Source organism: Bacillus sp. AFS018417 (genome assembly GCF_002560985.1).
Taxonomy (GTDB): Bacteria; Bacillota; Bacilli; order Bacillales; family Bacillaceae_G; genus Bacillus_A; species Bacillus_A rhizoplanae.
Map to the genome: position 1 here is coordinate 57,672 of NZ_NTTM01000024.1, position 57,671 is coordinate 115,342.

The 57,671-nt window shown below is 36.2% G+C and carries 51 protein-coding genes and 1 pseudogene (2 of these 52 cut by a window edge); 36 read left to right on the forward strand and 16 right to left on the reverse strand.

What is annotated here, in order from left to right:
- The 16 genes from CN326_RS10680 to CN326_RS10755 form a co-directional block, all read left to right on the forward strand.
- Window positions 1-1,357 carry the 3' portion of an aldehyde dehydrogenase gene (locus CN326_RS10680; RefSeq protein WP_098309002.1) on the forward strand. It extends 110 nt beyond the left edge of the window, so the window shows 1,357 of its 1,467 coding nt (coding positions 111-1,467); its start codon lies beyond the left edge, outside the window; the stop codon is at window positions 1,355-1,357.
- A gap of 71 nt (window positions 1,358-1,428) precedes the next feature.
- Window positions 1,429-2,208 carry a 2-keto-4-pentenoate hydratase gene (locus CN326_RS10685; RefSeq protein ID WP_098309003.1) on the forward strand — a complete coding sequence of 260 codons (780 nt, stop codon included), beginning with the start codon at window positions 1,429-1,431 and terminating at the stop codon, window positions 2,206-2,208.
- Window positions 2,209-2,223: 15 nt separating this feature from the next.
- Window positions 2,224-3,123, forward strand: coding sequence for an acetaldehyde dehydrogenase (acetylating) (locus CN326_RS10690; protein ID WP_098309004.1), 900 nt, complete (start codon window positions 2,224-2,226; stop codon window positions 3,121-3,123).
- 24 nt (window positions 3,124-3,147) lie between these two features.
- A complete protein-coding gene (gene dmpG, locus CN326_RS10695) occupies window positions 3,148-4,176 on the forward strand; it encodes a 4-hydroxy-2-oxovalerate aldolase (RefSeq protein WP_098309005.1) in 1,029 nt (342 codons plus the stop codon).
- A 2-nt stretch (window positions 4,177-4,178) separates the two neighbouring features.
- A complete protein-coding gene (locus tag CN326_RS10700; protein WP_098309006.1) occupies window positions 4,179-4,967 on the forward strand; it encodes a 2-keto-4-pentenoate hydratase in 789 nt (262 codons plus the stop codon).
- A gap of 402 nt (window positions 4,968-5,369) precedes the next feature.
- On the forward strand, window positions 5,370-6,110 hold the full coding sequence (locus tag CN326_RS10705; RefSeq protein WP_098309007.1) for a sulfite exporter TauE/SafE family protein: 741 nt from the start codon (window positions 5,370-5,372) through the stop codon (window positions 6,108-6,110).
- A gap of 483 nt (window positions 6,111-6,593) precedes the next feature.
- Window positions 6,594-7,382: a DeoR/GlpR family DNA-binding transcription regulator gene (locus tag CN326_RS10710; RefSeq protein WP_098309008.1), complete on the forward strand. Its 789-nt coding sequence runs from the start codon at window positions 6,594-6,596 to the stop codon at window positions 7,380-7,382.
- Window positions 7,383-7,553: 171 nt separating this feature from the next.
- Window positions 7,554-8,420, forward strand: coding sequence for a carbohydrate ABC transporter permease (locus CN326_RS10715; protein ID WP_098309009.1), 867 nt, complete (start codon window positions 7,554-7,556; stop codon window positions 8,418-8,420).
- A gap of 1 nt (window position 8,421) precedes the next feature.
- Entirely contained in the window at window positions 8,422-9,249 is an 828-nt protein-coding gene (locus tag CN326_RS10720; RefSeq protein WP_098309010.1) for a carbohydrate ABC transporter permease, read from the forward strand.
- A gap of 25 nt (window positions 9,250-9,274) precedes the next feature.
- The gene (locus tag CN326_RS10725) at window positions 9,275-10,636 is read left to right on the forward strand and encodes an ABC transporter substrate-binding protein (RefSeq protein ID WP_098309011.1); all 1,362 of its coding nucleotides are present in this window, start codon (window positions 9,275-9,277) and stop codon (window positions 10,634-10,636) included.
- A gap of 115 nt (window positions 10,637-10,751) precedes the next feature.
- Window positions 10,752-12,170, forward strand: coding sequence for a CehA/McbA family metallohydrolase (locus CN326_RS10730; RefSeq protein ID WP_483295642.1), 1,419 nt, complete (start codon window positions 10,752-10,754; stop codon window positions 12,168-12,170).
- Window positions 12,163-12,870, forward strand: coding sequence for an HAD family hydrolase (locus tag CN326_RS10735; RefSeq protein ID WP_098309013.1), 708 nt, complete (start codon window positions 12,163-12,165; stop codon window positions 12,868-12,870). Before CN326_RS10730 ends, CN326_RS10735 begins: the two co-directional genes overlap by 8 nt.
- 217 nt (window positions 12,871-13,087) lie before the next feature.
- The gene (locus CN326_RS10740) at window positions 13,088-14,188 is read left to right on the forward strand and encodes an ABC transporter ATP-binding protein (protein ID WP_098309014.1); all 1,101 of its coding nucleotides are present in this window, start codon (window positions 13,088-13,090) and stop codon (window positions 14,186-14,188) included.
- A gap of 771 nt (window positions 14,189-14,959) precedes the next feature.
- Entirely contained in the window at window positions 14,960-16,093 is a 1,134-nt protein-coding gene (ald, locus tag CN326_RS10745) for an alanine dehydrogenase (RefSeq protein WP_098309015.1), read from the forward strand.
- 89 nt (window positions 16,094-16,182) lie between these two features.
- The gene (locus CN326_RS10750; RefSeq protein ID WP_098309016.1) at window positions 16,183-17,598 is read left to right on the forward strand and encodes an amino acid permease; all 1,416 of its coding nucleotides are present in this window, start codon (window positions 16,183-16,185) and stop codon (window positions 17,596-17,598) included.
- A 113-nt stretch (window positions 17,599-17,711) separates the two neighbouring features.
- Window positions 17,712-18,272, forward strand: coding sequence for a class I SAM-dependent methyltransferase (locus CN326_RS10755; RefSeq protein WP_098309017.1), 561 nt, complete (start codon window positions 17,712-17,714; stop codon window positions 18,270-18,272).
- Window positions 18,273-18,452: 180 nt separating this feature from the next.
- On the opposite strand, the gene CN326_RS10760 is transcribed toward CN326_RS10755, so the two are convergent.
- Complete coding sequence (locus CN326_RS10760) at window positions 18,453-19,070, reverse strand: class I SAM-dependent methyltransferase (protein WP_098309018.1); 618 nt, start codon at window positions 19,068-19,070, stop codon at window positions 18,453-18,455.
- 147 nt (window positions 19,071-19,217) lie between these two features.
- Here CN326_RS10760 and CN326_RS10765 point away from each other — a divergent pair, with 147 nt between their 5' ends.
- Together CN326_RS10765 and CN326_RS10770 are read left to right on the forward strand one after the other, a co-directional pair.
- Window positions 19,218-19,598, forward strand: a complete 381-nt coding sequence (locus tag CN326_RS10765; protein ID WP_098309019.1) for an ArsR/SmtB family transcription factor — start codon at window positions 19,218-19,220, stop codon at window positions 19,596-19,598.
- A 20-nt stretch (window positions 19,599-19,618) separates the two neighbouring features.
- Window positions 19,619-21,979 (forward strand): heavy metal translocating P-type ATPase, encoded by a 2,361-nt coding sequence (locus tag CN326_RS10770; RefSeq protein ID WP_098309020.1) that lies wholly within the window; start codon window positions 19,619-19,621, stop codon window positions 21,977-21,979.
- A 52-nt stretch (window positions 21,980-22,031) separates the two neighbouring features.
- On the opposite strand, the gene CN326_RS10775 is transcribed toward CN326_RS10770, so the two are convergent.
- The gene (locus CN326_RS10775; RefSeq protein ID WP_098309021.1) at window positions 22,032-23,495 is read right to left on the reverse strand and encodes a nicotinate phosphoribosyltransferase; all 1,464 of its coding nucleotides are present in this window, start codon (window positions 23,493-23,495) and stop codon (window positions 22,032-22,034) included.
- Window positions 23,496-23,685: 190 nt separating this feature from the next.
- On the opposite strand from CN326_RS10775, the gene CN326_RS10780 reads away from it, so the two are divergent.
- The 3 genes from CN326_RS10780 (at window position 23,686) to CN326_RS10785 (ending at window position 27,281) form a co-directional block, all read left to right on the forward strand.
- Complete coding sequence (locus CN326_RS10780) at window positions 23,686-24,957, forward strand: helix-turn-helix domain-containing protein (protein ID WP_098309022.1); 1,272 nt, start codon at window positions 23,686-23,688, stop codon at window positions 24,955-24,957.
- 2 nt (window positions 24,958-24,959) lie between these two features.
- A complete protein-coding gene (locus CN326_RS24180; protein ID WP_141525025.1) occupies window positions 24,960-25,088 on the forward strand; it encodes an NprX family peptide pheromone in 129 nt (42 codons plus the stop codon).
- Window positions 25,089-25,595: 507 nt separating this feature from the next.
- A complete protein-coding gene (locus tag CN326_RS10785; RefSeq protein WP_098309023.1) occupies window positions 25,596-27,281 on the forward strand; it encodes a M4 family metallopeptidase in 1,686 nt (561 codons plus the stop codon).
- A 49-nt stretch (window positions 27,282-27,330) separates the two neighbouring features.
- On the opposite strand, the gene CN326_RS10790 is transcribed toward CN326_RS10785, so the two are convergent.
- Window positions 27,331-27,879, reverse strand: coding sequence for a TVP38/TMEM64 family protein (locus tag CN326_RS10790; protein WP_098309024.1), 549 nt, complete (start codon window positions 27,877-27,879; stop codon window positions 27,331-27,333).
- A gap of 208 nt (window positions 27,880-28,087) precedes the next feature.
- Here CN326_RS10790 and CN326_RS10795 point away from each other — a divergent pair, with 208 nt between their 5' ends.
- Window positions 28,088-28,600: an RNase A-like domain-containing lipoprotein gene (locus CN326_RS10795; RefSeq protein WP_098309025.1), complete on the forward strand. Its 513-nt coding sequence runs from the start codon at window positions 28,088-28,090 to the stop codon at window positions 28,598-28,600.
- A 20-nt stretch (window positions 28,601-28,620) separates the two neighbouring features.
- Entirely contained in the window at window positions 28,621-28,893 is a 273-nt protein-coding gene (locus tag CN326_RS10800; RefSeq protein WP_098309026.1) for a hypothetical protein, read from the forward strand.
- A gap of 4 nt (window positions 28,894-28,897) precedes the next feature.
- Here CN326_RS10800 and CN326_RS10805 read toward each other — a convergent pair whose 3' ends face one another.
- From CN326_RS10805 to CN326_RS10815, 3 genes are all read right to left on the reverse strand, one after another.
- Window positions 28,898-30,151 carry a VanW family protein gene (locus tag CN326_RS10805; RefSeq protein WP_098309027.1) on the reverse strand — a complete coding sequence of 418 codons (1,254 nt, stop codon included), beginning with the start codon at window positions 30,149-30,151 and terminating at the stop codon, window positions 28,898-28,900.
- 264 nt (window positions 30,152-30,415) lie between these two features.
- Complete coding sequence (locus tag CN326_RS10810) at window positions 30,416-31,429, reverse strand: LCP family protein (protein WP_098309028.1); 1,014 nt, start codon at window positions 31,427-31,429, stop codon at window positions 30,416-30,418.
- A gap of 283 nt (window positions 31,430-31,712) precedes the next feature.
- Window positions 31,713-32,891: a NupC/NupG family nucleoside CNT transporter gene (locus tag CN326_RS10815; RefSeq protein WP_098309029.1), complete on the reverse strand. Its 1,179-nt coding sequence runs from the start codon at window positions 32,889-32,891 to the stop codon at window positions 31,713-31,715.
- 164 nt (window positions 32,892-33,055) lie between these two features.
- Between CN326_RS10815 and gloA2 the strand changes: the two genes are divergently transcribed.
- The 3 genes from gloA2 (at window position 33,056) to CN326_RS25085 (ending at window position 35,201) form a co-directional block, all read left to right on the forward strand.
- Window positions 33,056-33,442, forward strand: coding sequence for an SMU1112c/YaeR family gloxylase I-like metalloprotein (gloA2, locus tag CN326_RS10820; RefSeq protein ID WP_098309030.1), 387 nt, complete (start codon window positions 33,056-33,058; stop codon window positions 33,440-33,442).
- 134 nt (window positions 33,443-33,576) lie between these two features.
- Complete coding sequence (locus tag CN326_RS10825; RefSeq protein WP_483295643.1) at window positions 33,577-34,875, forward strand: hemolysin family protein; 1,299 nt, start codon at window positions 33,577-33,579, stop codon at window positions 34,873-34,875.
- Window positions 34,876-35,075: 200 nt separating this feature from the next.
- Window positions 35,076-35,201: a hypothetical protein gene (locus CN326_RS25085; protein WP_255258124.1), complete on the forward strand. Its 126-nt coding sequence runs from the start codon at window positions 35,076-35,078 to the stop codon at window positions 35,199-35,201.
- A 115-nt stretch (window positions 35,202-35,316) separates the two neighbouring features.
- Here the strand turns inward: CN326_RS25085 and CN326_RS10830 are convergent, their stop codons facing one another.
- On the reverse strand, window positions 35,317-36,945 hold the full coding sequence (locus CN326_RS10830) for an L-lactate permease (protein WP_098309032.1): 1,629 nt from the start codon (window positions 36,943-36,945) through the stop codon (window positions 35,317-35,319).
- Window positions 36,946-37,709: 764 nt separating this feature from the next.
- Between CN326_RS10830 and CN326_RS10835 the strand changes: the two genes are divergently transcribed.
- Together CN326_RS10835 and CN326_RS10840 are read left to right on the forward strand one after the other, a co-directional pair.
- The gene (locus tag CN326_RS10835) at window positions 37,710-37,997 is read left to right on the forward strand and encodes an ArsR/SmtB family transcription factor (RefSeq protein WP_098309033.1); all 288 of its coding nucleotides are present in this window, start codon (window positions 37,710-37,712) and stop codon (window positions 37,995-37,997) included.
- A 182-nt stretch (window positions 37,998-38,179) separates the two neighbouring features.
- Entirely contained in the window at window positions 38,180-38,359 is a 180-nt protein-coding gene (locus CN326_RS10840) for an acid-soluble spore protein H (protein WP_098309034.1), read from the forward strand.
- A gap of 32 nt (window positions 38,360-38,391) precedes the next feature.
- On the opposite strand, the gene CN326_RS10845 is transcribed toward CN326_RS10840, so the two are convergent.
- Together CN326_RS10845 and CN326_RS10850 are read right to left on the reverse strand one after the other, a co-directional pair.
- Window positions 38,392-39,783, reverse strand: coding sequence for a peptide MFS transporter (locus tag CN326_RS10845; protein WP_098309035.1), 1,392 nt, complete (start codon window positions 39,781-39,783; stop codon window positions 38,392-38,394).
- Between the two features lie 359 nt (window positions 39,784-40,142).
- Window positions 40,143-41,108: an ABC transporter substrate-binding protein gene (locus CN326_RS10850; protein WP_098309036.1), complete on the reverse strand. Its 966-nt coding sequence runs from the start codon at window positions 41,106-41,108 to the stop codon at window positions 40,143-40,145.
- A gap of 173 nt (window positions 41,109-41,281) precedes the next feature.
- Here CN326_RS10850 and CN326_RS10855 point away from each other — a divergent pair, with 173 nt between their 5' ends.
- The 3 genes from CN326_RS10855 to CN326_RS10865 all read left to right on the forward strand — a co-directional run bounded on the left by CN326_RS10855 (window position 41,282) and on the right by CN326_RS10865 (window position 44,218).
- Window positions 41,282-42,286 (forward strand): FecCD family ABC transporter permease, encoded by a 1,005-nt coding sequence (locus tag CN326_RS10855; protein ID WP_098309037.1) that lies wholly within the window; start codon window positions 41,282-41,284, stop codon window positions 42,284-42,286.
- Entirely contained in the window at window positions 42,283-43,341 is a 1,059-nt protein-coding gene (locus CN326_RS10860; protein ID WP_098309038.1) for a FecCD family ABC transporter permease, read from the forward strand. Before CN326_RS10855 ends, CN326_RS10860 begins: the two co-directional genes overlap by 4 nt.
- A 64-nt stretch (window positions 43,342-43,405) precedes the next feature.
- Window positions 43,406-44,218, forward strand: coding sequence for an ABC transporter ATP-binding protein (locus tag CN326_RS10865; RefSeq protein WP_098309039.1), 813 nt, complete (start codon window positions 43,406-43,408; stop codon window positions 44,216-44,218).
- A gap of 194 nt (window positions 44,219-44,412) precedes the next feature.
- Here the strand turns inward: CN326_RS10865 and CN326_RS10870 are convergent, their stop codons facing one another.
- The gene (locus tag CN326_RS10870) at window positions 44,413-45,144 is read right to left on the reverse strand and encodes a class I SAM-dependent DNA methyltransferase (RefSeq protein ID WP_098309040.1); all 732 of its coding nucleotides are present in this window, start codon (window positions 45,142-45,144) and stop codon (window positions 44,413-44,415) included.
- Window positions 45,145-45,359: 215 nt separating this feature from the next.
- Here CN326_RS10870 and CN326_RS10875 point away from each other — a divergent pair, with 215 nt between their 5' ends.
- Together CN326_RS10875 and CN326_RS10880 are read left to right on the forward strand one after the other, a co-directional pair.
- The gene (locus CN326_RS10875) at window positions 45,360-46,550 is read left to right on the forward strand and encodes a glycine C-acetyltransferase (RefSeq protein ID WP_098309041.1); all 1,191 of its coding nucleotides are present in this window, start codon (window positions 45,360-45,362) and stop codon (window positions 46,548-46,550) included.
- A 34-nt stretch (window positions 46,551-46,584) separates the two neighbouring features.
- Window positions 46,585-47,559 carry an L-threonine 3-dehydrogenase gene (locus CN326_RS10880; RefSeq protein ID WP_141525026.1) on the forward strand — a complete coding sequence of 325 codons (975 nt, stop codon included), beginning with the start codon at window positions 46,585-46,587 and terminating at the stop codon, window positions 47,557-47,559.
- A 139-nt stretch (window positions 47,560-47,698) separates the two neighbouring features.
- Here the strand turns inward: CN326_RS10880 and CN326_RS10885 are convergent, their stop codons facing one another.
- Window positions 47,699-47,956 (reverse strand): hypothetical protein, encoded by a 258-nt coding sequence (locus CN326_RS10885; protein WP_253628592.1) that lies wholly within the window; start codon window positions 47,954-47,956, stop codon window positions 47,699-47,701.
- Window positions 47,957-48,154: 198 nt separating this feature from the next.
- Here CN326_RS10885 and CN326_RS10890 point away from each other — a divergent pair, with 198 nt between their 5' ends.
- Window positions 48,155-49,624 (forward strand): RNA-guided endonuclease InsQ/TnpB family protein, encoded by a 1,470-nt coding sequence (locus CN326_RS10890; protein WP_098309044.1) that lies wholly within the window; start codon window positions 48,155-48,157, stop codon window positions 49,622-49,624.
- Between the two features lie 50 nt (window positions 49,625-49,674).
- On the opposite strand, the gene CN326_RS10895 is transcribed toward CN326_RS10890, so the two are convergent.
- The 4 genes from CN326_RS10895 to CN326_RS10910 all read right to left on the reverse strand — a co-directional run bounded on the left by CN326_RS10895 (window position 49,675) and on the right by CN326_RS10910 (window position 55,351).
- Complete coding sequence (locus tag CN326_RS10895; RefSeq protein WP_098309045.1) at window positions 49,675-51,558, reverse strand: vWA domain-containing protein; 1,884 nt, start codon at window positions 51,556-51,558, stop codon at window positions 49,675-49,677.
- Window positions 51,559-51,561: 3 nt separating this feature from the next.
- A complete protein-coding gene (locus CN326_RS10900) occupies window positions 51,562-52,455 on the reverse strand; it encodes an ATP-binding protein (RefSeq protein WP_098309046.1) in 894 nt (297 codons plus the stop codon).
- 257 nt (window positions 52,456-52,712) lie between these two features.
- A complete protein-coding gene (locus CN326_RS10905; protein WP_098309047.1) occupies window positions 52,713-54,239 on the reverse strand; it encodes a cardiolipin synthase in 1,527 nt (508 codons plus the stop codon).
- Between the two features lie 254 nt (window positions 54,240-54,493).
- Window positions 54,494-55,351: an endonuclease/exonuclease/phosphatase family protein gene (locus CN326_RS10910; protein WP_255258125.1), complete on the reverse strand. Its 858-nt coding sequence runs from the start codon at window positions 55,349-55,351 to the stop codon at window positions 54,494-54,496.
- A gap of 168 nt (window positions 55,352-55,519) precedes the next feature.
- On the opposite strand from CN326_RS10910, the pseudogene CN326_RS10915 reads away from it, so the two are divergent.
- Window positions 55,520-55,645: pseudogene (locus tag CN326_RS10915) on the forward strand (EAL domain-containing protein); the annotation flags it as partial.
- 41 nt (window positions 55,646-55,686) lie between these two features.
- Here CN326_RS10915 and CN326_RS10920 read toward each other — a convergent pair.
- Window positions 55,687-57,111, reverse strand: a complete 1,425-nt coding sequence (locus CN326_RS10920; RefSeq protein ID WP_098309048.1) for an amino acid permease — start codon at window positions 57,109-57,111, stop codon at window positions 55,687-55,689.
- A 460-nt stretch (window positions 57,112-57,571) separates the two neighbouring features.
- Here CN326_RS10920 and CN326_RS10925 point away from each other — a divergent pair, with 460 nt between their 5' ends.
- Window positions 57,572-57,671, forward strand: the 5' end (the start) of a protein-coding gene (locus tag CN326_RS10925; protein ID WP_098309049.1) for an electron transport protein. It continues 1,859 nt past the right edge of the window; only the first 100 of its 1,959 coding nucleotides appear in the window; its start codon is at window positions 57,572-57,574; its stop codon lies beyond the right edge, outside the window.

A 57,671-nucleotide genomic window follows, 5' to 3' on the forward strand; every position in this document is an offset into this window, starting at 1 on the left:
GACCAATCGAAAGTTAGCATCTGTGGCGAATGCAAATGAGCAAGATGTTGAAAAGGCAATTAAAGTGGCTCAGCACACGTTTGAAAGTGGTATTTGGAGTGAAATGCCAGTTGAAGAGAGATCGAAAATTCTTTGCAGAATGTCTGATCTTGTGATGGAAAGAGTCGATGAGTTAGCTATAATCGAAACGCTTGATGTAGGGAAGCCAATTAAAGAGAGCCGGGGTTTTGATATTCCTAGAGCGGCATCCAATCTACGTTTCTTTGCCGAAATGGCCAAATATATCAATCACGAACATTATGATCAATCTAAGCACATGAGCTATTCGAAATATGCACCAGCAGGTGTAACGAGCTTGATCATTCCATGGAATCTTCCTTTTATGCAAATGACTTGGAAGGCATCCGCAGCATTAGCTGCCGGGAATACCGTGATTGTGAAGCCAGCTTCTTATACTCCTCTCAGTGCTGTGATGTTAGGGGAGATTGCTAATGAAGCAGGTCTTCCTCCGGGTGTATTGAATATTATTACAGGTCCAGGTGGAACGGTTGGTACAGCAATGACGACTCACCCTCATGTTCGACGTATTTCTTTTGTTGGGGAAACTACTACTGGAAAAACGGTTATGAAGAATGCAGCTTCCCAGTTAATTCCTGTATCACTTGAATTAGGTGGAAAGTCAGCTAACATTGTTTTTGAAGATGCAGACCTGGATGAGGCAGTAAAAGGTTCAATTGAGGCCATTTTTAGGAATCAAGGAGAAATATGCTTAGCTGGATCCCGCTTATTGGTACAAGAAAGTGTGTATGATAAATTCCTAGAAAAGTTTGTTGAGGCTGTGAGGAAGATTAAAGTTGGAAATCCATTGGATGAAGATACAGATATGGGTGCTCTTGTTTCCAGTGGTCATTTGGAAACAGTGGATAATTATGTACAAATCGGGATTTCTGAAGGTGCGAAGCTTGCTATTGGCGGTAAGCGGGTTGAAGGATTGACTGAAGGGAATTTCTACGAGCCGACTGTTTTCTACGATGTAGATAATAAGATGAGGATAGCGCAAGAAGAAATTTTTGGTCCTGTACTAGTTGTGATTCCGTTCAAAACAGAAGAACAAGCGATCCAAATTGCAAATGACTCTATTTATGGTCTTGCGGGTGTCGTTTGGACAAATGATTTACGACGTGCTAATCGTGTAGCATCTCGAGTGAATTCAGGATTGCTATGGATCAATTGTTGGTACCATAGGGATTTAAGAACACCTTTCGGAGGATCGAAGGCGAGCGGAATTGGCAGAGAAGGCGGACGCCATAGCTTTGAATTCTACACTGAAGCGAAAACTATAACAATGAAGTTATAAATTTCAAAACATAAAAGGTGGCCTATAAGCCACTTTTTATGTATCTAAGCAAACAAGGAAGGAGCAAATATATGAAACTATTAATTGAAGAACTTGCGAATGAATTGATAGAAGCGGAGCAAAGCAAACATCCGATTGCCCCTCTTACGCAGCGGTATTCCGAATTAAATACTACGGACGCTTACCAAATTCAGCTGGCAGTCATGGAGAAAAAGAAAAAAGAAGGGCGTCAAATTATTGGTAAAAAAGTAGGGCTGACCAGTATAGCTATGCAGGAAATGCTTGGGGTCGATGAACCTGATTATGGTCATTTATTTGATGATATGCAGGTATCTGATGGTGAGGTCGTAAAAATAAGCGATTTGGTTAGTCCGAAAGTAGAGGCGGAAATTGGTTTCATTCTCGGTCAAGACTTGACAGGCCCGAATGTCAACTATCTTGATGTATTGATGGCTACTAAGTATGTAGTACCAACAATTGAGATTATTGATAGCCGCATTGAGGATTGGAAGATTCAATTAGTAGATACCGTCGCCGACAATGGTTCTTCAGCCAAAGTAGTTGTAGGAAACAAGCTGAGTACGGTCGATGGTTTGGATTTGCGAAGTGTAGGGATGGTTCTTTATAACAATGAGGAACTGGTAGCAACGGGTGCAGGAGCTGCAGCCCTTGGACATCCGGCACAGGCGGTCGCATGGTTAGCGAATAAATTGTACGAGTTTGGTATTGGACTTAAAGCGGGAGAATTGATACTTCCTGGAGCTCTTTCCGGCGCACTGACCGTTAAGCAAGGAGATACCATTTCAGCCCACTTCGGTCCTCTTGGTTCTGTTTCTGTAACATTTGAGTAAAGGGAGGTTGTTATTGTGAGTAAAATTAAAGCGGCTATTATCGGTTCGGGCAATATCGGTACGGACCTTATGTATAAGCTCGAAAGAAGTGAAGTAATCGAATTGACCACCATGATTGGTATCGATCCTGAATCCGATGGATTGAAACGAGCAAAAGATCGAGGTTACCACGTGTTAGTGAACGGAATTCAAGGCTTAGTGGATAATCCTGATTTGGCACATATTGTGTTTGATGCGACATCAGCCAAGACCCATGTCAGACATGCGAAAATCCTTAAAGAATTGGGGAAACTTGCAATTGATCTTACTCCTGCTGCCAGAGGACCATTTGTGAGTCCAGCTGTCAATTTGGGTACCAGTCTGCATGCCGAGAATGTCAATATGATTACATGCGGTGGACAGGCGACAATTCCAATTGTACACGCTGTTAATCGTGTAGCTGATGTATCATATGCTGAAATTGTCGCTACCATTTCAAGCAAAAGCGCGGGACCGGGAACGCGTGCTAATATTGATGAGTTTACGATTACGACACGCCGAGGAATTGAAGAAGTGGGAGGTGCCGATCGAGGAAAGGCAATCATCATCCTAAACCCGGCAGAGCCTCCAATTCTCATGCGCGACACAGTCTACTGTGAAGTAAAGAATATGGATAAAGAAGCGATTCGCAAGTCTATTTATGACATGGTGGAGACTGTGCAGCAGTATGTGCCGGGGTATCGACTCAAACAGGAACCTTTATTTGATGAAGGTCGAGTGACGGTTTTCCTTGAGGTAGAAGGAGCAGGGGACTACTTCCCGAAATATGCGGGGAATTTGGATATTATGACTGCTGCAGCGACACGCGTAGCCGAGGATTTTGCACGCAATATTTTGAATAAGAAAACCGTTGGAATTGCTGCAAGTGAAGAATAGTCAGAAAGGAAGAGGTGATCACCGATGAATCGTAAAAGCGATAAACCTATAAAAATTACGGAAGTATGTTTACGCGACGGAAGCCATGTCATGGCACATCAATATACGGAGGAACAGGTTCGTAAAGTTACTCGTGCACTGGATGATGCAGGCATGCACTATATTGAGGTTAGTCATGGTGATGGATTAGGAGGTTCGACACTTCAATACGGCCGTTCTCTTGTTGATGAAATGAAATTGATTGAAGCTGCTGTAGAAGAGTGTAAGCAGGCGAAGGTTGCGGTCCTGTTGCTGCCGGGAATCGGTACTGTTCATGATCTGAAGCAGGCAAGGGAACTCGGAGCAGGGTTGGTTAGAGTTGCGACGCATGTAACAGAAGCAGATGTATCAGCTCAGCATATTGGTAAGGCACGTGAGTTGGGAATGGAAACATTAGGATTTCTTATGATGGCTCATATGGCTCCTGTAGAGAAGTTAGTGGAACAAGCCAAACTGATGGAAAGTTATGGTGCTCAAGCAGTGTATGTGACCGATTCGGCCGGTGCTCTTTTGCCTGATCAAGTTCGTGAACGAATCAGCGCCCTTCGTAATTCCCTAGACATTGAGATTGGTTTTCACGGACACAATAATTTATCTGTTGCCGTTGCCAATACCCTTGTGGCCATTGAAGAGGGTGCAACGCGAATTGATGGCAGTATTCGCTGTTTAGGAGCGGGTGCGGGAAATACACAGACGGAAGTCTTATTAGCTGTATTGGATCGAATGGGAATCGATGTAGGAATGGATCTTTACAAAATGATGGATGCTGCTGAGAATATTGTGGGACCTTTGCTTCCTCGGCCACAGGAGATTAATAAAGGAAGTTTGGTTCTGGGGTATGCCGGTGTTTACTCCAGCTTCCTCCTTCACGCGGAACGGGCGAGCAAGCGGTTTGGCCTTGATCCAAGGGATATCCTAATTGAACTTGGAAAGAGAAACGTGGTTGGGGGTCAAGAAGACATGATCCTTGATGTGGCAGCCGAATTGGCGAGAGCCCAAAAAGTGGAGGTGTAAAAATGACAATTGTGCAAGGAGCAGATATGGAAATTGTTGATTATCTTTTGTCAGCGGAAAAGGAACGCCGGGAAGTCGTAAAAATCACGGATAAATACCCGAATTTGACTTTTGAGGAAGCGTATGTGTTACAGGAAAAACTGATTCAAAGAAAAGAACAAGAGGGTGCAAGGCGAATTGGATTGAAACTTGGGCTTACAAGTAAAGCTAAGCAGCAGATGATGGGCGTTCACGAGGCCATTTACGGATATTTGACGGATGATATGCTAGCTTTGGAATGGGAACCTATTGATTTCAATCAACTCATCCATCCAAAGGCAGAACCCGAAATTGCCTTCTTCATCAATGAAGATCTTCAGGGAACTAACATTACAGCAGCAGATGTTTTGCGCGTAACCCAATATGTGGCGCCGGCGATTGAAATCATTGATAGCAGGTATTTAAATTTTAAATTTACTCTTGCAGATGTTATTGCCGATAATTGTTCTTCGTCCCGCTTTATAGTAGGAAACAAGTGGCTGTCACCTGCTGGGCTGGACTTGGCTAATTTGGGAATGGTTATGTCTAAAAATGGAGAAGTGGCTACGGTAGGAGCGAGTGCTGCTGTTTTAGGTCATCCTGCTACCTCTGTTGCCTGGGCAGTTAATAAGCTTGGAGAAATCGGAAAGGGCTTAAAGAAAGGTGATATCGTGCTAAGTGGCGCTATATCGGAAGCTATCTCCTTCCAACCGGGTGATTCAATTTTTGCCCAATTTGCAGAACTAGGGAGCGTTTCATTTACTTGCAAATAGGACGACAAAGTTTAATTTTGTATAAAAATGGTTGGTGCTTAGTATTTTCCGCTAAGCACCAACCATTTGTTATATTATATAAAAACAATTTATGAGTTTGATATGAATTTCGTCCATCGCCGGCTTTCGAGAAAGCTGGCGATGGATGAAATTCAACTTCATGTTGAAAATTCATTTAGGATATATAGAGATTTACGGTCGTAATTTTATAATTATAAAGTCATGAATTGAGTGGGGTGACTTCTGTTCCACGAAATATTTAGCAAAGCAAGGAAACGGACGAGCTGTCAATGAGTTGTTTGATATAAAGAAAAAACAGGATAAGGAAATCTTAATATAGAAGCTTCTGAGCATGAAGGGGCGCATAATGAAAAACATTTGAGGTGGAACGGGGGATGTTAGTTGGCTATTATCTTAACGATGTTTGTACTAGGGGCACTGCTTGGATTTGTCGGTGCGGGCGGGGCTGGCTTCATTATAGCCATTTTAACGTTAGTTTTTAAGGTACCCATCTATAAAGCATTGGGGACCTCTCTTGTGGCCATGATTTTTACTAGTTTGTCAGGTGCTTATAGCCATTTTAGGGAAGGAAATGTTGTATGCAAGATCAGTTTCATCACAGGAGGATTTGGAGCTTTAGGCTCTTTTATGGGCTCCAAAATCGCTTTTATCTTTCCAATTTACATTTTACCGTGGTTGACGGCAGGGATGTTATTCCTATCGTCCTTCTTGCTTTTGGTTCGTTTATTCATGATGAAGAACAAGAAGGAGAATCCAGAGAAAAGCCCTTCTTTTTTGTTGGGAAGAGCGGCCGTATTAGGGGGGATTTTTGGAACAGTATCCGGGACGGTTGGAATTGGTTCTGCTCCTTTTATTCAAATTGGTTTATACACGCTGCTGGGTCTATCGATTCGTCAATCAATAGGAACTACAATGCTAGTGATTGTTCCAATCGCAATAGGCGGGGGAATCGGGTACAGCACGGAAGGGTATTTGGATTTTATCTTATTGTTTCAAGTTTTAGTAGGAACTATGCTTGGAGCCTACGGAGGAGCAAAATTGACAAACTTCGCACCAAAATTATTCTTGAAAGTGGCAATGGTCACAACACCCGCACTAGCTGGCTTCCTCTTGTTAATTTAGTACTGATGCCAAATAGATGAGAAGGCCAATCCAATCTAGTATAAGAGGCATGACGACGATTCCTAGAATGGCTCGCCACATCCGAAAACATTTTCAATTAAGGAATAAATCTATCATAAATTCTCAATATTTGATTGTGAAAGATAAAAAACGGATTTTACCTGCAGTTGCCTATTTAGAAGGAGAAGATGTTCATAGTTTGTGAATTTGGAGGAAGATATGTTACATCGTGACTATCTGTACCATGTATAATGAAACATTCCTTTCAAACTATGTGATTTGCCTTTTGAAATGTTTTAAACGAAAGTATTGGCTAGTTACTACTAGTTACACTATACTTTAAGTAAATGAGTAAGATGCACTGAAGAAAGATGATTTTTTAAATACTATTATAGATAGTGCCATTCTAAAGGTATCATTCTAGTCTTTATAAGCATTTTTAGAAATATGTATATTTTTGTAATACAAAGAGGTGTTAATTGGATGAAATCTTATACACAATTTGAGCGAAGAAAATACATACTTGATGAGTTAGAAAAATACAATCGAGTGATGGTAAATGATTTAGCCAAAGTGTTAAATGTTACCACAGAAACAATTCGAAGAGATTTAGATATGATGCATAAGGAAGGTAAACTTACGAAAATACATGGTGGTGCAGTTAAGAAAAAAGATCATACCATTGAATTTTATTTTGACAAACGTCGATCTGAGAATATTGAAGAAAAACGAAAAATTGCTATGGAAGCAAGTAAAGTGGTAGAAGACAACGATATTATTGCAATTGAAATTGGAACGACTACGATGCAAATTTTGGATTTTATACATGATAAAAAGAATTTGACAATCCTAACAAACTCGATACCAGCTGTCAATAAGATTATTGAGCTTAAAGAACAGTATGATTCATTTGATTGTAAATTAATAGTCTTTGGTGGAATATTAAACTCAAATTCATTAGCATTGTCTGGAGAAATGACGTTAAACTATCTTAACCAATTTACTGTTAATAAATTATTTGCTTCATGTGATGGAATTTCTTTAGAGCAGGAACTGACGTGTTCGTATATTGAGGATGCGCAGATTTTTCAGCAATTAAAGAAAAATGCAAAACAAGTTGTGATGATGATAGATGAGTCAAAGTTTAATTTAACAAAGTTTTATAAAAGCGGAAATTTTGAGGATATCGATGCGCTGTATACAAATGCTAAACTCGATGAAAGATGGCAAAACGCTCTATTAAGTAAAGGGATTGAAGTAATAACGGTATAGAAACAACATCTTAAAGTAGACTATTTCTTAATGAGAAATAGTCTTTTTTGTTATATTTTTTTGTAAATGCATTGTTTTGTTTTGTTATTATGTTGATTTTACAATTCGTTAACATAATAACAACATTGTATTAATAATGTGCCCGTACAATATGAATTAGGAGGTGCAAGAATGCAAATAAAATTATCAAAAGCTGTGTTCTTTTTATTACCGGTTGGAATACCTCTAATATTGTTTTGGATTATTCCGAATTTATTTAGTTTAGGTATTAGTTTTACAGACTGGGATTTCATGACTAGTGACTTTAATTTTGTTGGTTTAGATAACTATATTAATTTGTTTACACAGGATTCTTTTATACAGGCATTGTTAAATACTCTTTATTTTGGAATTGGGACAGTCGTTCCAACGATTGTATTAGGTTTAGGTTTCGCATTGTTCTTCCGAAAGAAGTTCAGAGGCTCTGCAATTTATCAATTAATGATTTTTTCGCCTTGGGTAACACCAACGGTAGCTGTATCCATTGTATGGTCACTTCTATATGAACCTCAATATGGAGCTATCAATAAGGTGCTAGAATTTTTCGGGATACCGGGTTTGGACTGGCTGAAGAGTAGTGATACAGCAATGCTAGCGGTCATTATTGTAACGGTATGGAAACTAGTTGGATGGACGATGCTTTTCTATATCGGTGCACTAGAGAAAGTACCAGATAGCTTGTATGAAGCTGCTAGTATTGATGGAGCAAATTCATGGCAGAAATTTCGAAATGTAACACTACCGATGGTTTCACCAACAACTTTCTTCTTAGTTGTTGTCAATATCATTACTTCGGTGCAGGCTTATGATCAAATTAAAATTTTAACACAAGGTGGACCGAGTGGTTCGACACGAACGTTACTTTATTTATTCTTCCAACAAGCGTTTGAACAGTTCGATATGGGATCTGCAACGGCAATCGCATTTATTATATTAATCATTACAATCCTACTATCCGTTATAAACAAGATAATAGGTGACAAGTGGGTGAACTATTAAGATGAATGATAAGAAAAAGACACCATTAATTCTAAAGCATATCTTTTTGGCTTTATCAAGTATCTTGTTTGTCTTTCCATTCATATGGATGGTACTTGGTTCGTTTAAAACATCCAGTGAAGTATTACAAGGAGGTTTTTGGCCTAAGGAATTCCACTGGGAAAATTATCGTCAAGTATTAGACATTCTTCCATTTAACACGTATATATTTAATAGTTTTTATACTTCGTTCCTTATTACTATATATGTACTTGTTTCGTCTGCACTCTTTGCTTATATGTTGGCATTTTATAAGTTCAAAGGGAAGAACTTGACATTTAGTGTTGTCATGGCAACGTACATGATTCCTGGAGCTGTATCGTATGTTCCGGTATATGTGATGTTAGGAAAAATGGGCTTACTTAATTCGCATTTTGGATACATTATCACTATGGCTGTTAGTGTATTCGGTATTTTCTATTTAAAACAGTCATTCCACAAGGTTGGTTATGAAACAGTAGAAGCAGCCAAAATTGATGGAGCAAGTGATTGGCGTATTCTTTGGAAGATTATTTTTCCAATGACGAAATCATCATTTGTAACACTAGGTTTGGTTACATTTATTGGGAATTACAATAATTATATTTGGCCAGCTCTTATATTGAATGATGGCAACAAAAAATTAATTACTAACGGAATTGCTGATTATTTCATTAATAGTTCCTTAGGCCGAGATTGGTCGCACATTATGGTTGCAAGTACAATCGCTACAGTGCCGCTCTTAATCGTATTTTTAGTTTTACAAAAATGGTTCCTCTCAGGCGTTACTGATTCAGGAATAAAAGGCTAACTAAACATTAAAGGAGACATTCGGGATGAGAAAATTATTAATGCTTTTAACGATTTTGTCATTATTTGTTGGTGCACTTGCAGGCTGTTCAGGTGGAAAAGGAAATACTGTCAAAGTAACTAAAGAAGGGGATAAGATTGTTGTTCCGTTTATTAATGGCGTAGGTGGTTCACTTGCAGATCAAGTAGATAAGATTGTCGAGGAATACAATAAAAGTCAAGACAAGTATGTAGTGAAAACAACAAAAGCAGGTAACTACGATGAGTCTTATCAAAAGCTTCAAAGTGGATTTGCAGCGAATAACCAAGAGGCAATTGCATTGTTAGGTTCAGACGTCATTCAAGAATATGCGAAGAAAAAGTTAATTGTACCTCTAGATCAATATGCTAAAGATGATAAGCAATTTAACAAAGACGATTACGGAAAAGGTTTTATGAATCAAGCAACAATTGATGGGAAATTATACGGAATTCCTTTTTACGGTACAACTCAAATTTTTTATTACAATAAAAAAGTGTTAGCGGAAAATGGCTTTACACCTGACGATTTAAAGACGTGGGAAGGTGTAGAAAAAGTAGCGAAAAAAGTAGCAAAACGTGACGCAAGTGGAAATGTCACATACGCAGGTTGGATGCCAATGTGGGGTACGTCAAACTTAATTGACGCGGTTCACAGTGCTGGCGGAAATGTTTTAAGTGAAGATGGAACAAAAGTATTAATCAACGATGACACTTGGGTTACAGTATGGGAAAAATTCCGTACATGGCTTCATGACGATAAAATTATGAAAATTAATTCAGGTGGAACTGGATGGGAATATTGGGATAAAACAATCATTGATTTAGTTGAAGGTAGAACGTTAGGATATACAGGCTCATCTGGTGACCAAGGATTTGTTTTTAAATCGTTAGGTAAAGGAATGACTGAGCAAGAACGCCTTGACACATTTGGAGCAGTACCACAACCAGCTTGGGGTAATAATAAACCAGCGCCAAAATTAGAAAGTTATTTATTCACATTAACGAGAAATATTGATCCAGAAGTAGCAAAAGGTGCATATGACTTTATGAAATTTGCTACAAGCACTGAGAAAACGGCTGAATGGTCAATGGCAACAGGCTATATCCCTGTTCGTAACCATGTAACAGATTATGCTCCTTATGCTGAATTTGTTAAAAAACAACCACAAGCATTAGTTCCAGTAGAGCAAGCTAATAAATATGGAGTTGCGCCATTTGTGGATCCAACAGGTGGTAAAATCAATGACGCATTAAATGTAGCTAAGGATAAAGTAGAAATTGAAGGAATCCCTGCAAAACAAGCATTAGATGAAGCGGCTAAAGTTGCGCAGGAAGAATTAGATAAAGTTGTGAAAAAGAAGAAATAAAGTTTTCATGTATTATTTTGTAAAGGAACGAGAGGTGCTTTTGAACCAAAGAGGTACCTCTCCTCTATATTTTGGTAAGTAAAAATAGAAAAAAGGTGTGGAAATCATGATTGAAATGAAAGGTGCCATGACTCTTTCTCCATTCGTAAAAAATAAACATTGTTTCCAAATGGATTCAACTGACATTGTCAACTTTACATTAACTATCGATCAAGGGATCGGCCGAAAAATTCCGCTTTTACTAATCTTGAGAGACCCTAATGGGTATGTACGTATACAGTATCAAACGCCAATTGTTGACGAAAAACTGGTTGTTGCAAAAGATCCAAAGTTTTGTTCAGCTGGTTGCGTTGGAGAGGAAATACCGTCTGGTAATTGGGAATTAGAAGTAGTATATACCCCTCATTGTGCAGATAAAGCACTAAAGTTTACCGGAAGAAACATGGACTATAAGGTAAATATATTAGTGAATGACGAGTTAGAACGAGAATATAATCGAGAGCATTTTTGCAAGGAAAATGTCTTTATTGATGAATACAATTTTGAAAAGGTAATGAATGAAGAGCATCGTTGGTACAAAGGAGATTTTCATGTCCACACAGATTTAACAGATGGCGAGATGGATGACGAGCTGGCAATGAGCGTATGTGAAAAACAAGAGTTAGATTTTTTATATGCGACGGAACACAATATTGTTATGCCATCTTATCAAAAAGGAAGCACATTGATAATACCATCGATGGAACTGACAACTCCTTACGGTCATTACAATGTGTTCGGGATGAAAGAATACGTTAACTTCACAGAGTATTTAGATGAATCCCTTAACGCTACAAGCATGGATGAACTATTTTCTTTCATAAAAGAAAAAGGCTATTTAATTAGTGTGAATCATGCATTTATGAAACCTTGGACGAACCAAATTGATATTAATCTAGAAAATATTCATACAATGGAAATCATGTGTGATCCAACTTATAGCAAAAGCAAACCATCTACTTTAGAAGCTTTAAAATTCTTCGATCAAATGTGGTTAAGTGGTCTTAAAATCTGGGGGATTGGCGGAAGTGATTCTCATTTACATCCATCTAAAACATTCCCAGGATCTAAAGACCCGTCGATTTATGGTGACCCAGGAACGTATGTATTATGTAATGGCTTATCGATTAAAAACTTAAAGGATGCTATCTCAAAAGGCAGAATTTACTTTTCTCGATTTAGAAAATTAGAGATAGCTATTCAAAATGAAGGTAAAACCATTTATGTCGGCGATGAGGCTCAAGGAAATATTCGCTACAACATTCATACAGATAAACCGTACGAGTGGAGATTGATTGTGAATGGCCAAATAATTGAAAAAGAATTTGGTAGCCAAGTAACCTTTGACTTTTCTTTAAATGAAGGAGCATATGCTAGAGTTGAAGGTTGGGAAGATGATGAATTAGTAGCGTTTATAAATCCTATTCATAATAACGTTAAGCGTCAGGATATTAAAACATGGTATGAAGTTTTAGGAGGACCAGAGGGTGAATAAAGGAATTATTTTTGATAAAGATGGAACACTTATACAGCTAGATTCTGTCTGGTACAAAGTTGTTCATCGTGTGCTAGATGATATATTTCAAATGTATCCAAATGAAAAAAGTAAACGAAATGAATTCCTAAAGATTATTGGTATGAGTGATGACGATTTTGAGAGTACGAGTTTACTAGCTTGTCAAACAAATTACTTTATTGCGGCTGCATGGTTTTCATTATTAGAAAATCAAAATGTGGATAAAGAGAGCTTTATTCATGAGGCATGTGTATTATTCAAAAAACACTCTACAGCAGATGATCTCGTATTTACAGAAGTGAAAGGTGCAAAAGAAACATTAAAATATTTAAAAGATCATGAATATGTAATAGGCGTTGTTACAGCAGACGACGTTGATGCAGCTATTCATTCACTTAAAATGACGGGATTATATGATTATGTAGACTTTTTAGGTGCAGATGATGGTGTTAATAAACCAAAGCCTGACAGTGATTTCTATTATATGTTCAAAGAGAAATTTTCATTGAATGAAGAAAATATTTTAATGGTAGGCGATACACTAACAGACATTAAATTTGCAAGAAATAGCAATATTAAAGTAGTGGGCGTCTTATCGGGTGCGAGCAGTAAGGAAGATTTGGAAGGCGAAGCGGATTATATTTTAGACAGTATGAAGGACATTTCTAAAATTTTATAAAGTGAAACTTCCATCAGTGGGGGTTTTCTTCATCCCCCACTGATGGTTAGTTGAACCAATCGGGCTTTTATGGGCAGTTATCCCCCACCTATCTTCTTCGCTTCTCTCAATCTTGAGGTGGGGGTCTTACTGCCCGTTAATGCGGGATAAAACAATGTGTGGTCAATATTGTCAATAACAGTATCTTTAAAAATAGCTAAAATTATAGGAGGCAATTATGGCTCAGCTATCATTCAAAAATATTTATAAGAAATATGATAATGATATGACAATCGTAAAAGATTTTAATCTAGAAGTGAATGATGGAGAATTTATCGTTTTGGTTGGACCTTCAGGATGTGGGAAATCGACGACATTACGTATGATTGCAGGACTTGAGGAGATTTCAGAGGGAGATTTTTATATTGATGGAGAGCGTGTAAATGATGTTACACCGAAAGATCGAGATATCGCAATGGTTTTTCAAAACTACGCTCTTTATCCACATATGACAGTTTATGATAACATGGCGTTCGGCTTAAAGCTGCGAAAATATAGTAAAGAGGAAATTGACCAACGTGTGAAACATGCAGCACAAATCCTCGGACTGGAGCAATATTTAGACCGAAAGCCAAAAGCACTTTCAGGTGGACAACGTCAGCGTGTTGCATTAGGTCGAGCGATTGTTCGAAATGCAAAAGTTTTCTTAATGGACGAGCCATTATCGAACTTAGATGCGAAGCTGCGCGTTCAAATGCGTGCTGAGATTACAAAGTTACACCAACAGCTGCAAACAACAACTGTGTATGTTACACATGATCAAATAGAAGCGATGACAATGGCGACACGCTTAGTTGTGCTAAAGGACGGTATCATCCAACAAGTGGGTACCCCTAAAGAAGTTTATGAAAAACCAGAGAATGTATTTGTCGGAGGCTTTATCGGCTCTCCTGGAATGAACTTTTTCAAAGGAACATTAACAGAAAATGCTGTTATGATTGATAAATGGAAAATTGAAGTCCCAGAAGAGAAGATGAAAAGTTTACGAAACAAAGGGTATGTGAATAAAGAAATTATCATCGGTATACGTCCAGAAGATTTTTATTACGGAAAAACACTTGTAGATTTACCTCATGATACAAAGATAACGGTAACGATTGATGTATCAGAATTAATGGGATCAGAAACATATCTTTATTCTAATATCAATGGTCAATCCTTTGTCGCGCGTGTTAACTCCTCAGTTGATGTGCATAGTCAATCTGAGATGGATCTAGCTTTGAATATGGAAAAAGTTCATTATTTTGATTCTGAAACTGAAAAACGAATTGTTTTATAAATTGTCCAACGAACAAGTCATCAACAATTCGACAGTATCATATTTATAAATTCTATCAGGCTTATCCCAAACAGGGATAGGCCTTTGTTGTTGAGTAATTTTTTTCATTTTTAATAAAGTGAAACTTCCATCAGTGGGGGAGTATTCATCCTCAAGTCAGTTACCCGAATTTGGTTGCAGCTTACATTATTTCTGAAGGTGCAGATGAATTGGTGTAAGAAAAAATTATTCGAAATTGTGTAGAAATTTATGTATGATTTAACTTAGCTATATTTGGTGTTCGTTTAAAAACACGGATTGATGTAAAAAGATACAAGGATAATGCTCTGTTTTATAAGTGGTTTCGTTCAATTAAATTTAATGAACATAGTATTTGATTTAACTTCAAAAATTATATTAATAAATCAATATGTATATTATCAAAGGTTTTGTAAAGATGTTAAACAAGAATTTACAGAAATCATTTGTGGAATTTTACCTATATAATCCAACTTTATCTTTCAATGTTTGTACAATATTCATCTGTTTTAAAACATTTTCTAAAAATAATAAAAATAGAATTGTAGAAAAGAGAGTGAGAGTATACATTCTTTTGAAATAAATATAGTTTTTTATATTCTCACTATTCAAAATATAAAAACTTTTATAATTTGAATATGTTAGCGTTTTCATACTTGAAAAGTTATGCTAGAATAAATTCATAAGTTATTAATTATTATAAAAAGAAAAAAGAATTCCTTTTTTCTGTTAATTATAAGGGGGCATTTTATTATGCGTATTGGGGTACCAACAGAAATTAAAAACAACGAAAACCGTGTAGCTATGACACCAGCTGGTGTTGTACATTTAATTCGTAACAATCACGAAGTATTCATTGAAAAGGGTGCAGGATTAGGATCAGGTTTTACTGATGAGCAATATGTAGAAGCAGGAGCAAAAATCGTAGAAACAGCTGAAGAAGCTTGGGCTATGGAAATGGTAATGAAAGTTAAAGAACCAATTGCGAGCGAATACAAATATTTCCGTGAAGGTTTAGTGTTATTCACTTACTTACACTTAGCTCCAGAACCAGAATTAACAAAAGCATTAATTGAAAATAAAGTAGTAGCAATCGCTTACGAAACAGTTCAATTAGAAAACCGTTCTTTACCATTACTAGCACCTATGAGTGAAGTAGCAGGTCGTATGGCTGCACAACTTGGTGCACAATTCCTTGAGAAAAATAAAGGCGGAAAAGGTATTTTACTTGCAGGTGTTCCAGGGGTAAAACGCGGTAAAGTAACAATTATCGGTGGTGGACAAGCTGGTACAAATGCAGCGAAAATCGCTGTTGGTCTAGGTGCTGAAGTAACAATTATCGACTTAAGCGCAGAGCGTCTTCGTCAATTAGATGATATTTTCGGCAACCAAGTGGCAACTTTAATGTCTAATCCTTACAATATTGCACAAGCTGTAAAAGAGTCTGATCTTGTAATCGGTGCAGTATTAATTCCAGGAGCAAAAGCACCAAAACTTGTAACAGAAGAAATGATCAAGTCTATGGAGCCAGGTTCTGTTGTTGTTGATATCGCAATCGATCAAGGCGGTATTTTTGAAACAACTGACCGCATTACAACACATGACAACCCAACTTATGAAAAACACGGCGTAGTTCACTATGCAGTTGCAAACATGCCTGGTGCGGTTCCACGTACATCTACACTTGCATTAACAAACGTTACAGTACCATATGCAGTACAAATCGCAAACAAAGGCTACAAAAAAGCTTGTCTAGAAAACACTGCATTATTAAAAGGTCTTAACGCGTTAGATGGCTATGTAACATTCGAAGCGGTTGCAGAAGCTCACGGTGTAGAATATAAAGCAGCAAAAGAATTGTTAGAAACAGAAGCAGTATCTTGCTAATTTAAATATCGAACAATATTTTCATACATCAGGATAAGAGCTAAGAGAAGTGCCTCTTAGCTCTTCTTATCTAGAAGGGGGCAAGAATCGTGGCCAACTTATTCAAAAAGAAATCTGTGACAAAATTGTTAGATCAAAGTCAAAGTAAGACTTTGACAAAATCATTAGGGGCATTTGATTTAACAATGTTAGGAATTGGAGCGATTATCGGTACAGGCGTTCTTGTATTAACTGGAATAGTAGCAGCAAGAGATGCTGGTCCAGCTGTTATTTTCTCATTTATGATTGCAGCAATTGTTTGCGGCTTTGCGGCATTATGTTATGCAGAGGTTGCTACAGCATTACCTGTATCAGGAAGTGTATATACGTATTCATATGCAACAATTGGAGAATTTGTTGCTCATTTAATGGGATGGACATTATTGTCAGTATATGTTCTAACAACAGCAGCGGTAGCTGGTGGTTGGACTGGTTACTTTAATAATTTAGTGAGTGGATTGGGATTAGAAATTCCGAAACAATTATTAACGATTCCAGCTCAAGGTGGAATTGTAAACCTTCCAGCGGTTATAATTACGTTAGTATTAACATGGTTACTATCTCGTGGTACGAAAGAAAGTAAACGTGTAAATAATGCAATGGTATTAATTAAAATTAGTATTGTTGTATTGTTTATTGTAGTTGGTGTGTTCTATGTAAAACCAACAAACTGGATACCATTTGCACCGTATGGCGTAAGTGGGGTTTTTGCCGGAGCAGCCGCAGTATTCTTTGCTTTCTTAGGATTTGATGCGTTAGCAACTTCAGCTGAAGAAGTAAAAAATCCACAGCGTGATTTACCGATTGGTATTATTGCATCACTTGCTGTTTGTACAGTTATTTATGTTGCAGTTTGTCTTGTTATGACAGGAATGGTGTCATACAAAGAATTAAATGTACCAGAAGCGATGTCTTATGTATTAGAAGTTGTTGGACAGGATAAAGTAGCAGGTGTTATTTCAATTGGTGCAGTAATTGGTATCATGGCCGTAATTTTTGCTTACATTTTTGCAACAACACGTGTATTCTTTGCGATGAGCCGTGACGGTTTACTTCCGAAATCATTTGCAAAAATTAACAAGAAAACAGAAGCGCCGGTATTTTCAACATGGTTAACAGGTATCGTAAGTGCTTTAATTGCCGGATTTGTCGATTTAAAAGAATTGTCAAACTTAGCGAATATTGGAGCATTACTAACATTTGCAATGGTAGCTGTTTCTGTACTGATCCTTCGTAAAACACATCCAAAGTTACAACGTGGCTTTATGGTGCCGCTTGTGCCAGCACTACCAATCATTTCGATTGCATGTTGTTTATTCTTAATGGTTAACTTACCGCTGACAACATGGTTATACTTCGGTGCGTGGCTTGCGTTAGGGGTTATTGTATACTTCGTGTATTCTAAGAAACATAGCCATTTAAAAGAAGATGAAAGTTCGCAAGAGCATTTAAAACAAGCAAATTAAAGGGAAAAAGCCTTGTGCGTTGGGGAGCGTACAAGGCTTTTTTATGCGTAAAAAGGGAATTGGAAAATCTTGTAGAAATTTGTATGTTGAAAGATAGAAAAGGGGGAGAAATAATGGCTGTAAAAGAAGAATTAAAAGTTGTAGTTGGAGCAGAAGGATATAACAATAACCCAGGCTGGTTGCATACACAAGAAGCTGAACTAAATTTATTAAAAAGTGCAGATTGGACGAAAAAGTTTGCTCCAAACTCTATAGCAGCAATCTTGGCAGAGCATGTGTGGGAGCATTTAACATATGAAGAGGGAATAGAAGCTGCAAAAGTTTGTTATGAATTTTTACAACCAGGCGGCTATATTCGCTGTGCAGTACCAGATGCGTTTTTTCCAGATGAAGATTATCAAGCTGGGGTACAAGTTGGGGGACCTGGACCACTAGATCATCCAGCTGCAAGTCATAAAATTGTTCATAACTATAAAACGATGGCTTCGATGTTTGAAGAAGCTGGTTTTGAGGTGAACTTACTAGAGTATTGTGATGAAAAAGGGGAATTTCATTATAACGACTGGAATGAAAAAGAAGGTTTTATTTATCGGTCGAAACGCTTCGATCATCGCAACCAAGATGGGAAACTTGGCTTTGTCTCATTGATTGTGGATGCAGTTAAGCCTGAATAAAGTGAAACTTCCATCAGTGGGGAGCTCCATCCCCCACGGGTGGTTAGTTGAACCAATCGGGCTTTTACGGGCAGTTATCTCCCACCTATCTTCTTTGCTGTTCTCTGCATCTTGAGGTGGGGGGTCCTACTGCCCGTTAATGCGGGATAAAAGAAAAAAGAACTGGTGAGCAAAGCTCATTCAGTTCTTTTTTTCATATTTTAAAAGCACAATGCGGTAATTACCATGAAAAATAGATGACTCTTCGTATTGGATGGTGAGTGGCAACGTTCCTATAATATTACTCAACTTACGATTAATGTTTGTTCCGAGTCGCTCGGTAATAAAGTTCATTAATTTCCGTGGTGTATGTAGTTGTTTTTCTTCAGAAAGAAATTTATCCAAGATTACAATAGTCCCTTCTTCTTTCATTACGCGCAGCGCTTCTGAAAGCGCGGCATTAGGATGTTCTACAACGCTTAAAATGAGATTTAAAATAACGACATCAAATGAATTATTTGGAAATGTAAGCTCTTCGGCATTCATTTGTTGATATGTAACATGAGAATAAGGATACTTTCTTTTGGCTTGCTTTAGCATATGTTCTGAGAGGTCAATTCCAGTGATGAGGGTATCTTTCGGAAGAAGAGGAATATCTTGTCCTGTACCAACTCCAACTAATAATATTTTCTGATTTTCTGTAAAAGGTATAAGCGAAAGTGCTCGTTTTCTTGCTTCGATAAAGAAACGGTTTTGCATGAACAAATCATAAAAGCTAGATAATATTTTATAAATTTTTTGATTTTGCTTATTTTTCATGACATTCCCTCCAATTTTTTACTTTTACACACAATGTTCAAAAAATAAAAACGGAAATTATTGACACATATGAGCGATCATTCATATAATAAAAGCATAACATATATGAATGATTGTTCATATGTTCAAATAAAGAGGTGAGCTATTGTGACTGAACAAAAAGTAGAAACAACCGAAGAAACGTGTTTACAAAATGTCATTCATCAAGAAATTGTAGAACAAGTACAACAAACAATTCCAAAAGATGATAGCTTAAGTCAAGTAGCAGAGTTATTTAAAGTATTAGGAGATCGTACACGCACACGTATTTTACATGCTTTATTTGAAGCAGAACTGTGCGTATGTGATTTAGCATATTTACTCGGAATGACGCAATCGTCTATTTCTCATCAGTTACGTGTATTAAAGCAAGCAAAGCTTGTGAAAAATCGTAAAGAAGGAAAAGTAGTGTACTATTCACTTGCTGACGATCATGTCATTCGCATTTTCGAACAGGCATTTGAGCATGTAAACGAAGAAAAGCAATAGAGACACAAGGAGGGAGACATATGGGGGAAGCATTGGTAAAACGAAAACTTGTGTTAGAAGGCTTGGATTGTGCGAACTGCGCGATGAAAATTGAAAAAGGTGTTGGAGATTTAGAAGGGATATCTTCTTGTTCTGTTAACTTTGTAACGAAAACAATGACGGTAGAAACAGCGAAACAAAAAGAAGAACATGTTGTAATGGAAGCAAAGCAACTTGTAAATAAATTAGAACCGCATATTCATGTGAAAGAAGAACAAAAAACGAGAACTGCAAAAGAAACATTTATACTAGAAGGTTTGGATTGTGCAAACTGCGCGATGAAAATAGAAACAAAAGTAGGCGAAATGCCTGCAGTTACATCCGCATCTGTTGATTTTGTTTCTAAAAAATTAAGAGTAGAAGTAGCAAACAAACAAGAATTAGAGACAACTATTGCGAACATAAAAGAAGTCGTACAGAAATTAGAACCAGAAGTAAACGTAGTGCGTGAGAAAGAGAAAACAGAACATAATCATAGTCATGATCACGGAGAAGCGAATACGAAAAAAATGATTTGGCGGTTATCGATTGGGGCGATTTTAACTGCTATTGCTGCACTAGTTTCATTACCGCAAATCATCACAATTCCACTTTTCGTGATTGCTTATATTATTATAGGCGGCGATATAGTTTTACGTGCTGCAAAGAATATTGTACGCGGGCAAGTGTTTGATGAAAATTTCTTAATGGCAATTGCAACACTTGGTGCTTTTGGGACTCAAAACTATTCAGAAGCGGTCGCGGTTATGCTCTTTTATCAAGTAGGCGAACTGTTCCAAAGTATGGCAGTGAATCGTTCACGTAAATCTATTAGTTCATTAATGGATATTAGACCCGACTATGCAAACTTAAAGCTAGGGAATGAAACGAAACAAGTATCACCAGAGGATGTACAAATCGGTGACTTCATTATCGTCAAACCAGGTGAAAAAGTGCCATTAGACGGTAAAGTAATAGAAGGGGCATCGATGGTAGATACATCAGCGTTAACAGGAGAATCTGTACCGCGTGAAGTAGAAGTTGGCAGCGACGTATTAAGTGGTTTTGTTAACCAAAATGGTGTATTAATAATTGAAGTGACGAAAGAATACGGTGAATCTACTGTTTCAAAAATTCTTGATTTGGTGCAAAATGCAAGTAGTCGTAAGGCGCCAACAGAAAACTTTATTACGAAGTTTGCTCGTTACTATACACCGGCTGTCGTAATTACAGCTGCAGCATTAGCCTTCGTTCCACCACTTATTATAGAGGGGGCAACGTTCTCAGATTGGATTTATAGAGCATTAGTCTTTCTTGTTATTTCTTGTCCTTGTGCATTGGTTGTTTCTATTCCACTTGGTTTCTTCGGTGGTATTGGCGCAGCATCTAAGAACGGAATTTTAATAAAGGGCAGTAATTATTTAGAAGCATTAAATGATGTAAAACATATCGTATTTGATAAAACAGGTACGTTAACAAAAGGTGTATTTAAAGTAACAAATATGCAGCCAAGCGAATTTGTGACGAAAGAAGAATTGTTAGAGTATGCAGCATTTGCAGAAGTATATTCGAATCATCCAATCGCACAGTCAATTCGAACTGCATATGGAAAAGCAGTGAACGAGCATATGATCGAGGAGTATAATGAAATTTCTGGTCATGGTACAGTTGTGAAAGTTAGTGGAAAAGAAATTTTTGCTGGAAATGCAAAGTTAATGAGTAAAGAAAATATTACATTCCAGCAACCGCAAACTGTTGGAACACTCGTACACGTAGCCGTAGATGGTGTGTATGCCGGATACATTGTCATTTCTGATGAAATCAAAGAGGATGCTAAGCAAGCCATTCAATTATTAAAACAAATTGGTGTGAAAAGAACCGCTATGTTAACTGGCGATGCAAAATTAGTCGGAGAAGCAGTTGGAAAACAACTTGGTGTTGATGAAGTACATGCAGAACTGTTGCCACAGCAAAAAGTAGAAGAAATTGAAAAAATTGATGCGACAAAACATCCGAAAGAAAAAATAGCATTCGTTGGGGATGGCATTAACGATACACCAGTATTAGCAAGAGCAGATGTCGGTATTGCAATGGGTGGTTTAGGATCAGATGCAGCAATTGAAGCAGCTGACATTGTAATTATGACAGATGAACCTTCGAAGATTGCAACAGCTATTCAAATTGCGAAACGTACGCGCAGTATCGTATGGCAAAATATCATTTTTGCTTTAGGGATAAAAGCTGTTGTTCTTTTATTAGGGGCATTTGGCATTGCGACAATGTGGGAAGCAGTCTTCTCAGATGTTGGTGTCACTTTGCTAGCGGTATTAAATGCGATGCGTGTATTACGAGTAAAAGCCTAATAGAAGTTTCAATTTATAAAAGCAAAAGGAGAGAAGCGAGATGCTTCTCTCCTTATTTTTTTGTAGAATTTGCAATTTGTTCTCGCACTGTTTGGATATAGTTCATTTTATGGTCCCAGCACGCTTGACTTAAATCGACTGGATATTCTTCCGGATTCAGTGTCCGTTTATATTCTTCCCACAAGGATGCTAGACTGTGTTGTGTGTGGCGTTGAATATCAAGTATGTCTGGCAATTCGTATGTGCGCTGTCCGTTTACGAAAATATCATGATGCAGTTCTTTTGCTTCAAAGTTCGTGACAAACTTACTAATATACGTATGAACAGGGTGGAACATTTTTAAGCGCTCTTCTTGCTGTGGTTCTTCTGTCTCTAATGCAATATAATCACCTTCTGCATGATGATTGGTACGATTGATAATACGATAGAGACGCTTTAATCCTGGTGTTGTAATTTTTTCAGGGTTGGAAGAAATTTTAATCGTGTCGTTTAGTACGCCATTTTCGTCTTCAATACAAACTAGTTTATAAACGGCGCCTAATGCTGGTTGTTCAAATGATGTAATTAATTTTGTTCCAACACCCCATACGTCAATTTTTGCCCCTTGTGATTTTAAATGTAAGATGGTGTATTCATCTAAGTCGCTTGAAGCGATAATTTTTGTATTCGTAAAACCAGCATTATCTAGCATTTTGCGTGCTTCTTTTGATAAGTATGCCATATCTCCGCTATCAAGACGGATGCCATAAAAATCAATGCGGTCCTCGAATTCCTTTGCTACGCGGATGGCATTTGGTACACCAGATTTTAATGTGTCATACGTATCAACGAGAAAAACGCATTTTTTATGTGTTTCTGCATATTTCTTGAATGCTACATATTCATCACGATACGCTTGTACAAAAGAATGAGCATGTGTGCCGGCAACAGGGATACCAAAACGTTTTCCTGCCCGAACATTACTTGTTGAAGAAAAACCACCGATGAATGCTGCCCGTGTTCCCCAAAGTGCCGCATCAAACTCATGAGCGCGGCGGGTTCCGAATTCAAGGAGTTCATCATCACCAGCTGCATGCTTCATCCGTGCAGCTTTTGTTGCGATTAATGTTTGGTAGTTCACAATATTTAAGAGGGCCGTTTCAATAATTTGTGCTTCTCCAAGTGGTGCTTCTATACGTAAAAGCGGTTCATTATGAAAGACAACTTCGCCTTCCTGCATGCTGCGAATGGATCCGCTAAACTTCATATTTTGTAAGTAGTGTAAAAAATCTTCCTCAAATTGAAGTTCCTTTAGATAGGCAATATCACTATCTGTAAACCCAAAGCTCTCCACATACTCTATAATCTTTTCAAGCCCTGCAAAAATAGCATAACCGTTTTCAAAAGGTAGCTTGCGAAAGTATAAATCAAATACTGCACGGCGGTTATGAATATTATCTTTCCAATATGTATAAGCCATATTAATTTGATATAAGTCTGTGTGTAAGGCGTAACTATCGTCTTTATAATGCGTCATAACGTAAACACCTCCATATATTGGTTATAGTATACCTCTTTTTTTATTTTTTTGCTAAATACCATAAATGTTATAAAGTGAAAATAAATAAAAAAATCATTCAGAATATTTTTATTTATCAATTTATCTTTCGTTTAATTTTATGTATTATTAAGGTAATAGGGTATAAAGTAGAATGGAGGAGGGACGTATGCGGCAAAATTTAGAAAAAATGGGTAAGCAAATTTTTTACAAGCGACTCCAACAAAAAATGACACAAGAAGAGCTTTGTCAAGGCATTTGTTCCGTCTCATATTTAAGTAAAATTGAAAATGGGCGAATTGAAGCTTCTGAGGAAATATTGCAGTTGTTATGCGCAAGATTAGAGATTGCGGTTTCGGATTTAAGAGATATTGAAGCGGAAGTGAAAGAGAAGTTGGAGGAGTGGTTAAGGGCCCTAGTTCACTTAGATAAGCATAGAATTGAAAATTTATATAGAGAACTAGAAAGTGAAATGAAGCAAATTGTAGATTTTGAAATTGTGAATTACTATAAATTGTTATATGCACGGTATTTAATTATGAAGAGAAATATACCAGCTCTTAAAGAAGAGTTGGAGAAACTTAAGAAAGTTTATAAAAAATACTCCCCATTTCAGCAACTGTTATATAAGTATAGTCAGGCTTTATGCTATTGCCTACAACATAAGTGGCAAGAGGGATTACAGTTTTTAGTTCAGACAGAACTAATGGCAAAAGAACAAAATTATTATGAAACCGGAATTTATTATAATTTAGCACTTGCATATAGTCATTTAGAAATTCCACATATGGCACTTCATTTTGCTAATATTGCTATGGAAGGATTTCGAAATGAATATAAGTTCCGAAATGTGATTAATTGTCAAATTGTCGTTGCGTTAAGCTACGTTGAAAAAGGGCAGTATGATGAAGCATTAAAAATTTATGAAAGTATACTGCGTGAAGCGGATTCTTTTTCAGGAAAAGATGTATTGATGTCAATCGTATTAGGTAACATTGGTAATATATATTATAGAAAGAAAAAGTATGAAGAAGCTAAAAAATATTATGTAGAAAGTTTACAATATCAAAAAGAAGAAGATGTGAACTACGTCGATACGTTATATGAGATGGCTATTCAATGTATTCACCTTGAACAATTAGAAGAAACAAAAGAGTGGATTGATAAGGCAATAATTTCTGCTAAGAAAGATGAAAGGTGTAATACGAAGTTGTACTTACTCCTTATGCTTCGTTATAAGTATTTTACAGAACCAAGTGTATATAAAGTATTCTTAGAAACAGAAGCGATACCTTTTTTTAAAAGTGCAGGAAGTATAAAAGAATTAAAGAAAGTATATATTGAGCTTGCTGAATACTTCTCTAATTCTTTTCAGTTTAAAGAAAGTAATGATTATTATAAATTAGCAATTGAAGCGCTCGAAATGATACGGGAGGGATAAGGATGAAAAAAGTAGTAATAGGTATCATTTTAACAGTAGTGTCATTAGTTGTATTAGTTGATACACAATATACTCAAAAACCAGATATTTTTGGACAAGCAGCTAATGAAACTGAAGTTGTAAATATATAATTCAATTAAAAAGTTTCTATCTATTTGAACTGTCCTCTATAAAAGGACAGTTTAATAGAGTAAAATTTCCATCAGTGCGGGATAAAAAGATCTTTAGAAAATCAAGAACTTAAAAGGTGGTTTCGGTATTGTACCGAGGCCATCTTTTTTTATGTTCACTTGAGCACTGGTGAGTGTAATCTTGTATATAATTATTTATCTGTCTTAGAGAGACTTTTTCAAAAAGTGTTCGCCCAAATTTCACAAAACTTGAGAAATAAAACATGGAGATATCTAAATAATAAGTTGTTTATTGTATTTGAATCCACTCAACACGAGTACTTAAATAGTATAGCGTAGAAGAGAAAATCCCTTTCCTGATGGAAAGGAGTTTTTCAAAAATTGCTCGTCAAAATTCTACAAAACTTGAGAAAGAAATTATTTCAATTTTCAGTATTTTAATAGTGGAAACTTAATGCTACTATAAAGCTACTCTTTTAAAAAAACTTTTGCTAGGGGGAAGAGAATATGAAGAAAAAGAGTTTAGCGTTTGTGTTAGCAGCTGGAATGGCAGTAACAACATTTGGGGGGACAAGCTCTGCCTTTGCAGAATCAAAGAATGTACTTTCCACAAAGAAATACAATGAGACAGTACAGTCTCCTGAGTTTGTATCGGGCAATCTAACTGGTGCATCAGGAAAGAAGGCAGAATCTGTTGTATTTGATTATTTAAATGCTTCTAAAAAGGATTATAAACTAGGCGCAAAAAGTGCAGAAGAATCTTTTAAAGTACAACAAGTTACAAAAGACTCTGTTGGCGATGCAACAGTTGTCCGTTTACAACAAGTATATGAAGGTGTACCAGTATGGGGATCTACCCAAGTGGCTCATGTTGGAAAAGATGGTGCATTAAAAGTTGTATCAGGAACAGTTGCGCCTGAGTTAGACAAGAAAGAGAAATTGAAAAACAAAAATAAAATTGAAGGAAAAAAAGCAATTGCAGTTGCACAACAAGACTTAGGGTTCACTCCAAAGTATGAAGTAGAGCCATCTGCGGATTTATATGTATATCAAAATGGTCAAGAAACAACATATGCATATGTTGTGAAATTAAACTTCTTAGATCCAGAGCCAGGAAACTATTATTATTTCATTGAAGCTGATAGCGGTAAAGTTTTAAACAAATATAATACAATTGATAATGTAACAAATGAAAATAAGTCACCAATTAAACCTGCAGTTGGATCTACTACTAGGCCTGTAACAGGAACAAATAAAGTAGGGACAGGTAAAGGTGTACTAGGTGACACAAAGTCTATTAATACAACATTATCTGGATCTAGCTATTATTTACAAGATAATACACGCGGTGCAACAATTTACACATACAATGGGAATAATCGTACTACTCTTCCAGGAACGTTATGGGCGGATGCAGATAATATCTTTAATGCTAGTAATGATGCAGCAGCAGTGGATGCTCATTATTATGCAGGTGTAACGTATGATTACTATAAAAATACGTTTAACCGCAATTCTTATGACAATGCCGGTGCAGCGTTAAAATCTACGGTTCACTATAGCAGAAGCTATAACAATGCCTTCTGGAATGGATCACAAATGGTGTATGGGGATGGAGATGGATACACATTCGCTCCATTATCTGGTGGTTTAGATGTAATTGGACATGAATTAACACATGCTGTGACAGAAAGAAGTTCTAATCTTATTTATCAAAATGAATCTGGTGCATTAAATGAGGCAATTTCTGATATTTTTGGAACGTTAGTAGAATACTATGATAATCGTAATCCAGATTGGGAAATTGGGGAAGATATTTATACACCTGGTACGGCTGGGGATGCTCTTCGTTCTATGAGTGATCCAACAAAGTATGGTGACCCAGATCATTATTCTAAACGTTATACAGGAACGAGTGATAATGGCGGCGTTCATACAAATAGTAGTATTGTCAATAAAGCTGCTTACTTATTAGCAAATGGCGGTACGCATTATGGTGTAACGGTAAATGGCATTGGTAAAGATAAAGTAGGTGCAATCTACTATCGTGCAAATACAGTATACTTAACTCAATCTGCAACTTTCAGTCAAGCTCGTGCTGCCTTAGTACAAGCAGCAGCTGACTTATACGGCGCAAGCTCTGCAGAAGTGGCAGCTGTGAAGCAGTCTTATGATGCAGTTGGTGTGAACTAGGTTCCACTCCCCTTTATAAAATGAAAAAAGGAGCATATGCTCCTTTTTTTCATTGTTTCTTCCATGTTTTCCATACATAAAACAGTCCGATGCAACCAGCAATGGCAATAATCCACTTTGCTTCATTTGTTCCGTTTATAACGTGATAGGTGGAATACACTTCAATAAGTAATGCCGGTATTTTACCAAGTGTACTAGCGACGCTAAAAGTTAAAATGGACATCGTTCCAAGAGATGCAAACAATGTAACAATGCCAGAAGGGATAAAGGGAACGAGGCGAAATGATAAAATGAGAAAGAAAGCTTCTTTTCCTTGTACATAAAGAAGTCTTTGTACTTTTGGGTATTTATCTATATTTTTTTGAGCAGTTTTTTGAAAACCAAGACGATATAAATAAAAAGAGATGATAGCTCCCAATGCTTCCCCGGTAATGGATATGAGTGTTCCTTCTGTTACTCCAAATAGTGTGATATTAATAGCAGTTAAAAAAATACTAGGAATAAAGGCTGCTAAGCTAATAAGAATATTGAGTAAAATGCTAAGTGGGATTGCAACTGTTTGATGCGCTGTGAGAAAAGAATGAATCGTTTCTTCCATATGAATTAAATTTCCTTTACCTTTTTAAGCATTACACCATATTTTTCATATGGAGACAATAGAATAGTTAAATAAAAAATCTTATTTATATGCTCTATATTGGTATTGTTAGGGGAGAAAGGGGTATCTGTTGTACGTGATAGTTTCTCTAAGAGCTAAAATTGACTTTTTCTAAAGATAATACAATAATCATGGAAGAGGTGATACGATGAAACGATTACGGAATGTTGTTATAAGCGTAATGCTTATGATGATACTTGTATTAAGTGGATGTTCAGGACAGCAACAAAAACAAACCACATCGAAAGAAAATAGTGCAGCAGTTGTAAATGTTAGTGACAACATTTTAGATGAAATGGAAGGACCGCCGAAAAATGGTCATACGTTAGAGCGTCACGTTGGCAAAACAGAAGAGCAATTAAAAGAACGATTGCGTACAGATAAAGTATCCGCTGCAAGTACATATTACGATAAAGAAACAGCAACAAAGGCGGTAAAAGATAGTTTAAAGCAACATGAAAAAGAAATTAATACATGGCTGAAAGAATCAAAGGAAAACCGTCTTGTATTGAATACAAAGCATGCATTTCCAGTTGGAAAAACAGTATTAAAAAAAGATATGCGTGTAAAAGATGGACTTCGTAATACAGTGACTGTGTTGCAGAAAGATAAAGGGAGTGAGCTAGGCTTTAAAATTATTACTTCTTATCCTTCTGAATAAATAAGAAAGGAGAGAGATTTATGTATTCGACATTTCAATATTTCCTTAAGGCATATTGTACACTAAGTATATATGAAGAAGAAATGACTGATCTTATGCAACAATTTAAAGAACAGGAAGAACAAGAAACGAAGAAGAAATTATTACATGAATTTGTTCAAATGCAAAAAATAGAAGATTGGAAGAAAGTGTGTCAAGAAGCTGAGCGGTATGGGAATCGTATATGGACAATAGAAGAAACAAAAGCACATATTAGTAATTTTGTTTCTATATTACAAAACAAAAAGGCGTGAATCATCACGCCTTTTTGTATGTGCTTTTTGAAATTTGACCGTTGGAGAGTACTTGCCCGTTTTGTGTTACTTTTTTATATGTTACAGCCACAATGTTTTTATCTGTTTCACTTATAACTTTCGAAGAAACTTCTACATTTTTTCCTGTATCTGTACCGAAAATACGAGCAGTTACACTGCTGCCATCCGTGAATGATTGAATGTAAATATACTTACCAGTATTATTTGTAAATTTCAAATCAGGACCATAGTCAGCAACAGCTGCATCTTGACCAAGTGGTAAGTAATGGACTGGTAAAGAATGATTACTCCGGGCTACAACTCCTAAGTCAGCACGCAATACAGCACCATATAATGTGCTGCTTACTTGGCAAACACCACCGCCGGCACTTTGTTCTACTTTTCCATTTACATATACAGCCGCTGATTTATAGCCATGTGCTGCATCTGTAATGCCAACGCGGTTGTTAAAGCTAAATGTTTCACCAGGTGCAACAAGTACTCCTGTTAATGTGTTGGTAGCACGTTGTACGTTAAATGTTTGATTCGCATTTCGGCCAGCCAACGGAGTAGAATATTCAGCAATTACTCCTTGAATCCCCATGTTTTTCACATCTTCTGTTGAGTGTTCTGGTTTCACTGCTGTAATTGGAACTTGGATATCCTGTTTATTTGTAGCAATTGCTTCTGTTGTTAAGGATTTTAATTTTTCTTTATCAACTTTCTCGCCATCTTTACTTTCGTTAATATTAACCGTTGTTCCAGAAACAGATAACTCTGCATTGACAGGCTCTACTAGGAGGTCATTGTATTTCTCTTTTATAAATGCATCGTATTTTGCTGTGTTTATAGAAGGATCTAGCTTATAGTCACGCTTTAGTTCACCTTTTTCAGCTTGTTTACGCATTTTATAACGATTAGAAATATTGCTCTGTTGTTCTTTGAAAATTTCATCCGCAACATTTGTACCCTTATATTCAACGCCTAGTTCTTGCCAAGTATATGTCTGTGTGTTGTCTTGGAAGGTGTAGTTCACGGATTTTTTATTTAATTCATCAACTTTTTGTTGAACAATTTGTTGAACGTCTGCTTTCGTTTTGCCATCTAAGGAAATACCTTCAAATGTTGTGTGGGGTAAAACGTATGTATCTAACTGATTATTCAATTTGGATACATATTGATAAGCGCTAACACCGCCAGCACAAAGAATGATTCCACCGGCAATCACAGAACCAATAATCCAATTACGTAATTTCATTTATTTCCCCCCCAAAATAAAATTTTTAGGTTATGTATGATATGTATTATTTTTAACGTATAAAATGATAAAAAAGTATTAATTACACACTAGTATACTATTAATTTTATTGTCTGTGTAATATTTTTGTAAAAAAACGTTACATTTTTGTAATATAATTACCTTAAATTAGAATTTTATGAGGGGGAGGCAAAGAAATTCATGTTTGTATTGCAGTATGAAATGTATGTAGGTGTATATAAGAAAAAAACAGCTGTTTTTTTCTTATAGTTTCTTATGATCTGATTTACTTGTAACACCAAGGTGATTTTGTAGTTCTTCAGAAATAGCTTGAACACTTTCTTCTTCAGGAACGTAATAATATATACCATCAATATATTCGTCTTTTCCTTTTATTTGCAATTTATCCATTTTTAGGTCAGAACTCATCATGTTTTTAGTAATTGCCATCATATCATCGAAAGTCAAGTTTGTTTTGATATCGTTATCTACCGCATCTAGTAAACCACCAAGTTTGTCAATCGAATTTACAGATAATGCTTTTTCAGCGATTGCTTCTAAAACAAGTTGTTGACGTTGGCCGCGCATATAGTCAGTATCAATATGGCGTGTTCTCGCTAGCGCAAGTGCTTCTTCGCCATTTAAGTGCTGACGACCTTTTTCAAGGTGAATAGCATCAGGATTGTCTTTACTATCTTGTTCAGTAAATGTAACTGGTACATCTACATCAATGCCGCCAAGAGAATCAACAATTTCTATAAATGATTCAAAGTTAAATTTCACGTAATAATCAACAGGAACATCTAAAAAACGTTCTACTGTATCAATTGTACTATCAACACCACCGAATGCATGTGCATGGTTAATTTTATCTTCTTTTTTTCGTGATGGAATATATACTCGAGAATCACGAGGAATGCTTAATAGTTTTACAGATTTATCGTTTTTATTAATTGTTGCAAGTAATAATGCATCTGTACGAGTTGCAGTTCCGTACTCTTTTTCTCGGGTCTTACTTTCATCTACACCCATGATTAAGATGGAAACATTATCTGTCATCGGCTTCACTGCTTTTTCGCGCTTTGCCGATTTATCTCCTCGTCCTAATTCTGAGAATGCACCGTTTGCAACAGCTTGTGCTTTGTTATATATGTGGAAGAAATAGCTGCCTCCTCCAATAATCACAAGGAATAAAGGAATGAGAACAAACCATAGTATACGCTTTTTCTTAGAACGCTTTTTTGCCGCTCTATCTGTCGTTTCTAAATCAGGCTTCATTAATCTTTCTCCTTTTAAACAATCAATTAAAATATTTTCTTATAATTTTTAAAAAAGGCACACTTTCTATTGTACATAAATATAAGGGGTTTTCACTATAAATTTTTAATTGACACGAAAATGAAATATATGAAACATATCGTTCTATATAGATATCTTATAATTCTCAGTGTATGAAAAGTTGTTATACAAAAAGCAGATGCCTTACAGTTAATGAAGGCATCTGCTTAAATATTATTGTATATAAAAAATAAAGAAAAAAAAAGATTAAAATTTTACCTATTTAAATCATAATACTCACAATAATTGCAGATAGAATACTTACTAAGGTTGCTCCGTATAGGAGCTTTAAGCCAAATCTGGCAACAACATTTCCTTGTTCTTCATGTAAGCTTCTTACTGCTCCTGAAAGAATTCCAATAGAAGAGAAATTTGCAAAAGATACTAGAAAGACAGAAATAATACCTATCGTACGAGGAGAGAGTGTATTTGCAAGTTTATTTAAATCCATCATGGCCACAAATTCATTTGTAATAAGCTTTGTCGCCATAATACTGCCTGCTTGTACAATTTCTGCAGCAGGTACGCCAATAATAAAAGCAATTGGAGAAAATGCATACCCAAGTAATTGTTGAAATGTAATACCAAAAATGATTGCAAATAAACCATTAATAGCGCTTATAAGAGCAACGAAACCGATCAACATTGCTCCAACAACAACTGCGACACGAAATCCATCTAAAATGTACTCTCCCAGCATTTCGAAGAAAGTTTGTTTTTCTTCCTTGACTTCTAAAATATCTTCTTCGTCTTTCACATCGTATGGATTAATGATTAATACGATAATAAATCCACTAAATAAGTTTAAGACGAGAGCAGTTACAACATACTTTGGTTCAATCATCGTCATATAGGCACCGACAATGGACATGGATACTGTAGACATTGCTGAAGCACATAGTGTATATAGACGATGTTTTGGAATTTGTCCGAGCTGTTTTTTTACAGTAATAAACACTTCTGATTGTCCGACAATAGCAGAGGCAACTGCGTTATAGGACTCTAATTTACCGAGGCCATTTATTTTACTAAGGAAAAAACCAATCCATCGAATAAAAAATGGTAAAATTTTGAAGTGTTGTAAGATTCCAATTAAGACAGAGATAAATACAATTGGAAGTAAAACGTTTAAAAAGAAAGACATTTCGCCTTTGTTTAATAAGCCGCCAAATACAAAGTTTACACCTGCCGCAGCATATTTTAATAACTCATTAAATAAATTTGAAATTGCTGTTACAAAGATAAGTCCCATTTGTGTATTTAATAATAGGAACGTTAAGATTAATTGTATAATAAGCATGATAAGAATCGGCTTGAACTTAATATGTTTTCTATTGTTACTTGCTATAAAAGCAAGAAAAAAAACAACAATGAGTCCGAGCACAAATGTAAAAAATTTCATAGTAACCCTCCTGTATGAATAGTTTTCTCTTGCCTTACTGTCCGTAAAAACCTGATTGGTGAGAGCTTTCCATCAGTGAGATGAAAAAACATACTGATGGAAGTCTCACTTTACATATAGGTTTTTCATTTCATAGAAGAATATACAAGAAAGGAAAAGATACGATGAATATTACTCATGTTCACCACATCGCAATTATTTGTTCAAATTATGGAGTATCAAAAAAATTCTATACAGAAGTACTCGGTTTTCAAGTTCTACGTGAAGTATATCGAGAAGAAAGAGAGTCATATAAGCTTGATTTATGTGTTGGAGATACATATCAAATTGAATTATTTTCATTTCCTAATCCTCCAAGGCGAAAAAGTTTTCCGGAGGCAGCGGGATTGAGACATTTAGCGTTTGCTGTTGAATGTATAGAAGAAGCTGTTTCATATTTACAGCAGCATGGTATACAAACTGAAGCAATTCGAATCGATGAAATTACTGGAAAACGTTTTGTATTTTTCCAAGATCCAGATGGTTTACCACTTGAATTATATGAGAAATAAAAATTGGTGAAATTTATACAGTTTTTCTTATGAGGGAAAGAGAGAAAATAAAGAAAGTTAAACTTATCTTTGCAGGAGGTGTAACCTTAGTTGTCTGCAGCTAAGGGAGATACTTGGAAATAGGGAATTTAATACTGGTTGCAGTTTTAATTGCGTTAACGGGTTTTTTTGTTGCAATTGAATTTGCGATTGTCAAAGTACGCACTAGTCGTATTGATCAACTCGTAGGAGAAAAAAGGCGAGGAGCAATAGCAGCAAAAAAAGTTATTTCTAATTTAGATGAATATTTGTCAGCCTGTCAGTTTGGAATTACAATTACGGCACTTGGACTTGGATGGTTAGGTGAACCAACTGTAAAACATGTATTAGAGCCTATATTGATTAAATTTCAAATCTCTCCTTCAATTGCTAGTACTGTATCTTTTGTTATTGCATTTGCTGTTATTACTTTTTTACATGTTGTAATTGGTGAATTAGCACCAAAAACATTTGCAATTCAAAAGGCAGAACACATTAGTCTAATGTTTTCAAAGCCATTAATTTATTTTTATCGCATTATGTATCCATTTATTTGGACATTAAATCATGCCGCTCGTTTTGTGACAAGTTTATTTGGACTAAAACCTGCTTCTGAACATGAAGTTGCACACTCAGAAGAAGAGCTCCGTCTCATCTTATCAGAGAGTTATGAAAGCGGGGAAATTAATCAAGCGGAATTTAAATACGTAAACAATATTTTTGAATTTGACAATCGTCTTGCGAAAGAAATTATGGTACCGCGAACGGAAATTGTTGGATTATATGCTGAAGATTTATTTGAAACACATATTGAAATTATTCGACAAGAAAAATATACAAGATACCCAGTATTCGGTGAAGACAAAGATGAAGTTATGGGAATGGTGAATGTGAAAGATTTCTTCATCCGTTATATAGATGGGGAAAAACGAGAAGCAAAATCAATCATGACATATACAAGACCAGTCATTGAAGTAATGGAAAACATTCCAATACATGACTTATTGTTGAATATGCAAAAAAAACGTATTCCACTCGCAATTTTATATGACGAATACGGTGGAACTGCAGGGCTGGTTACACTTGAGGATATTCTAGAAGAGATTGTGGGAGAAATTCGAGATGAATATGATGAGGATGAACACCCACCTATTCAAGATGTTAGTGAAAATTGTAAAGTAGTGGATGGGAAAGTGTTAGTAAGTGAAATTAATGATTTATTTGGCTTACATTTGGACGAACATGATGTCGACACAATTGGTGGTTGGTTAATGATGCAAGGACAACCGATTGCAGAAGGAGATGCTATGGTTGTTGGTGAGTGGACATTTACTATTCTTGAAAAAGATACTCATCAAATTAAGCGAATAGAGATAAAAAAATTGGAAACAGAAGAAAAAACAGTAGCTTTATAAAGTGAGACTTCCATCAGTGGGAAGGGGGGCATCCCTCACTGATGGAAAGCCCGCCCAATCGGGCTTTTACGGGCAGTTATCCCCACCTATCGTCTTCGATTCTCTCTACATCTTGAGGTGGGGGTCTTACTGCCCGTTAATGCGGGATAAATAGCTGTTTTTTCTTATTAATAGGGCATTATAGTAAATGAAGAAAGACGATGTGCGTTTTTTGTATTGGAAAAAATAAGAAAATATTAGGATCATGGGGAATTTTAGCAGGAGAAGAGGTTAAGAAAAATCATTTTGCATTTGGAGTAACGTTAGAACCAATTGTCTATGTTTAGATGCTAGATGCTTGTAATAGCTTAGAGTTGAGGATCCATTAGGGAGCATGAAGTATTGTATTTTAAGTGAATAAATAAAGCAAAAGGCTGATGAACGAGTCATCAGCCTTTTATATTAGAAAATATGGAACACAGCGTTCAGTTGAAGTAAGCTAATAATTAATAAGAAGATTAAGCTGTATTTCATTGTCATTTTAAATAGCTCTGATTCTTTACCAACTATTCCAACTGCCGCGCAAGCTACAGCAACTGATTGTGGTGATACCATTTTTGCCATTGTACCGCCTACTACGTTTAAGGCAACAAGAGTAGAAGGGTTGATATCTAATTGAGCGGCTGTAACAGCTTGAAGAGGTGCAAATAGAGAGCCGCTAGATACTACAGAACCTGTTATGAATACGCCAATCCAACCTAAGATTGGAGAGAATATTGGAAAGATTTTTCCAGTAGATGAAAAGGCTAATCCAAGAGTTGAAGACATACCAGAATAGTTTGTTACATATGCTAATGCAATTACACTACAGATTGTATAAATTGGTGCTTTTAACTCTTTTAATGTTTCAACAGTTAATTCTTTTATTAACTTACCGCTTACACGGAATACAAGTAAAGATACGATAATTGCAAGTACAATTGCAGTAGTTGTTGATGAGAATACATCTAACTTAAAGATTGCTGGAAACGGTGTATTTGCTTTAACGATTGGCGCTGTTTTAATCACGTGATTGTGCAGGCCAGGTACTTGAATATTCCATATTAAGTTACTTAATGCACCATCTGGAGCGAATAAGGCTTTTACTGGTTTTAAGTTGAAAATTGTTACAAATGCAGTTAAGAATACAAATGGTGACCAAGCATATAAAATTTGTTTCATAGTATAACTATGTTTTTCTGTCTGTTTTTGTTTTGTTTTACTTTTTTCTGAAGATTTCGGCTGCCATACACGTAAGAATAATGCTAATGCAATCATGCTGACAACAGCTGCGAAAATATCAGTGAGTTCTGCACCAAGGAAATATGTTACAACGAATTGAGTAAGAGCGAAAGAACCGCCGCTTACAAGAATACCTTGCCAAGTTTCTTTAATTCCTTTAAAACCATCAACGATTGCAACAAGTAAGAATGGTAATACAAAGCTAATGAAAGGTAATAATGTTACAGCTTGACGACCAACAATTAATGGATCTAGTTGTGTTAATTGAGCAGGTACTGTAACTGGAATACCCATTGCTCCCATCGCACCACCAGCAATATTGGCAACTAAACAAATACCAGCTGCTTTTAATGGGTTAAAGCCCATACCTACAAGTAATGCTGCTGTAATAGCGACTGGTACACCGAAACCTGCTGCACCTTCTAAGAAAGCACCGAAAGAATAAGCGATTAATAACACTTGAAGACGAGGATCGCTTGTAATGCTAGAAATGCTATCACGAATGACGTTAAATTGCTCAGTTTTTACAGTTAGTTTGTAAAGGAAAATTGCTGCGATAACAATTGTACAAATTGGATAAAACCCGGCTGCTACACCAAAGGCAGCGGATGATACAGCCATAGTTGCTGGCATCTTATAGACAAATATAGAAAGAATAATAGCTAAAATAACGCTATAGAGTCCAGATAAGTATCCTTTAATTTTAAACACTGTTAAACATAGTATAAAAAATAAAATTGGTAGAGCGGCTACAAGTGCTGATAGCCAAATGTTGTGTAATGGGTCGTAAACCTGTGTCCATGTATTCATAATTGCGACATCTCCTATATATAATTTGTGAAGTTATTCACATTTACTTGTGAAATCATTCACAATCAACTTACATTGTTAGTATAGTCTCCCTCGGCACTATTGTCAACGTGGAAAAGTATAATTATTCCATAGAACATTTAACTGTAAAAATTCTGCTACATTTTATGAATAAATTGGAAAGAACTAAAAGAATTGATATACAGGAAAGAGTGTACATAGATAGGATACGTTATATGTTGTTTATCTATTCTTTCATAATTTTTATTATTATTATTGATTTTATCCCGCTATTTGCGGGCAGTAATATTCCCACCTCGAAATTCGGTGAAAGCAAAGAAGTCAGGTAGGAGATAAACTGCCCGTAAAAGCCCGATTGGTTCAACTAATAATCAGTGGGGGATGAAGAAAACCCCCACTGATTAAAGTTTCACTTTATATGTTTTATCCTGAACAAACGGACAGTAAGACCTCTGCCTTAGGAACAAAGAAAATGGATAGAGGATATGACCTGTAAAAAATATAACAAAAATATTGAGAAAATTACTTTGGAAGGCAATGAACGTCATTAGAGATACTTTGCTTTTTTTCTGAGCCATATAGTATAATATTCAAACATCAAAAGAGAGTTTTCTCTTTAATATAAAGGGGGGAAGGTAATTTTTATTGTTGTAAATTATTCAGTATAAAATGTAATAATAGGAAGAAATATAAAAATAAACATGTACAAATAGAAAAATAAAAAGAAAAAATGAGGGGAAAGTATGTACCAAAATCAATTTGAGTGTCGTATTTCAGAAGAGGATGTACAAATGTTGCGAGCGCTAGCTCATCCGCTTCGTCTGCGTCTTGTAATGGAGCTTATGCAGCGTGGAACTTGTAACGTAACACAGCTACAGAAAGTATTAGAAATTCCGCAATCTACAGTATCACAACATTTAACGAAGTTAAAGCAAAATAAAGTCGTACGTTTTGAAAGACGTGGTTTGGAAGTATATTATCAAGTGTACAGCGATAAAGTAAGTGAAGTTGTAAAAACATTATTTTCTTAAAATTTGGATATTGTGGAAAAAAGGTATGTATTTGTACATACCTTTTTTTTGTGAATTGAACAAAAATTTAAAGTGAGACTGTGACTTTAGGTCATAGTAGTGAAGGAGGATAAATGGGATAAAATTCATCCAGACATGGCAATATAAAAAAGAATGTAATAAAGAATAAGGAGGGACCAATAGTGGATATAAAGCGAGCAAAACAAATTTTATCATCATCAAGTAGAATTGACGTTACATATCATGGTGTGCCTGTCTGGATTGAAAGCTGTGATGAGGCAAGTGGACTTGCTAATGTACACGATATAAAAACACCAAATGAAACAGTACAAGTAGATATTACTGCATTAGAAGAGCATTAAAAAAAGCGGAGAAATTTCTCCGCTTTTTACATTTATTCCATCATATGTGCAATTTTTTTAGAGAACATAAGAAGTACGAAGCCTAATACAATAACGATAATACCGATGCTTGAGAATACTTCTAAATAACCTAAAGATTGTGTGTAAGCTGCTAATTTACCAGCTAGCCAGTTTGCGCATCCAGTACCAGCCATCCATACACCCATTAATAAAGAAGCTAACTTTACAGGAGCAATTGCACTTACCATAGATAAACCGATAGGTGATAAGAATAGCTCACCAATTGTATGGAATACATATGTGATAACAATAAACAGTAAGTTTGCTTTTACAGCAATATGAGCTTCATCGCTACCTGTTTTTAGAACTGCTAATGTTAATACAAGGTAACCGATTCCTAACAGAATCATACCAAATGCCATTTTTGTTGGGATTTTTAAATCGCCATTTTTTGTTTTAGAAAGTTTTACCCATAACGTAGAAACAACTGGTGCTAATAAAACGATAAACAATGGGTTAACAGATTGGAACCAAGAAGTTGGAACTTCCCATCCGAAAATAGTACGATCAACGAATTTATCTGTATAAAGAGTTAAAGAACTACCTGCTTGTTCGAAGCCCGCCCAGAAGAAGACAACGAAGCAAGTTAAAATGATAATTGCCCAAGTACGGTTTTTCTCTTGTTTTGTTAAAGGTTTTTTCTCGATAACTTTTGCAGCGCTATCTGCTGATTTTTTACCAACAACTGTTGTTCCGATATCACCAAGATAACGTTTAGCTAGTAAGTTAAAGAGAATTTGACCAACAATCATACCAATACAAGCAGCTAAGAAGCCGTATTTGTATCCTTTTACCATAACGCCGTTAACAGTTGATGCAAAGAAATCTTCTGCTAAGAAACCACAAAGTAACGGTGCAATTAAAGCGCCTAAGTTAATACCCATGTAGAAGATTGTGAAAGCAGAGTCACGGCGTTTATCATTTTCACCGTAAAGTGAACCTACAAGAGTTGAAATGTTTGGTTTGAAGAATCCATTACCGATAATTAATAATCCTAATCCTAAGAAGAGTCCAGTTTTTGTATTCATTGAGAAAAGAGTAAAGTTACCAGCTGCCATAATAATACCGCCAATAGTAATCGCATGGCGTTTTGTTATAAAGTGGTCAGTTAACCAACCGCCAATAATTGGCGTGAAATATACGAGCATTGTAAATGTACCATAAAGTTGTACAGCGGCTGCTTTGTCAAATCCTAGCCCCCCGCTAACAACTGCAGTTGTTAAATAAAGAACTAAAAGACTACGCATTCCGTAGTAGCTAAATCTTTCCCACATTTCTGTAAAGAACAACAAATATAATCCCGGAGGATGTTTCTTTGGTGATTGTTGTTCTTCAGCTTTGTTTAACTTTAAAGCTGCATCCATATTTCTTCCTCCTAATCCTGTCCTGTATAACGGATATTTATGTAATCATTTTAATTTACAAAATATTTAGAAGTCAATAGAATTATATGGAAATATAATAAAAAAATTTCGCCAATTCTATAAAAACGTCTTTGCTTTTTGTATTTTCTCCCGAAAACTTTAAAATAAGCGTTTTCAAGTGTATTCTTTTTCATCTAAAAGAACAAAAAAGAAACACTAATCAGAAAATTTAGATTAAAATAATTTTTCTGATATACAGAATACTTTTTTGGTATACTTTTGAAATATAACATATTTTGAATAAGAATACAAAATAAAAAATAACTCCTGTGTATAGGAGTTATTTTTTACGAGATATTTTACTTTACAAAGCGTTTTTCAATGTCATCTAGCATTAAATTAGCAGCTATTACACCACCAGCTGTATTCCAAATGACATCGTCAACTTTATATGCTTTACCGTTTTTCACTGCATTTAAGTTTTGGAATAGAGGGTCGCTCGTATATTCTTTTTCTAATTCAGAACCTTTGTTTTCATTTCCTTTATTGTATGTGAAGTAGAATAATATATCGCCATCCATTGCAGGGATTCGCTCTTTTGATACGTTACGTTCTGCAAAATCATTTTTATTTTGATCACCAGGACGTTTGAAACCAAGTTCTTTTAAGATAACCCCAGAGAATGTATCTTGATGATAAATACGAACATCACCAGGCATAAAGCGTACCATAGAAATTTCCTGATTTACTTGATCACCAAGTTTTCCTTGTAGGTCTTTTATGCGCTTGTCATAATCAGCTAGGACTTTTTGACCTTCTTTTTCTTTATTCACTGCTTTTGCATAAAATTTAAAGTTATCTTTCCACTCACCGCGCAGTGTTTCTGAGAAAACAGTAGGAGCAATGCTATTTAGCTGCTCGTACACTTTCTCCTGACGCATTTTGTTACCGATAATTAAGTCGGGTTTTAAAGCAGCGATTGCTTCGAGATTGACTTGGAGTTCGTCACCGACAGGTTTTGTATTTTTCAATTTATCTTTCGTATGTGGATACCATGGGTCACCGGTTGGTGGTTGTGCAGCTCCCACTGGTGTTACACCAAGAGAAAGTAAAGCTTCCGCTCCCTCGTTTGTTAAAACAACAACACGTTTCGGATTTGCAGGAACTTCAGTTTTTCCCATTGCGTGTTCAATTGTAATCGTATCTTGTTTATCTTCTTTTTTAGACTCAGCTTTGTCATTGGTTTTACCACATGCCCCTAAAAGAAGTGAGAACGATAGTATAAGTGCAAATAATGCAAATGATTTTTGTTTGATGAAATTCATTATGTATCCCCCTTGTATTTATTGAGAATCTTTTTCAATAACAAGGTTGATATTAAAGTGTTCCGAATAGATTGTCAATAGTAATTGAAAATGATTATTATTATTATTGACAAGGTGAATTCAGCTACAATACACTAAAAATGTATTAGTATGCATTAAAGGAGAAATGCTGCATGTTATTAAAAACAAATCAAGCAAAATGGATTGGGCTATTTGTTGGAATCGTTGCAGTTATTACTTGTATTTGGGGGAGTATTATTTTGGGATATACAAATACAAGTTCGAAACTAGCACTGGATGCTTTTTTCCATTTTAATGGTTCAAATGAACATATTATTATTCAAAACGTACGTCTTCCTCGTGCGCTTATCGCAGCTAGTGTTGGTGCTAGTTTAGCTATCGCTGGTTGCCTTATGCAAACTTTAACCAAAAATCCGCTTGCTGCTCCAGACTTTATCGGATTAAACTCAGGTGCTTCTTTTTTTATTGTGGTAGCGACCGTTGTTTTTTCCGTGACATCTTTATCAGCGTTTACGTGGATTGCCTTTTTAGGAGCGGCAGTTGCCGCGGCATTCGTATTTGCTTCTAGTTCTTTAGGAAAAGAAGGAGCAACTCCGCTTAAGTTAACATTAGCCGGGGTAGCAATCAGTGCTTTATTTTCTTCTTTAACACAAGGATTGCTTGTGTTAAATGAAAGTGCACTAGAAGAAGTTTTATTTTGGCTTGCTGGTTCTGTACAAGGTAGGAAGTTAGAAGTATTGCAATCTGTATTTCCATATTTATTAGTTGGATGGCTTGCTGCTCTTCTAATGGCTGGGAAAGTGAATACACTCATGATGGGAGAAGATGTAGCGAAAGGATTGGGACAACGAACGGTACTCATGAAATCGTTAGTATTCTTGATTATTGTACTACTATCAGGTGGCTCCGTTGCAGTTGCAGGTCCAATTGGATTTGTTGGGATTATTATACCTCATTTCGCAAGAGCACTTGTTGGTGTAGACCATCGTTGGATCGTGCCCTATAGTGGGCTATTAGGCGCAATATTATTGTTACTTGCAGATATTGCTGCAAGATATATTATTATGCCGCAAGAAGTTCCAGTTGGAGTCATGACAGCATTTATTGGGGCACCATTCTTTATTTATATTGCACGTAAGAGAGGGCTTAGCAAATGAAGAAGTATATTCCGTTTCGTGTAGGAAAAGACGGCCTCTCGTTTTTAATGTATAAACGAGCTTGTCTCGTCTTATTGGGTTTATTAGTTGTTTTAATTGGGCTATTCTTTGCAAGCGCTGGTATGGGAGAGATGAAAGTAGCTCCATATGATGTATGGCAAGCAATTACCGGAAATGGCGATGCGATGTCAAATATGGTTGTAAACCAATTTCGGATGCCACGTATTTTAATTGCAATTCTCGTAGGGATAGCTCTTGCTGTAGCGGGCTGTATTTTACAGGGCCTCGTTCGAAATCCCCTTGCTTCTCCTGATATTATTGGAATTACAGGTGGTGCAAGTGTAGCAGTTGTACTATTCCTTGCTTTATTTAGTGATAAAAATAATGCATTAACAGTAAGTATTCAGTATATGCCGCTGGCGGCCTTTATTGGAGCGACCGTTGTTGCGTTTTTTGTATATTTATTTGCATGGAGAAATAATGGATTATCAGCGATTAGCCTTGTTTTAATTGGCGTTGGATTTTGGGCGTTAACGAAAGCAGCGACAACTTTATTTATGCTGTTAGCCCCTATATATCAAACGAGTCAAGCAAATATTTGGATTACTGGTACTGTTTACGGATCTTCATGGGAAAATGTTGCGATATTAGCACCTTGGGTTCTTATTTTAACAGCGGTAGCATTTGTAGCTGCCAGACATTTAAATGTACAAGAACTTGGTGATGATATTGCTACCGGACTTGGAATCCCCTTAACCAAATCACGTTTTTTCCTGCTACTCCTTAGTACGGCGTTAATTGGAGGAGCAGTTGCTTTTGCGGGTGGAATTGGATTTGTTGGTTTAATGGCGCCGCATATTTCAAGAAGATTAGTTGGTTCTTTATACGGTGCATTACTTCCAGTAGCAGCTGTTGTCGGGGCGATTTTAGTACTTGCTGCAGATTTAATTGGACGCACAGTCTTTGCTCCGCTTGAAGTTCCAGCAGGTGTATTTACATCAGCAATCGGTGCTCCGTATTTTATTTATTTACTTTATAAAAGTCGAAATTCATAAAGGTAAAGAAAAAATACATAGATGATTTACTATCTATTAAAAAACGGAGTAAAGGAAGAGAAACATGCAAAAAACATTAGAGACTAAATCGTTAACATTGTCTTATGGTGAAACAATTATTATTGATGAATTAGATTTAGAAATTCCAAAAGGAAAAATTTCGATTTTTATAGGTTCAAATGGCTGTGGGAAATCTACTTTATTACGTTCCCTTGCCCGTTTATTAAAACCTACATCCGGGGATATTTTATTAGGGGATCAAGTTATTCAAAATATGCAAACGAAGCAAATTGCCCGCCAGCTTGCGATTTTACCACAAGGTCCACAAGCACCAGAAGGAGTAACTGTTCTTCAGCTTGTTAAACAAGGGCGTTATCCATACCAAACATGGCTAAAGCAATGGTCGGAGCAGGATGAAGAAATGGTGTGGAAAGCACTAGCTGCAACGGGAATGACCGAATTTGCAGAACGAGATGTTTACGCCCTTTCTGGTGGACAACGTCAGCGTGCATGGATTGCAATGACGCTTGCACAGGATACAGATATCATTTTATTAGATGAGCCAACAACATATTTAGATATGACACATCAAATTGAAGTGCTTGATTTATTATTTGAGTTAAATGAGAATGAGCAACGGACAATCGTAATGGTGCTGCATGATTTAAATTTAGCTTGTCGTTATGCAGATCATATTGTAGCAATTCGTGATAAACAAATTTATGCACAAGGCAAACCAGAAGATATTATTAATGATAAGCTTGTACGTGATGTTTTTCGTATGAATTGTGAAATTATAAGAGATCCGTTATTTGGTACACCGCTTTGTATCCCGCAAGGAAAGGGAAGACGCATACTCCCGCAAGCGGTTAATTAAAAGAGAAAAAACATAAAGTGAAACTTCCCTCAGTGGGAGGGCTTCATCACCCACCGAGGGTTAGTTGAACCAATCGGGCTTTTATGGGCAGTTATCCCCCCGCCTATCTTCTTCGATTTTCTTTCAATCTTGAGGTGGGGGCTTACTGCCCGTTAATGCGGGATAAGAAAGGGCGATGAATCATCATCGCCTTTTTACTTTGTACATGAAAATAATAAAAACAAAGGGATACGCAGTCTACGTTCATATTCTTCTTCACTTTGAAAATGCTGAGCTTCTGGTGTTGCTTCGCGTAAACTATTAATTGTAAAACCAGCTTTTTGTAAGGAGAGGAAGTATTGCTCAATTGTACGATGATATTTAACAACTTGCTCATTAATCCATGGCTCGACGCGTTTGCCAGTTTTAAAATAATCATCAACAAGCCAGCTAGTTCGTTTTCCACTTAGTTGTAAGCTTTCAAATGCGGAAGTAATAATCGGGTGTTGAACACTAAAGGCGAAAGTGCCTCCAGTTTTTAACGTTTGAAAAATCTGTCTGAAAGTATCATCAATATGTTCAATATAGTGAAAGACAAGTCTAGATGTAACGATATCAAAAGTAGAATTGGGATATGTATAGTCTTTGAGGTTTAGAAGATGGACAATTCCATTTGTATTCTTTAATTGTTTTTGAGCTTCTTCGTACATACGATGAGAGCCTTCGATTCCGGTATAAGATTGGCAGCCTTTTTGTAGTAACTCTAGTCCAAATTGTGCATCACCGCAGCCAAGGTCAAGTATACTTTTATCTTTTATATGACCAAGTAACTGTAAGAGAGCAGGTTTTTCAATTGTGTCGTTTGGGTTATCGGTTCGATGTCTACGTTTCATATATTGTTCAAAAAATAAGTTCTCATTGTAAACGTCAGATTCTGTATATGACATTCAATCATCTCCTTGAAAACATTTTTTCTATTCTAGAAAAATCCAAATAATAATAATAGATTTCTTTAATTATATAGGATATAATCGTTAGTTGTAAGCGTTTACTTTTAGCTATTTTCCTATAATAATTTTTTGAAACGTGTTAAGCTATTAAAGGGAGTATTGTCTATATTATGATAATGCTTTCTTTATATGAATGATAGGGAGGTTTCACGATGTCTAGCAAAACACTTGACAAATTTTTAGTAGAAAACCTAGATGATTTGAAATCAAAGGGACTTTATAATGTTATTGATCCGCTTGAAAGTTCTAATGGACCAGTTATTACAATTGGCGGAAAAGAATATATTAATTTATCTTCAAACAACTACCTTGGTTTAGCAACGGATGAGCGTTTAAAAGAAGCAGCAATTGGCGCAATTCATAAATATGGCGTTGGTGCAGGTGCTGTTCGTACAATTAACGGTACGCTTGATTTACATGTGAAATTAGAAGAAACAATTGCAAAGTTTAAACACACAGAAGCAGCAATCGCATATCAATCTGGTTTCAACTGTAATATGGCAGCGATTTCAGCTGTTATGGATAAAAATGACGCAATTCTTTCTGATGAATTAAATCATGCATCTATTATTGATGGTAGCCGTTTATCAAGAGCAAAAATTATTGTATATAAGCATTCCGATATGGAAGATTTACGTAAAAAAGCAATCGAAGCAAAAGAATCTGGCTTATACAATAAATTAATGGTTATTACAGACGGTGTATTCTCAATGGATGGCGATGTAGCAAAACTACCAGAAATCGTTGAAATTGCAGAAGAACTAGATTTAATGACTTATGTTGACGATGCACACGGTTCTGGCGTACTTGGAAAAGGTGCTGGTACGGTTAAACATTTTGGACTATCTGATAAAGTAGATTTCCAAATCGGTACATTATCTAAAGCAATTGGTGTAATTGGTGGATATGTTGCTGGTAAGAAAAACTTAATCGATTGGTTAAAAGTTCGTTCACGTCCGTTTTTATTCTCAACGGCGTTAACACCAGCTGATGCAGCAGCATGTATGAGATCAATTGAAATTTTAATGGAAAGCACAGAGCTACATGACCGTTTATGGGAAAATGGTCGTTATTTAAAACAAGGCTTAAAAGAACTTGGTTTTAACATTGGAGAAAGTGAAACACCAATCACACCTTGTATTATTGGTGATGAAGTATTAACACAACAATTTAGTAAACGTCTAAATGAAGAGGGCGTATATGCAAAATCAATTGTGTTCCCAACTGTAGCAAAAGGAACAGGCCGTGTTCGTAATATGCCAACAGCAGCACATACGAAAGAAATGCTTGATGAAGCAATTCGTACGTATGAAAAAGTTGGGAAAGAAATGGGAATTATTTAACACATTCGCATCTATGAAAGCTTGCAAATGAGGAGTGGGGAAAATGGAAAAAATTCTAGTAACCGGTTCTTTAGGTCAAATTGGTTCTGAACTTGTAACGAAACTTCGTGATGTATATGGTGCATCAAACGTTATCGCAACAGATATTCGTGAAACAGATAGTGAAGTTGTAAAGTCTGGTCCATTTGAAATACTAGATGTAACAGATGGCCAAAAATTACATGAGATTGCAAAGCGTAATGAAGTTGATACAATCATTCATTTAGCAGCACTGCTTTCAGCAACAGCAGAAAAAAATCCATTATTTGCTTGGAATTTAAATATGGGCGGTCTTGTAAATGCGTTAGAAGCAGCTCGTGAATTAAACTGTAAGTTCTTCACACCAAGCTCAATCGGCGCATTTGGTCCGACAACACCGAAAGATAATACACCACAAGACACTATCCAGCGTCCAACTACGATGTATGGAGTAAACAAAGTGGCTGGAGAGCTTTTATGTGATTATTACTATCAAAAGTTTGGTGTAGATACGCGCGGCGTACGCTTCCCTGGTTTAATTTCTTACGTTGCTCCTCCTGGAGGGGGTACAACTGACTATGCAGTTGAGATTTATTATGAAGCAATTAAAAAAGGTACGTACACTTCTTACATTGCAGAAGGAACATACATGGACATGATGTATATGCCAGATGCACTGCAAGCGATTATTTCTTTAATGGAAGCAGATCCAAGTAAGCTAAAACATCGCAATGCATTTAACATTACAGCAATGAGCTTCGAGCCAGAACAAATTGCAGCATCTATTCGTAAGCACATCCCAACATTCACGATGGATTACGCAGTTGATCCAGCTCGTCAAAAGATTGCGGATAGCTGGCCAAACTCAATTGATGCAACAGCAGCGAAAGAAGAGTGGGGCTTTAAAGCAGACTATGATTTAGACAAAATGACAGCTGATATGCTTGCGAAATTAAAAAAAAAATTAGAAGCTGAGTTAGTACTTGGCTAATTGAAAGAAAGCCGATTCAATATATTGAATCGGCTTTTTTGTCTGCGTGTCCAGGTAGGTTGAGGGCTACTTGCTGGTGAAAGTTCAATTTAGGTAAGAAATAAGTTGCCTAGTAGCGGTTAAAGCTGTTATATAGACTTCACTTTTCATGCGTGTCTATATTTTCTGCTTCCGGGTATTGGTATTCCGTTTCTTCGTATTGTTTTTCATATTCGTAGCTAAATGCTTTATGTGTTTTTTGATCCTCATCCCAAGGTGTCGATTTTCCTAACTTTCTGTTAGTAGGAGAACCGTAAGGACCTTCAGGAAGTTCCTCAGGAATGACATATTGATGTCGAGCTTCAGCAGCAGTAACATCTGTATATTGCTCATCTTTTTTCGGGGACAAATGGAACACCCTTTCAAATATATTTAGATAGTAGACTTCTGCCTTAATATACCCAAAATGCTTCTATCATACCTTTCGAGAGGACTCCCACCTCTAAACATATGTGAAGATGGTGAGGTGAATCGAAAAAATATTTTATGTTCAAGTAAAACGATGGAAACATACGTTCTTGTTTTGGTATAATATCCTTAACAAGGAGGTGAAAAAATGACAACGGAAAATCAAATAAATTATAAAACTCTTCAGATTTGGATTAAAAAAGGACATCGTATGTATTCTTATTTTCAAGAATCTTGCCAAAGCGCTAAAAATATGTACAACACGACAAACTTTTATATACGACAAGTGTATACAGGTTTGACACAAGATAAGGAATTACAACCTTTACAAAAAGAAGTTTTGGATACAATTGATAAAAACATTGGGAAGATGAATGATACACAACTTCTTGCCTATCAAAAGAAATTGGAAAAAGAGAAAACAAAACCAAAAGAAAAACAAAAAGAAGTGAAATGTAATTTGTTTTCAGAACCAACTACAGAAAAACCTTATGTAGATTATAATTTTCTGGATGCATTATTTAAAGCGATGATTCAGAAGGATTATCGTGCTTTACCTACGCAATCTAGTCAATCAATCATGAAAAATGTATTCCAAAATTGGAAGTCTTTTTTTGCTAGTTTAAAAAATTATAAAAAGAATCCCAACAAATATACGGGAAAACCTAGAATTCCAAAGTATATTCGTTCTTCTGAAAAGGAAATCTTGTATACCAACCAAGATTGTGTCATTAAAAATGATAAGTTTTTAAAGTTTCCAAAGACAAAATTGCAATTAAACATTGGGAAATTAGGGATTACTGAAGGTAAGCTGAAACAAGTTCGTGTCATTCCAAAATACAATGAGTATGTAGTGGAATTGGTGATAGATGTTCCTTCAGAACAACAATCCGTTGAAGAGAATGGTCGTTATATGAGTATTGATTTAGGTATTGATAATCTTGCAACCATCGTAACAAACACAGGTATGAAGCCTGTACTTGTTAAGGGCAAGCATGTCAAAAGCATAAATCAATATTACAATAAAATGAAGAGCCATTTTACAAGTGTTCTAAGGCAAGGTAAACAAATAAATGAAGGACCTTTTACTTCTAAAAGAATAGAAAAACTTCATCAAAAGCGTTACCTGAAAATAAAAGATATCTTCCATAAAGCTAGTCATCATATTGTAAAACTAGCTCAAGAAGAAGAAGTTTGCAAAATCGTTATTGGTCAAAATAAAAGTTGGAAACAAGAAACGAATATGGGAAAGAAAAATAACCAAACAATTTGCCATATCTCGCATAGTTTATTGATTCAAATGATTACATACAAAGCGAGTGCGGTAGGTATTCAAGTTGTTGTAACCGAGGAATCTTACACATCAAAAGCAAGTTTTCTAGATAATGACTTCATTCCAACGTATGGAACAAATGACCAAAATGTAACTTTTTCAGGAAAACGGATGAAGCGTGGTATGTATCGTTCTGCAAAAGGAATCGGAATCAACGCAGATGTAAACGCTGCGGCTAATATTTTACGAAAAGTAGTCCCGAATGCATGGAGAAACGGGATAGAGGGGTTAGGCGTGAAACAGCTCGCTAGTGTGTTAACTCCACTGACGTTAATCGTCCGTTAGGCCGAAACGTTAGAAACCCCCACTTCCAGCTTTGGTAAGTGGGGGAGTATTCATTCAATCGTCTTCAATAATAATTTCTTTAATAACGGCTTAATCTTCAAGCGTAAATCTTCAGCATGGTTCGCCACTAAGAAGTGGTGGTTATAAATATTTTTCATTAACTGATAGGTCGCTTCTTTTGCTTCGCCTTCTTCGATAAAGATTCCGATGACTTCTATGCCGCTTTTACGAGCAAGTTTTACAGCTTCGTGTGTATCTAAAATACCATCTTGTTGATAGTCTAATGCAGACGGTTCGCCATCTGTAAAGACGAGTAGGAATTTATGTTTTTCCGGACGTTTTGCAAGTTTTTCCGACACGATACGAATAATGTATCCATCACGGTTATCTTCTTCTTCACGAAGTTGCATGACTTCCGGACCAATGCTTGGAAGCGTTGAGTTTTGATATGTTACGACTTCATGAATGACGTTTGGTTTGTTTTCGGGTGTGGCGCTAGAAGCATCTTCCCAAAATCCGCTAATGGCGTGTGGAATTTTTAACGATTTTAAAGCCTCATGGAAAAGAACAACGCTTTTTTTCGTTTCTTCCATTTTGTTATACATCGACCCAGAGCAGTCGACTAACAGGTGAAACACAACGTCAAGTTCTTGTGATTCTTGTCCTTTTTTATAAAACATACGTGGTTGTTTTTCTGTATAAATACGTAAGAACTTTTTACGAAGTCTTCCGTAGTATTTATCAGCATTTGCGTTTGTTTTATTTTCAATTGTTTTTTCAATGATTTTCTTTAGTTCTTTTACATCTTTATTTACGACAGATTTTATAGCTTGATAGTCTTTCTTTTCATCATGGTTTGGTTTGCAAGCTTCTTTAAAAGTATGTGATGCACCGGCGTTATACTTACCGTACACACCTTCATTCTGGCTAGAAGCATGAGACGCTCTCGTATCCTCGGCATCCGCTCCGTCGAAATTCGACTGTGTACTTTTTTGTGAAGTACCTTGCACAGAAGCGAGCGCTTGATCGCTATTATCAGATTCTCGGGCGGTATCACCCATCATGTTCGTTTTTGTGCCGCTTTCTAATTCAAAGCGTAAGAAGTTTTCGTTTTCATTGTTTTTATTTTCACGATGCCACGTTGAAAAACTTTCGTTTATTTTACTTTTATTATCGTCATCGTCAACAATTTGAACATCATCATTTGCTAGTTCATCTACTCGTTCCTCTATCTTGTCAAAAACGACAGAAGTATTGAGCGGTGCAAGTCCAAAGTAGTTATTAATCATATCATTTTCTAATAGTTCTTCTAAACGATAGCGAATTTTTTCTACAACATACATCGTATCTTCTGTAGTACGCGTTTGAAATGTTTCGTGTAAGATTGCTTCAATGTGCTCAAAGTAGTCGTTGTTAAACATTTCGTATTTATCGCTTGTTAATGTTAAGTAACATAAACAAATGAGCATATCAGCATGATAGTTACGAATACGGTTAATTTCGTATTGTGAGCTGAAATAGCTCCGATACATTTCTTTTCGGCGTGCAAATATTGGTTTTGTACCAGGACGCTCTCGTTTAACAATTTCTTCAACTCGTAAATCTTCTAATAGAACAAATAATTGCGTTAAAAAATTTTTAAGTGGTGATTGCTGCAATTCTTTTGCATAGTTACGAATAAGCTGCATATCGGAATGATGTTTGTAGCCGAGAGCTTTTAAATATACTTCACTTTTTAAACCAACGACTTTATCAGTTTCGCTTCGATCATCCCAAAAATGACTGATGACAATTTTATTTTCGATTTCGTCATAATATGCTTTATATCCATATTCTAAATATGCATTTTCTTCTTTTAGAAGGGCATACATTAAATTTTCCATTTGCAGAAACAGAGACGCATCGATTTTTTTGTCACTAAAAATTTGTCTCATGAATTATCCCTCAAAGAAATAACTTTCTGCTAATTCACGCACCGTCATTTGTTCTGTTTCATCGCTTAATTTTGCGATAATGCTTCGTTCAATCGCACGCATCACTGGAATATACACACTTAAATCACATGCATCAATAATACCGCGAATACTTGCAGCTTCTTCACTTACACGGCCATCACGAGCAAGTGGCATCAGGTCACTTGCGAATGCCACAAACTTTTCGATTGTTGCTGTTTCCTTTAATTTCGACTCCGCTAATAAGAGTTCTTTTAATGTTTCACCTTGAATATAAGGAACTTCGATAATAACAAAGCGATTTTTTAATGCTTCATTTAGTTCGCTCGTTCCAACATAGCCTTCGTTAATCGCCGCAATTACACGATATTCATCGCTACCGTACACAACTTCTTGTGTGAATGGATTTGTAATCATTTTACGATAGTCTAGTGCACCGTGAAGAAGAGGAAGTGTTTCTGGTTTTGCCATGTTAATTTCGTCGATATAAAGGAAGTGACCACTTTTCATTGCTTTCATTAATGGGCCATCAACGAAAGTAACTTCAGATGCACCGTCTGTTGTTGTTAATGTGTTGTATCCTAAAATACCTTCTACATCTAAATCAACAGAACAGTTAATGCTATGCATTGGCTTTTGGAATAAATAAGACAGCGTTTCAGCAAGAACGGTTTTCCCGCTTCCAGTAGGCCCTTTTAATAGAACGTTTTTTCCAAGAAGTAATGCAGTAATTGCATCTTCAATAATACTGTTATCTGATGCTTTATACATTTTTGTTCCAATTAAAGTAGCGGCATTGCCAGCTGCATGTTTATTTGTTTCGTGAATATTTTCAAGTTGTTGTTTTAATCCTTCATGTATATGAAATTGCTCTAACATTTATTTCCCACCTAACATTATTTTCATAAAGTAAACAATCCTTCTTATGATAACGCGTTTTTATAGGTGAAGCAAAGAAAAAACATCTTCCAATTTGGAAGATGTTCCCTTATCCCGCATTAACGGGCAGTAAGCCCCCTACCTTAAGATTCAGAGAAAAACAAAGAAGATAGGTGGGGGATAACTGCCCGTAAAAGCCCGATTGGTTCAACTAACCATCAGTGGGGGAAGAACACCCCACTGATGGAAGTTTCACTTTATAAAAGTGGTGAAATAAGACGCATCAGTGATTCAAGCGTTCTTTTTCGAATGCTTCTCTTTTTAAAGACTTCCCAGCGAAGTTCTGTAGAATCCTTAAAATCTTGTTCGAAATCATGTTTAATATCAAGGACAGTCGGAGAGTCATATAAGATAGCGATTAATTCATAATTCAGTTCAAAGCTACGAATGTCCATATTCGCTGTTCCAATTGTTGCAATTTCATCATCAATTAATACAATTTTCGCATGCATAAATCCATCTTTATAACGATAAATAGAAACACCTGCTTCTAATAATGGCGCAAAGTAAGACTGAGAAGCTTGATCGCTTATGATGCTATCGCTTATGCCAGGATATAAAATACGTACATCAATTCCAGCAAGTGCACTTAAACGTAGTAATGTTAATGTTTCTGGATCTGGAATGAAGTATGGCGTCGCAATCCAAATGGAGCGTTTTGCTGATGTCATGGCCGCTAATAAGGCATTTCGAATCGTTTTGTCACTTGCACTCGGGCCACTTGCGACAACTTGGACAGCACCGTCTGTATCAACAGTCCACATCGGAAAATACTCTTTATTCATGAAAGGTTCCCAAGAGTAGTTATTTAATCCACTACATGCGTATAACCAATCTTCTAGAAAGATAGCTTGTAGTTTATATAGTGCTTTCCCTTCAATTTTTAAATGGCTATCTCGCCAAATTGGAAATTTCTTAGAACGGCCAAGATATTCATCTCCAACATTTAATCCGCCTGTAAATCCAATTTTTCCGTCAATAATAATGATTTTACGATGATTACGATAGTTAACGGTTTCTATTAGCCATGGGGAAAGAGCAGGATCAAATTCTACTACTTCAATTCCTGCGTCCTTCATCGGTTGTAAAAAGGTGCTTCGCAACGTATAACTTCCAAGTCCATCAAATAAAAAACGGACAGTTACACCAGCTTTTGCTTTTTCAATTAAAGCATCACGGAGCTTTGTCCCAATTTCATCAGGTCGATAAATGTAATATTGAATATGAATGTGATGTTTTGCCTCTTGAATAGAGGAAAAAATTTCTGTAAATGTTTCCTCTCCGTTTGTTAATAATTTTGTTGCAGTTTCATTAGCAATGGGCCCTCCGCCAAACTTGTGAACGACAGTAGCCAAATGGGCAGAGCGTTCATCTAGAGATGGTGGTATTTCTTGTTTCAATTGTCTTCCTTCTAAAATTTCACGGAACAACTTTCTTTGCTCTTCAGCACGATGTAAATGTTTATTTCGGCGCCATCTGCTGCGGCCAAATAGTACATAAAAGAATACGCCAATAACAGGAAGAACTGCTAATACCCAAAACCAAGCTAACGTACTTTGGGGGGAGCGATTTTCAATAAAGATGATGAAAGCAATGCCAATAGCTGTAATAAGAAATAGCGATCCAACAAAGGTATTCAATGTTATGGGAGAATTGTTTAGTACTTTTAGTACAAAGACTGTAATTGCACTAACGAATAATAATTGCAGAACACGATTTTTCATTGGTATGAATGTCACCTTTTTCCGATTAATTATATCCTTATTATAAGATATTTTATATTTACTAAACCAACATGAAATATTATAGCTCACGCCTCTTAAGTTTGTCCTGTGTATATTTTAATTATCGAAACTTTTCGCTTTGAAAAGGAGGGAAGTTGATGAATGATGTAAGGCGTCCAATAAAAAAACGATCTCATAAAAACGCATGAGACCGTTTTTTTTATATCAGGATCTGCAGCTTAAATTGATAAAAATTAGTCTTTCTTTATGAAAATATCCGATATAATCGGTCTATGATCTGACGCCAAAGTGTCGAGTGTACGGGAAGATTGAACATTAACGCCAGAAGTTGTTAATATATAGTCGATTTTTCTGTCAGGCTGTTTTGCCGGGAAGGTATAGCTAGTGCCATCACGCTCTTCGTTCCAAGAATCCTGATATGATTTAAGCAAAGGTTGTAACTCTGGGGCTGTCGGTACTGCATTCATATCACCAAATAAGATTTTTTCCCTATGGTTTTCGGACATAATATTTAACATGTCGTGAACTTGCATGCTCCGTACAGTTGGATCTGTCCGGTAATCCAAGTGAGTAGCGTATACATTCAATTTTATTCCTTTTACATTAATCAGCGTTTCGGCAAATCCAGGAGACAATTCGGGTTTTGGGTTTGGCACTTGTGTAGAAAGTCTAGTTATTTCACGATTTTCAGCTTTAAGAATGGGATATTTACTTAAAATTGCCACACCAAACTGACGGTTAGGCTGCCCTGCTTGTAATGGTGAAAGGTTATAAATAGGGGCAAAGAAATAGTACATATTAAGTGATTGCGCAATCTTTGCTATTTCATTGTCAAAATTGCTGCGATCTCCCCAATGTACATCCACTTCCTGTAGACCAATAATATCTGCTCCTGAATCCTTTATAACATTGGTAATAGATTCAATGTCATATTGATTGTAGAAGTTGTTACCATAATGGATGTTGTAACTCATGACACGTAAGTGTACGCCTTTTTCCTTTTGTTCATCGCTGTCTGCGAATGAGAGCGACTGGAAGCATGAAAAAACTAACAAAAATGCAGTAATCATCATACAGACTTTTTTCAACATCATTTTTCCCCCTGAAGTTAGATATTATCTACCATTTCACTGTGAATTTTAAGAGAAAATACAATATTCCGTCTATAGTTTTTTTATAACTTAATAAAACATTTACATTTCATTATTCAGTGGGGGATGAAGAACCCCCCCACTGATGGAAGTTTTATTTAGTTTAAGGTTGTTGCAGAAGGGGTAGAAACTGTTGAACAAGAAACGTTACTACAATCAATGGGATGTGACTATGTACAAGGATTTTATTATGCGAAACCGTTAACAGTATCAGAATTAAAAAATGAATTTTAACCGAAAAACACTAGCTCCCTGAAGAGCTAGTGTTTTTGAAATTAACTAATTTTTGTATCAAGTGTTTCTGTATTCTTTTCAGTAGTATTTTTCATGATAAATGGATAAAGAACTAATCCGATTACGAATAATCCTATTCCTAGTAAGAACGTTTTTATATCAGCTGTCCCTGTTTTGATAACCCAAATTGAATATATAAGAGCAAGTACTGTAATTACTCCGTCAACTTTGCGAGAGCCTTGCATGATGTCATATGTTTCGCCAGTAATAACGAGTTTTAATTGATACAATGTTGAGACAAGGTACGGAATTAAATAGGCAAGTGTAGCGACAACAATTGCAAAGTTATACGCCTCTGATACTGAACCAGAAATAGTAGAGAATAAGAATATTTGTGTCATGATATTTGTTAATAATAATGAGTTCTTTGGACTTCCCTTTTTATTTGTTTTTCCAAAGAAAGCTGGGAATAATCCGCTTTTTGCTGCTTGATAAGGAACCTCTGCACTTACAACAATCCAGCCGACTGTAGAGCCGAATAGAGAGACAAGTGCTAGGAATGCCATAATATATGCACCTTTATTACCGATAGCCATACTTAATGCGTCAACCAATGGTTTTTGTGATCCTTTTAGCGCCTCTTGTGGAAGAGCACCCATTGTTAACAATGTAATTGATACATAAATAAGAAGCGCAATTACTAATCCGAAAATCGTTGCTTTTTTTACATCGCGTTGTGACTTTGCGCGGTTTGAAAGCATAACGGCTGACTCAATGCCAATAAACGCCCAAAGTGTTGAGATGGCAGCAGCATTGACTTGTCCGCCTAATGGGATAGACTTTCCAGCTTCATTCATAAATGTTTGCCCATCACCGAAATTCGCTGCATTAAAGATGAATAATGTAATGATAATAAACATTGTAAATCCAATGATTTTTGCAACAGTTGCAAGTAAGTTCATATTACCAGCACGATCAATATTTTGAGAAAGAATATATTGAATGCCCCATAGCATGATACTACATACAGCAAATGTTAAGGCTTTTCCTAGTTCTAATGAGAAACCATTTGTCGTGAACAAAATTTGTTTACTTTGCATAACTGGAAAAAACGTAGATAAATATCCTGCAAATGAAATAATAACAGAAGCTGTTGCCGCCCAGTTTGCCGCCCAGTAACCCCACGCCATGCTATAACCAGCAACTTTACCAGCTTTTGGTGAAGTGAACATTGCTTGCGCATAGCTTTGTGGACCTGCTTTTAAATTTGGTTTTCGCATTGCTAAGTTTCCAAACACGAGTGCAATCATAAATACACCAAGCCCGGTAATTGTCCATGCAAGGGTGGACCCCATTGGTCCTGATACTTGTGCTAAATTTGCCGGAAGCATAAACACGCCGCCACCAACCATATTTCCAACAACGAATGCTGTTAAAATCCATAAACCCCATTTTTTTGTGTCCATGATCGTCTAACTCCTTTTGATGATAGTTTTTTTTGTTTTATGATTTATTGTACCTAGTGTTTTTTGGAAATAAAAAAGAGCCATGTAGATAAAAAATACCTACATGGCTCTTTGCCTAACGTAGGTACAACGGGAATAACCCTTGTACCTACGCGTGAATTTTTCCGCTAGGTTTCAAGGGTTTACGTATGATGATGATGTTTTTGTGCAAATGTAACTACAGTTGTATTTGTAAGCATAGTTCTTTGCTCCCTTTCTCCTCTGATTTTGAAGTAAGTATACTACATGTTTTTTAGAAAGGGAAGAGAAAAATACAAACTTTTTTATAAAAATTCATCCTGGTGATTAAATATTTATAGCGATGAAAGTATGTTTTTGTATTTATATCTCTTTTTACAGGGAATATTAAGGCTGTTACTGAGCGTTCGTAATATTTTTTGATGAACATGGAGGAAAGTAAATGAAAAATAGGAAGTCGGCTAGATCTCTTGTTTTGGGGATAATATTTGTAGGTGTTGTCCTTTTTAACTTTTCAAAACCAACATACGCTTATATTCCTT

What these genes read in the sequence shown, in the direction of transcription:
- CN326_RS10805 (WP_098309027.1), bottom strand. Translation starts at nt 30,151, where the DNA reads ATGAAATTACGTAATTGGATTATTGGTTCTGTGATTGCCGGTGGAATC.
- CN326_RS10755 (WP_098309017.1), top strand. Translation starts at nt 17,712, where the DNA reads ATGGCTGTAAAAGAAGAATTAAAAGTTGTAGTTGGAGCAGAAGGATAT.
- CN326_RS10770 (WP_098309020.1), top strand. Translation starts at nt 19,619, where the DNA reads ATGGGGGAAGCATTGGTAAAACGAAAACTTGTGTTAGAAGGCTTGGAT.
- CN326_RS10855 (WP_098309037.1), top strand. Translation starts at nt 41,282, where the DNA reads ATGTTATTAAAAACAAATCAAGCAAAATGGATTGGGCTATTTGTTGGA.
- gloA2 (WP_098309030.1), top strand. Translation starts at nt 33,056, where the DNA reads ATGAATATTACTCATGTTCACCACATCGCAATTATTTGTTCAAATTAT.
- CN326_RS10900 (WP_098309046.1), bottom strand. Translation starts at nt 52,455, where the DNA reads ATGTTAGAGCAATTTCATATACATGAAGGATTAAAACAACAACTTGAA.
- ald (WP_098309015.1), top strand. Translation starts at nt 14,960, where the DNA reads ATGCGTATTGGGGTACCAACAGAAATTAAAAACAACGAAAACCGTGTA.
- CN326_RS10875 (WP_098309041.1), top strand. Translation starts at nt 45,360, where the DNA reads ATGTCTAGCAAAACACTTGACAAATTTTTAGTAGAAAACCTAGATGAT.
- CN326_RS10725 (WP_098309011.1), top strand. Translation starts at nt 9,275, where the DNA reads ATGAGAAAATTATTAATGCTTTTAACGATTTTGTCATTATTTGTTGGT.
- CN326_RS10685 (WP_098309003.1), top strand. Translation starts at nt 1,429, where the DNA reads ATGAAACTATTAATTGAAGAACTTGCGAATGAATTGATAGAAGCGGAG.
- CN326_RS10860 (WP_098309038.1), top strand. Translation starts at nt 42,283, where the DNA reads ATGAAGAAGTATATTCCGTTTCGTGTAGGAAAAGACGGCCTCTCGTTT.
- CN326_RS10895 (WP_098309045.1), bottom strand. Translation starts at nt 51,558, where the DNA reads ATGAGACAAATTTTTAGTGACAAAAAAATCGATGCGTCTCTGTTTCTG.
- CN326_RS10835 (WP_098309033.1), top strand. Translation starts at nt 37,710, where the DNA reads ATGTACCAAAATCAATTTGAGTGTCGTATTTCAGAAGAGGATGTACAA.
- CN326_RS10775 (WP_098309021.1), bottom strand. Translation starts at nt 23,495, where the DNA reads ATGACGCATTATAAAGACGATAGTTACGCCTTACACACAGACTTATAT.
- CN326_RS24180 (WP_141525025.1), top strand. Translation starts at nt 24,960, where the DNA reads ATGAAAAAAGTAGTAATAGGTATCATTTTAACAGTAGTGTCATTAGTT.
- CN326_RS10730 (WP_483295642.1), top strand. Translation starts at nt 10,752, where the DNA reads ATGAAAGGTGCCATGACTCTTTCTCCATTCGTAAAAAATAAACATTGT.
- CN326_RS25085 (WP_255258124.1), top strand. Translation starts at nt 35,076, where the DNA reads ATGTGCGTTTTTTGTATTGGAAAAAATAAGAAAATATTAGGATCATGG.
- CN326_RS10715 (WP_098309009.1), top strand. Translation starts at nt 7,554, where the DNA reads ATGCAAATAAAATTATCAAAAGCTGTGTTCTTTTTATTACCGGTTGGA.
- CN326_RS10710 (WP_098309008.1), top strand. Translation starts at nt 6,594, where the DNA reads ATGAAATCTTATACACAATTTGAGCGAAGAAAATACATACTTGATGAG.
- CN326_RS10700 (WP_098309006.1), top strand. Translation starts at nt 4,179, where the DNA reads ATGACAATTGTGCAAGGAGCAGATATGGAAATTGTTGATTATCTTTTG.
- CN326_RS10890 (WP_098309044.1), top strand. Translation starts at nt 48,155, where the DNA reads ATGACAACGGAAAATCAAATAAATTATAAAACTCTTCAGATTTGGATT.
- CN326_RS10920 (WP_098309048.1), bottom strand. Translation starts at nt 57,111, where the DNA reads ATGGACACAAAAAAATGGGGTTTATGGATTTTAACAGCATTCGTTGTT.
- CN326_RS10815 (WP_098309029.1), bottom strand. Translation starts at nt 32,891, where the DNA reads ATGAAATTTTTTACATTTGTGCTCGGACTCATTGTTGTTTTTTTTCTT.
- CN326_RS10905 (WP_098309047.1), bottom strand. Translation starts at nt 54,239, where the DNA reads ATGAAAAATCGTGTTCTGCAATTATTATTCGTTAGTGCAATTACAGTC.
- CN326_RS10785 (WP_098309023.1), top strand. Translation starts at nt 25,596, where the DNA reads ATGAAGAAAAAGAGTTTAGCGTTTGTGTTAGCAGCTGGAATGGCAGTA.
- dmpG (WP_098309005.1), top strand. Translation starts at nt 3,148, where the DNA reads ATGAATCGTAAAAGCGATAAACCTATAAAAATTACGGAAGTATGTTTA.
- CN326_RS10790 (WP_098309024.1), bottom strand. Translation starts at nt 27,879, where the DNA reads ATGGAAGAAACGATTCATTCTTTTCTCACAGCGCATCAAACAGTTGCA.
- CN326_RS10910 (WP_255258125.1), bottom strand. Translation starts at nt 55,351, where the DNA reads ATGTTGAAAAAAGTCTGTATGATGATTACTGCATTTTTGTTAGTTTTT.
- CN326_RS10870 (WP_098309040.1), bottom strand. Translation starts at nt 45,144, where the DNA reads ATGTCATATACAGAATCTGACGTTTACAATGAGAACTTATTTTTTGAA.
- CN326_RS10865 (WP_098309039.1), top strand. Translation starts at nt 43,406, where the DNA reads ATGCAAAAAACATTAGAGACTAAATCGTTAACATTGTCTTATGGTGAA.
- CN326_RS10780 (WP_098309022.1), top strand. Translation starts at nt 23,686, where the DNA reads ATGCGGCAAAATTTAGAAAAAATGGGTAAGCAAATTTTTTACAAGCGA.
- CN326_RS10850 (WP_098309036.1), bottom strand. Translation starts at nt 41,108, where the DNA reads ATGAATTTCATCAAACAAAAATCATTTGCATTATTTGCACTTATACTA.
- CN326_RS10830 (WP_098309032.1), bottom strand. Translation starts at nt 36,945, where the DNA reads ATGAATACATGGACACAGGTTTACGACCCATTACACAACATTTGGCTA.
- CN326_RS10845 (WP_098309035.1), bottom strand. Translation starts at nt 39,783, where the DNA reads ATGGATGCAGCTTTAAAGTTAAACAAAGCTGAAGAACAACAATCACCA.
- CN326_RS10795 (WP_098309025.1), top strand. Translation starts at nt 28,088, where the DNA reads ATGAAACGATTACGGAATGTTGTTATAAGCGTAATGCTTATGATGATA.
- CN326_RS10810 (WP_098309028.1), bottom strand. Translation starts at nt 31,429, where the DNA reads ATGAAGCCTGATTTAGAAACGACAGATAGAGCGGCAAAAAAGCGTTCT.
- CN326_RS10800 (WP_098309026.1), top strand. Translation starts at nt 28,621, where the DNA reads ATGTATTCGACATTTCAATATTTCCTTAAGGCATATTGTACACTAAGT.
- CN326_RS10760 (WP_098309018.1), bottom strand. Translation starts at nt 19,070, where the DNA reads ATGAAAAATAAGCAAAATCAAAAAATTTATAAAATATTATCTAGCTTT.
- CN326_RS10740 (WP_098309014.1), top strand. Translation starts at nt 13,088, where the DNA reads ATGGCTCAGCTATCATTCAAAAATATTTATAAGAAATATGATAATGAT.
- CN326_RS10720 (WP_098309010.1), top strand. Translation starts at nt 8,422, where the DNA reads ATGAATGATAAGAAAAAGACACCATTAATTCTAAAGCATATCTTTTTG.